Annotated in this window: 51 protein-coding genes, 8 tRNA genes, 1 other RNA gene and 1 pseudogene (1 of these 61 only partly in view); 29 read left to right on the forward strand and 32 right to left on the reverse strand. The window is 71.2% G+C overall.

What is annotated here, in order from left to right; all coding sequences use genetic code 11:
• Positions 1-428 (forward strand): annotated as a pseudogene (locus SGA01_RS34165) (YgaP-like transmembrane domain); the annotation flags it as partial.
• Here SGA01_RS34165 and SGA01_RS34170 read toward each other — a convergent pair.
• Entirely contained in the window at positions 416-1,063 is a 648-nt protein-coding gene (locus SGA01_RS34170) for a TetR/AcrR family transcriptional regulator (RefSeq protein WP_141301636.1), read from the reverse strand. The pseudogene SGA01_RS34165 and the gene SGA01_RS34170 overlap by 13 nt on opposite strands.
• Before the next feature lie 64 nt (positions 1,064-1,127).
• Here SGA01_RS34170 and SGA01_RS34175 point away from each other — a divergent pair, with 64 nt between their 5' ends.
• Positions 1,128-2,555 (forward strand): MFS transporter, encoded by a 1,428-nt coding sequence (locus tag SGA01_RS34175; protein WP_141301638.1) that lies wholly within the window; start codon positions 1,128-1,130, stop codon positions 2,553-2,555.
• 24 nt (positions 2,556-2,579) lie between these two features.
• Here the strand turns inward: SGA01_RS34175 and SGA01_RS34180 are convergent, their stop codons facing one another.
• Together SGA01_RS34180 and SGA01_RS34185 are read right to left on the reverse strand one after the other, a co-directional pair.
• Positions 2,580-4,694, reverse strand: a complete 2,115-nt coding sequence (locus SGA01_RS34180; RefSeq protein WP_141301717.1) for a TerD family protein — start codon at positions 4,692-4,694, stop codon at positions 2,580-2,582.
• Positions 4,695-4,888: 194 nt separating this feature from the next.
• On the reverse strand, positions 4,889-5,305 hold the full coding sequence (locus tag SGA01_RS34185; RefSeq protein WP_141301640.1) for a YciI family protein: 417 nt from the start codon (positions 5,303-5,305) through the stop codon (positions 4,889-4,891).
• 131 nt (positions 5,306-5,436) lie between these two features.
• Between SGA01_RS34185 and SGA01_RS34190 the strand changes: the two genes are divergently transcribed.
• Positions 5,437-6,066, forward strand: a complete 630-nt coding sequence (locus SGA01_RS34190) for a MarC family protein (protein ID WP_141301642.1) — start codon at positions 5,437-5,439, stop codon at positions 6,064-6,066.
• Between the two features lie 24 nt (positions 6,067-6,090).
• Here SGA01_RS34190 and SGA01_RS34195 read toward each other — a convergent pair whose 3' ends face one another.
• The 4 genes from SGA01_RS34195 to SGA01_RS34210 form a co-directional block, all read right to left on the reverse strand.
• Positions 6,091-7,272: a winged helix DNA-binding domain-containing protein gene (locus SGA01_RS34195; protein ID WP_141301644.1), complete on the reverse strand. Its 1,182-nt coding sequence runs from the start codon at positions 7,270-7,272 to the stop codon at positions 6,091-6,093.
• A gap of 146 nt (positions 7,273-7,418) precedes the next feature.
• Complete coding sequence (locus SGA01_RS34200) at positions 7,419-8,477, reverse strand: aldo/keto reductase (RefSeq protein WP_055642335.1); 1,059 nt, start codon at positions 8,475-8,477, stop codon at positions 7,419-7,421.
• A gap of 66 nt (positions 8,478-8,543) precedes the next feature.
• Complete coding sequence (locus tag SGA01_RS34205) at positions 8,544-9,332, reverse strand: alpha/beta fold hydrolase (protein ID WP_141301720.1); 789 nt, start codon at positions 9,330-9,332, stop codon at positions 8,544-8,546.
• Between the two features lie 124 nt (positions 9,333-9,456).
• Entirely contained in the window at positions 9,457-10,443 is a 987-nt protein-coding gene (locus SGA01_RS34210) for an ArsR/SmtB family transcription factor (protein WP_141301646.1), read from the reverse strand.
• A 94-nt stretch (positions 10,444-10,537) separates the two neighbouring features.
• On the opposite strand from SGA01_RS34210, the gene SGA01_RS34215 reads away from it, so the two are divergent.
• Entirely contained in the window at positions 10,538-11,725 is a 1,188-nt protein-coding gene (locus tag SGA01_RS34215; RefSeq protein WP_141301648.1) for an MFS transporter, read from the forward strand.
• Between the two features lie 26 nt (positions 11,726-11,751).
• On the opposite strand, the gene SGA01_RS34220 is transcribed toward SGA01_RS34215, so the two are convergent.
• From SGA01_RS34220 to SGA01_RS34240, 5 genes are all read right to left on the reverse strand, one after another.
• Complete coding sequence (locus tag SGA01_RS34220) at positions 11,752-11,961, reverse strand: DUF4287 domain-containing protein (protein WP_141301650.1); 210 nt, start codon at positions 11,959-11,961, stop codon at positions 11,752-11,754.
• A gap of 89 nt (positions 11,962-12,050) precedes the next feature.
• The gene (locus SGA01_RS34225; protein ID WP_141301652.1) at positions 12,051-14,231 is read right to left on the reverse strand and encodes an FtsX-like permease family protein; all 2,181 of its coding nucleotides are present in this window, start codon (positions 14,229-14,231) and stop codon (positions 12,051-12,053) included.
• A gap of 68 nt (positions 14,232-14,299) precedes the next feature.
• Positions 14,300-14,974, reverse strand: a complete 675-nt coding sequence (locus tag SGA01_RS34230) for an ABC transporter ATP-binding protein (protein ID WP_055642331.1) — start codon at positions 14,972-14,974, stop codon at positions 14,300-14,302.
• A 57-nt stretch (positions 14,975-15,031) separates the two neighbouring features.
• Entirely contained in the window at positions 15,032-15,439 is a 408-nt protein-coding gene (locus SGA01_RS34235) for a hypothetical protein (protein ID WP_141301654.1), read from the reverse strand.
• Positions 15,440-15,743: 304 nt separating this feature from the next.
• Positions 15,744-16,229, reverse strand: a complete 486-nt coding sequence (locus SGA01_RS34240; RefSeq protein ID WP_141301656.1) for a DUF1269 domain-containing protein — start codon at positions 16,227-16,229, stop codon at positions 15,744-15,746.
• 213 nt (positions 16,230-16,442) lie between these two features.
• Here SGA01_RS34240 and SGA01_RS34245 point away from each other — a divergent pair, with 213 nt between their 5' ends.
• On the forward strand, positions 16,443-17,018 hold the full coding sequence (locus SGA01_RS34245) for a hypothetical protein (RefSeq protein ID WP_141301658.1): 576 nt from the start codon (positions 16,443-16,445) through the stop codon (positions 17,016-17,018).
• Positions 17,019-17,075: 57 nt separating this feature from the next.
• Here SGA01_RS34245 and SGA01_RS34250 read toward each other — a convergent pair whose 3' ends face one another.
• Complete coding sequence (locus SGA01_RS34250; protein ID WP_141301660.1) at positions 17,076-17,564, reverse strand: VOC family protein; 489 nt, start codon at positions 17,562-17,564, stop codon at positions 17,076-17,078.
• A gap of 113 nt (positions 17,565-17,677) precedes the next feature.
• Between SGA01_RS34250 and SGA01_RS34255 the strand changes: the two genes are divergently transcribed.
• Complete coding sequence (locus SGA01_RS34255; RefSeq protein WP_174867615.1) at positions 17,678-18,307, forward strand: TetR/AcrR family transcriptional regulator; 630 nt, start codon at positions 17,678-17,680, stop codon at positions 18,305-18,307.
• Between the two features lie 93 nt (positions 18,308-18,400).
• Here SGA01_RS34255 and SGA01_RS34260 read toward each other — a convergent pair whose 3' ends face one another.
• A complete protein-coding gene (locus tag SGA01_RS34260) occupies positions 18,401-18,622 on the reverse strand; it encodes a hypothetical protein (protein ID WP_141301661.1) in 222 nt (73 codons plus the stop codon).
• Positions 18,623-18,743: 121 nt separating this feature from the next.
• Positions 18,744-18,831: transfer RNA gene (locus tag SGA01_RS34265), tRNA-Ser, on the reverse strand.
• A 339-nt stretch (positions 18,832-19,170) separates the two neighbouring features.
• Between SGA01_RS34265 and ffs the strand changes: the two genes are divergently transcribed.
• From ffs to SGA01_RS34295, 6 genes are all read left to right on the forward strand, one after another.
• Positions 19,171-19,269: signal recognition particle sRNA small type (gene ffs / locus SGA01_RS34270), an RNA gene on the forward strand.
• A 114-nt stretch (positions 19,270-19,383) separates the two neighbouring features.
• Entirely contained in the window at positions 19,384-21,510 is a 2,127-nt protein-coding gene (locus SGA01_RS34275) for a DNA polymerase III subunit gamma and tau (RefSeq protein ID WP_141301663.1), read from the forward strand.
• A gap of 61 nt (positions 21,511-21,571) precedes the next feature.
• Positions 21,572-22,822: a phosphoribosylamine--glycine ligase gene (gene purD, locus SGA01_RS34280; RefSeq protein WP_141301665.1), complete on the forward strand. Its 1,251-nt coding sequence runs from the start codon at positions 21,572-21,574 to the stop codon at positions 22,820-22,822.
• A 260-nt stretch (positions 22,823-23,082) separates the two neighbouring features.
• Positions 23,083-25,005, forward strand: coding sequence for a M48 family metalloprotease (locus SGA01_RS34285; RefSeq protein ID WP_141301667.1), 1,923 nt, complete (start codon positions 23,083-23,085; stop codon positions 25,003-25,005).
• 287 nt (positions 25,006-25,292) lie between these two features.
• A complete protein-coding gene (locus SGA01_RS34290) occupies positions 25,293-26,753 on the forward strand; it encodes a N,N-dimethylformamidase beta subunit family domain-containing protein (protein ID WP_141301669.1) in 1,461 nt (486 codons plus the stop codon).
• Between the two features lie 98 nt (positions 26,754-26,851).
• On the forward strand, positions 26,852-27,772 hold the full coding sequence (locus SGA01_RS34295; protein WP_141301671.1) for a phosphoribosylaminoimidazolesuccinocarboxamide synthase: 921 nt from the start codon (positions 26,852-26,854) through the stop codon (positions 27,770-27,772).
• A gap of 54 nt (positions 27,773-27,826) precedes the next feature.
• On the opposite strand, the gene SGA01_RS34300 is transcribed toward SGA01_RS34295, so the two are convergent.
• The 8 genes from SGA01_RS34300 to SGA01_RS34335 form a co-directional block, all read right to left on the reverse strand.
• Positions 27,827-27,902: transfer RNA gene (locus SGA01_RS34300), tRNA-Gly, on the reverse strand.
• A gap of 22 nt (positions 27,903-27,924) precedes the next feature.
• Positions 27,925-28,575, reverse strand: a complete 651-nt coding sequence (locus tag SGA01_RS34305) for a response regulator transcription factor (protein ID WP_141301673.1) — start codon at positions 28,573-28,575, stop codon at positions 27,925-27,927.
• A complete protein-coding gene (locus SGA01_RS34310; RefSeq protein ID WP_141301675.1) occupies positions 28,572-29,870 on the reverse strand; it encodes a sensor histidine kinase in 1,299 nt (432 codons plus the stop codon). Before SGA01_RS34310 ends, SGA01_RS34305 begins: the two co-directional genes overlap by 4 nt.
• A gap of 28 nt (positions 29,871-29,898) precedes the next feature.
• Positions 29,899-30,663 (reverse strand): ABC transporter permease, encoded by a 765-nt coding sequence (locus SGA01_RS34315; RefSeq protein ID WP_141301677.1) that lies wholly within the window; start codon positions 30,661-30,663, stop codon positions 29,899-29,901.
• Entirely contained in the window at positions 30,660-31,613 is a 954-nt protein-coding gene (locus tag SGA01_RS34320; protein ID WP_055642319.1) for an ABC transporter ATP-binding protein, read from the reverse strand. Before SGA01_RS34320 ends, SGA01_RS34315 begins: the two co-directional genes overlap by 4 nt.
• Positions 31,614-31,768: 155 nt before the next feature.
• Positions 31,769-31,841 (reverse strand) — tRNA-Gly (locus SGA01_RS34325).
• Positions 31,842-31,920: 79 nt separating this feature from the next.
• A tRNA-Gly gene (locus tag SGA01_RS34330) sits at positions 31,921-31,992 on the reverse strand.
• Positions 31,993-32,113: 121 nt separating this feature from the next.
• On the reverse strand, positions 32,114-32,482 hold the full coding sequence (locus SGA01_RS34335) for a histone-like nucleoid-structuring protein Lsr2 (protein WP_141301679.1): 369 nt from the start codon (positions 32,480-32,482) through the stop codon (positions 32,114-32,116).
• 377 nt (positions 32,483-32,859) lie between these two features.
• Between SGA01_RS34335 and purS the strand changes: the two genes are divergently transcribed.
• From purS to SGA01_RS34360, 5 genes are all read left to right on the forward strand, one after another.
• Positions 32,860-33,105 carry a phosphoribosylformylglycinamidine synthase subunit PurS gene (gene purS / locus SGA01_RS34340; RefSeq protein WP_015035032.1) on the forward strand — a complete coding sequence of 82 codons (246 nt, stop codon included), beginning with the start codon at positions 32,860-32,862 and terminating at the stop codon, positions 33,103-33,105.
• Positions 33,102-33,782, forward strand: a complete 681-nt coding sequence (gene purQ / locus SGA01_RS34345) for a phosphoribosylformylglycinamidine synthase subunit PurQ (RefSeq protein WP_056654072.1) — start codon at positions 33,102-33,104, stop codon at positions 33,780-33,782. The genes purS and purQ overlap by 4 nt, the downstream gene beginning before the upstream one ends.
• The gene (gene purL, locus SGA01_RS34350) at positions 33,782-36,031 is read left to right on the forward strand and encodes a phosphoribosylformylglycinamidine synthase subunit PurL (RefSeq protein WP_141301681.1); all 2,250 of its coding nucleotides are present in this window, start codon (positions 33,782-33,784) and stop codon (positions 36,029-36,031) included. The genes purQ and purL overlap by 1 nt, the downstream gene beginning before the upstream one ends.
• Before the next feature lie 104 nt (positions 36,032-36,135).
• Entirely contained in the window at positions 36,136-36,642 is a 507-nt protein-coding gene (locus SGA01_RS34355; protein WP_055642316.1) for an ArsR/SmtB family transcription factor, read from the forward strand.
• Between the two features lie 25 nt (positions 36,643-36,667).
• The gene (locus tag SGA01_RS34360) at positions 36,668-37,525 is read left to right on the forward strand and encodes a M23 family metallopeptidase (protein ID WP_141301683.1); all 858 of its coding nucleotides are present in this window, start codon (positions 36,668-36,670) and stop codon (positions 37,523-37,525) included.
• Here the strand turns inward: SGA01_RS34360 and SGA01_RS34365 are convergent.
• Complete coding sequence (locus SGA01_RS34365; RefSeq protein ID WP_141301685.1) at positions 37,510-37,917, reverse strand: nuclear transport factor 2 family protein; 408 nt, start codon at positions 37,915-37,917, stop codon at positions 37,510-37,512. The genes SGA01_RS34360 and SGA01_RS34365 overlap by 16 nt on opposite strands.
• 84 nt (positions 37,918-38,001) lie before the next feature.
• Here SGA01_RS34365 and SGA01_RS34370 point away from each other — a divergent pair, with 84 nt between their 5' ends.
• The 4 genes from SGA01_RS34370 to purM all read left to right on the forward strand — a co-directional run bounded on the left by SGA01_RS34370 (position 38,002) and on the right by purM (position 42,533).
• Positions 38,002-38,790 (forward strand): maleylpyruvate isomerase family mycothiol-dependent enzyme, encoded by a 789-nt coding sequence (locus SGA01_RS34370; RefSeq protein WP_055642313.1) that lies wholly within the window; start codon positions 38,002-38,004, stop codon positions 38,788-38,790.
• A gap of 58 nt (positions 38,791-38,848) precedes the next feature.
• Entirely contained in the window at positions 38,849-39,664 is an 816-nt protein-coding gene (locus tag SGA01_RS34375) for an META domain-containing protein (protein WP_141301687.1), read from the forward strand.
• 218 nt (positions 39,665-39,882) lie between these two features.
• On the forward strand, positions 39,883-41,409 hold the full coding sequence (gene purF / locus SGA01_RS34380; RefSeq protein ID WP_055642311.1) for an amidophosphoribosyltransferase: 1,527 nt from the start codon (positions 39,883-39,885) through the stop codon (positions 41,407-41,409).
• Positions 41,410-41,453: 44 nt separating this feature from the next.
• Positions 41,454-42,533 carry a phosphoribosylformylglycinamidine cyclo-ligase gene (gene purM / locus SGA01_RS34385; protein WP_055642310.1) on the forward strand — a complete coding sequence of 360 codons (1,080 nt, stop codon included), beginning with the start codon at positions 41,454-41,456 and terminating at the stop codon, positions 42,531-42,533.
• Between the two features lie 153 nt (positions 42,534-42,686).
• Here purM and SGA01_RS34390 read toward each other — a convergent pair whose 3' ends face one another.
• Together SGA01_RS34390 and SGA01_RS34395 are read right to left on the reverse strand one after the other, a co-directional pair.
• On the reverse strand, positions 42,687-42,938 hold the full coding sequence (locus SGA01_RS34390; protein ID WP_024756846.1) for a DUF3073 domain-containing protein: 252 nt from the start codon (positions 42,936-42,938) through the stop codon (positions 42,687-42,689).
• A 299-nt stretch (positions 42,939-43,237) separates the two neighbouring features.
• A complete protein-coding gene (locus SGA01_RS34395; protein ID WP_141301689.1) occupies positions 43,238-44,338 on the reverse strand; it encodes a Leu/Phe/Val dehydrogenase in 1,101 nt (366 codons plus the stop codon).
• Positions 44,339-44,514: 176 nt separating this feature from the next.
• Between SGA01_RS34395 and SGA01_RS34400 the strand changes: the two genes are divergently transcribed.
• Together SGA01_RS34400 and bldC are read left to right on the forward strand one after the other, a co-directional pair.
• Positions 44,515-45,384, forward strand: coding sequence for a DUF8083 family protein (locus SGA01_RS34400; RefSeq protein ID WP_141301691.1), 870 nt, complete (start codon positions 44,515-44,517; stop codon positions 45,382-45,384).
• Positions 45,385-45,971: 587 nt separating this feature from the next.
• Positions 45,972-46,178, forward strand: a complete 207-nt coding sequence (gene bldC / locus SGA01_RS34405) for a developmental transcriptional regulator BldC (protein WP_003949541.1) — start codon at positions 45,972-45,974, stop codon at positions 46,176-46,178.
• A 330-nt stretch (positions 46,179-46,508) separates the two neighbouring features.
• Here bldC and SGA01_RS34410 read toward each other — a convergent pair whose 3' ends face one another.
• From SGA01_RS34410 to hrpA, 3 genes are all read right to left on the reverse strand, one after another.
• Positions 46,509-46,691 carry a DUF6274 family protein gene (locus tag SGA01_RS34410; protein WP_055642308.1) on the reverse strand — a complete coding sequence of 61 codons (183 nt, stop codon included), beginning with the start codon at positions 46,689-46,691 and terminating at the stop codon, positions 46,509-46,511.
• 141 nt (positions 46,692-46,832) lie between these two features.
• Positions 46,833-46,906: transfer RNA gene (locus SGA01_RS34415), tRNA-Asp, on the reverse strand.
• Between the two features lie 88 nt (positions 46,907-46,994).
• On the reverse strand, positions 46,995-50,981 hold the full coding sequence (gene hrpA / locus SGA01_RS34420; RefSeq protein WP_141301693.1) for an ATP-dependent RNA helicase HrpA: 3,987 nt from the start codon (positions 50,979-50,981) through the stop codon (positions 46,995-46,997).
• A gap of 102 nt (positions 50,982-51,083) precedes the next feature.
• On the opposite strand from hrpA, the gene SGA01_RS34425 reads away from it, so the two are divergent.
• The 3 genes from SGA01_RS34425 to SGA01_RS34435 all read left to right on the forward strand — a co-directional run bounded on the left by SGA01_RS34425 (position 51,084) and on the right by SGA01_RS34435 (position 53,112).
• The gene (locus tag SGA01_RS34425; RefSeq protein WP_141301695.1) at positions 51,084-51,479 is read left to right on the forward strand and encodes a hypothetical protein; all 396 of its coding nucleotides are present in this window, start codon (positions 51,084-51,086) and stop codon (positions 51,477-51,479) included.
• A 65-nt stretch (positions 51,480-51,544) separates the two neighbouring features.
• Positions 51,545-52,273 carry a DsbA family protein gene (locus SGA01_RS34430; protein ID WP_141301697.1) on the forward strand — a complete coding sequence of 243 codons (729 nt, stop codon included), beginning with the start codon at positions 51,545-51,547 and terminating at the stop codon, positions 52,271-52,273.
• Entirely contained in the window at positions 52,270-53,112 is an 843-nt protein-coding gene (locus tag SGA01_RS34435; protein ID WP_141301699.1) for a cytochrome c biogenesis CcdA family protein, read from the forward strand. The genes SGA01_RS34430 and SGA01_RS34435 overlap by 4 nt, the downstream gene beginning before the upstream one ends.
• A gap of 105 nt (positions 53,113-53,217) precedes the next feature.
• Here SGA01_RS34435 and SGA01_RS34440 read toward each other — a convergent pair.
• The 3 genes from SGA01_RS34440 to SGA01_RS34450 form a co-directional block, all read right to left on the reverse strand.
• A tRNA-Phe gene (locus tag SGA01_RS34440) sits at positions 53,218-53,291 on the reverse strand.
• A 22-nt stretch (positions 53,292-53,313) separates the two neighbouring features.
• Positions 53,314-53,387 (reverse strand) — tRNA-Asp (locus SGA01_RS34445).
• A 40-nt stretch (positions 53,388-53,427) separates the two neighbouring features.
• Positions 53,428-53,500 (reverse strand) — tRNA-Glu (locus SGA01_RS34450).
• A 128-nt stretch (positions 53,501-53,628) separates the two neighbouring features.
• Between SGA01_RS34450 and SGA01_RS34455 the strand changes: the two genes are divergently transcribed.
• From SGA01_RS34455 to SGA01_RS34465, 3 genes are all read left to right on the forward strand, one after another.
• Positions 53,629-53,979, forward strand: coding sequence for a metallopeptidase family protein (locus SGA01_RS34455; protein WP_055642303.1), 351 nt, complete (start codon positions 53,629-53,631; stop codon positions 53,977-53,979).
• 175 nt (positions 53,980-54,154) lie between these two features.
• Positions 54,155-54,850, forward strand: coding sequence for a hypothetical protein (locus SGA01_RS42630; RefSeq protein WP_141301701.1), 696 nt, complete (start codon positions 54,155-54,157; stop codon positions 54,848-54,850).
• Between the two features lie 198 nt (positions 54,851-55,048).
• A protein-coding gene (locus SGA01_RS34465; RefSeq protein ID WP_141301703.1) for a DEAD/DEAH box helicase crosses the window boundary here: on the forward strand, positions 55,049-55,590 show its beginning. Its footprint extends 1,606 nt past the window's final position; the window shows 542 of its 2,148 coding nt (coding positions 1-542); it begins with the start codon at positions 55,049-55,051; the stop codon falls past the right edge of the window.

Raw genomic sequence — 55,590 nt, forward strand, 5'->3', positions numbered from 1 at the left:
CCCGCGGCGAGCTGCTCGTCGTGTGCCAGTCGGGCGCCCGCTCGGCCGGCGCCCGCACCCGGCTCGCCGCGCACGGCATCGCGGCGATCGACCTCGCGGGCGGTACGAGTGGCTGAGCGGCCCGCGGGCACGACCTGGACCGCCCGGCGGGCGCCCCGGCGAAGCCGGTCTGGGCGATGGACCGCCAGGTCAGGCTCGTGGCCGGCGCGCTCGTCCTGCTCGGCCTCGCGCTGGGCCTCCTCGTCCACCCCGCGTTCCAGCTGCTCTCGGCGGGCATCGCGGGCGGACTCGTCTTCTCGGCGCTCACGAACACCTGCGGCATGGCGCTGATGCTCGGGAAGCTCCCGTACAACCGCGGGGGCGCGGCCGGGGGAGGCGCGAGCCTGGACGCGACGCTCGCGCGCCTGCGCAACGCTCAGGGCGCGTAGCGGCGGAGGAACATCTCGACCCCGTCGGTGACGAGCCGCTCGCTCAGGTCCTCGGCGAGCTCCGTCCCGTACTGCTCGAAGACCATCTGCGGGAAGACGAGCAGCGAGTAGAGCTGGAGCACCGCGACCTCCAGGTCGGGAATCTCCAGCAGGCCCCGGTCGGCGAGGGTGCGCAGCGCGTCCGCGACGGCGGGGTGGTGGCCGGCCGGGCCGTGGGCGCGCCAGGCGCGGCCCAGCTCGGGGAAGCGGTGGAGTTCGGTGGCGACGAGGGTGCGCAGCGCGCGGCCCTCTTCGTCGGCGCGTACGGCCCGGGCCCAGGCGTGGCCGGCGTCGGTGAGGGCGGCGCGCAGGTCCTCCGCGTCGGCGAGGCGGGAGAGGTCCGGGCCCTCGGGGCCCTGGTGCAGGGGTTCGTCGAGAGCGCCCGCGACGACGGCGGTGAAGAGCGCTTCCTTGCTGCCGAAGTGGTTGTAGACGGTGACCTTGGAGACGCCCGCCTCGGCGGCGATGGCGTCCATGCCGACGCCGAAGCCGTCGCGGAGGAAGAGGTCGCGGGCGGCCCGCACGACGGCCTGCCGCTTGCGGGCGGCACGGGCTCCGCCGGGCGCGGGCTTGGGGGCGGCGGGCTGCGCGTTCATACCCGAACGGTACCAAGCCAACTGTACCGTTGAGTTCAACTGTACTGTGCCGTACAGTTCAGTTATGCCCACCGACACTGCCGTACCGACCCCTGCCCCCACGCATCCACGCCGCTGGACGGCCCTGGCGCTGATCTGCGCGGCCCAGTTCATGCTGATCCTCGACGTCACCGTCGTGAACGTCGCCCTGCCGACCCTCTCCGCCGACCTCGACCTCGGCCGCACGGCCCTGACCTGGGTCGTCACCGCGTACACCCTCTGCTTCGGCGGGCTCATGCTCCTCGGCGGCCGGCTCGCCGACGCCCTGGGCGCCCGACGCGTCCTCCTGGCCGGGCTCGTGCTCTTCACCATGGCGTCCCTCGTCTGCGGCCTCGCCCCGAACGCCCCCGTGCTGCTCGCCGGCCGCGTCGCCCAGGGCGTGGGCGCCGCGCTCCTCTCACCGGCCGCGCTCGCCCTCGTCACGACCGCCTTCCACGGCGCCGAACGGGCCAAGGCCCTCGGAGCATGGGCGGCGATCGGCGGCACCGGCTCGGCCGTCGGAGTCCTCCTCGGCGGAGCCCTCACCGAAGGCCCGGGCTGGCCCTGGATCTTCTACGTCAACGTCCCGGTGGGCCTGGCCCTGCTCGCCGCGCTCCCGAAGGTCCTGCCGGACGACCGGCGGCCGCGGCGCACGGGCGGCGGTCGGCTGGACGCCCCCGGCGCACTCCTCGTCACCACCGCCACGGGCGCGCTCGTCTACGGCCTCGTCCAGGCGGGCGACTCGGGCTGGGCCTCCGCCGCGACCCTGCTGCCCCTGCTCGGCGCGCTCGCGCTCTACGGGACCTTCGCCGCGGTCGAGCGGGCGAGCAGCGCCCCGCTGATGGACCTCGGGATGCTGAGGCGGCGCCCGGTCGTCGCGGGCTCCCTCCTCATGCTGGTCGCGACCGCGCTCCTGATCTCGTTCTTCTTCCTGGGCTCGATGCAGCTCCAGCACGTCCACGGCCTCGGAGCCCTCCGCACCGGCCTCCTCTTCCTCCCGATCGCCCTCACGACCGCGATCGGCGCCCACCTCGGCTCGCGCCTCGTGACGACGAGGGGCCCGCGCGCCTGCGCCACCGGCGGCCTGGCCCTCGCGGCCCTCGGCTGCCTGCCGCTGACCGTCCTCACCCCGGGCGCCAACCCCTGGGCCACCCTCCTGCCGGCCCTGGCCACGGCGTCCTTCGGCCTCGGCGCGGTCTTCGTCGCGGCGACGACGACCGCCCTGGGCCTGATCACCCCGCACGAGGCCGGCCTCGCCTCGGGCATCGTGAACACCTTCCACGAGGTGGGCGGCTCGATCGGCGTGGCCGCCGTCTCCACCCTCGCCCTCACCACCACGACGGGCTCCATCGCGGGATTCACGACGGCCTTCACGCTCTGCACGGCCACAGCCGCCACAGCGGCCCTGACGGCCCCCTTCCTCATCCCCCGAGGCACCCCCCGCCCGACGGGCGGCCCCCACGGGGTGCACTGAGGACGGGCGTGGGGGCCGGGGGCCTCAGCGAGCTCCTGAAGCGTCGGCGGCGGTCCTGCCACGGGAGGTCCGCCGCTGCTCGAACTGGCCCACGTGCGCCACGACCGAGGCGTAGAAACGGTCGACGGCCTCGTCGATGCTGCGGATGAACCCCGACTCCGTACCGCCCCGGCTGCCGCCCATGCCCTTGAAGAGCGACAGCCTGAAGCCGGTGATGGCCGCGCCGTCCTTGGGCAGCAGGTCGCCGGGCTCCGGGCGCAGCCGCTCCAGGGTTCCGCGGGTCCCGCTCCGCCCCTCCACGAGGGTCTCCACGTGCAGGTCGGCGGGGGCTTCGTCCAGGACCCGCAAGAGCCGCTTCGCGACCGAGAGCGGGTAGGCGCCCTCCGGGGCGGGGACGTCGATGGAGGTACGGATCTTCCCGGTGCGGAGGTCCGCAGTGATGGCCAGGATGCTCTGCGCGCCGTCGACACGCAGCTCGGCGGCGAGCTTCCCTTCCTCGCAGAGCCGGTCGGCGAGTTCCGTACGCCGTGACTTCGGGTCGGTGCCCCGCTTCGCCCGCTGCACCGGCAGCGCCTTCTGCCCGAGCTCGCCGCCCAGCCGCAGACAGACCTGGCGGATCAGCCGCTCCCAGCTCTCCACGACCTCCACGGCACGCGGGTCGCCCTGGCACAGGGTCTCGGAGTCGATGCCGTTGCGCACGGGCACCCACGACGGCCCCATGTTCTGGAAGCCGTGACAACCGGAGTTCTCGTGCTGGAGGTAGTGGAGCAGTTCCTGCAGGAGCCAGGCGTGGGCGGCGTTGCCGACACCTTCGTGACGGATCAGCAGCTGCGCCTGATGGGCCACCTCGGCCCATGAGAGGTGCCAGAGCGAGACCTTGTGCTTGCGCCGTCCGTCGGTCTTCACGTCGACGAGCGGACTTCCCTCCAGGGCCACGTCGTTGGAGAGGGTGATGACGGCCTCGTATCCCCGCCTGGCGGCGATGTCCATGTAGTTCTGGACCTGCTCGGACTTCAGCGGGTTGCCGTTGGTCTTGGTCTCCACGAGCGCGGTCCAGAGCTTCCCGGCTCGTTCCACCCGGATGACGCCGTCCGGGCGCTTCGGGGTGTCGCCGTGGGGGAGGGAGACCTCGGTGAACGTCTGCATCCGGCCCGAGGGGGCTCCGAAACCCGCGGTGAGCCGACGGCCGAATTCCGGCACCTCCGCCATCACGGAGAGGAGCACCGAGGTCGCGCGCACCTCGCGCTCCCGATCGCTCTTGTAGGAGGGGACCGGGAAGAGCCGGGCGGGCTTCCAGGAGTCGTTCTCCGCCAGGGACTTCTTCGTGGCCTTGGGGAGAGTGACCTTCTTCTTGGCCGTACGCGTGCCCCGGCGCCGGGCGGGTTCGGGCTTCCCGCCGGGCGGGGTGGGGCCGTCCGCGACGCGGTCGGAGGAGGAGGTGGCCTGAGCGGGAAGAGCGACGGCACCGGAGTCGGCAGGGGGAGCCTGAGGAGCGAGAGCCGGACGGCCACCAGTGCCCGTACTCGTACCCGCTTCCGCGCCAGTATCCGCTTCCGTACTCGTACCCGCGTCGTCGCTCTCGGCGGCCTCATCGCTCTCGTCGTCCTCGACGACGGTGATGCCGAAGTCGGTGGCGAGACCGGTGAGACCGGTCTCGTAGCCCTGACCCACGGCGCGGAACTTCCATTCGTCGTTCCGTCGGTACAGCTCGCCGAAGATGAAGGCCGTCTCGACGGTGGCGTCCGTGATGGAGAAACCGAGGAGGGCCTCGCCCGAGCGGTCGGTGACCGCCATGCGCAGGTCGTCCAGATCGCCGAAGCGGGCGCCGCCGTACTGGCTCGCGGCCACCACGATCGTGACGACGTCGGAGGGGATCGCCGTGAGGTCGAGGCTGATCCTGTCCTCGCTGCCGTTCTCCGTCGGGACCTTGCCCAGCAGCTGCACGCTGCCGTCATCGGCGGCGGGGTGGTTGTAGAAGTAGAAGTCGGTGTCCCCGCGCACCTTGCCGCTGCCGTCGAGGAGCAGTACGGAGACGTCCGCGTCGCCGTCGCCGGACGCGCTGCTCCAACTCAGGCTGACGATCACCGCCCCGGCGTCCTCGCTGAGAGCGGTCAGCCCGATGTTGGCTCCCTTGGCCATCTCCTGCATGCGTCCCCCCGGACCCCTCGCGATGTGATGTACGCCTCAGGGGAACCGTAGCGTCCGCAACAGACGGTCGGGGAGGCAATGTGAAAGTTGGACGAAAGGCGTGGGCCGAGCCCCGAGAGATCCCCCTGCAGAGGGAGCGCTCGGGGCCGTTGCCTGGTCCCTGCTCGGTCCTGACGGCTCCGGACTCAGTCCTGCCTCGGACCCCGCTCGTCGACCGGCCGGATCACCACCGCGTACTCCGGGGAGCCGGCCGGGGCCGGGCAGCGGGCGACCTGGGCGGCGATCTCCGTGACGCGGTCCAGGGAGGCGCAGTCGAGGAGCCAGTAGCCGGCGAGGACCTCCTTGGTCTCCGCGTACGGCCCGTCCGTGATCACCGCCTTGCCGTCGCCGTCCACCGTCACGAGGCGGGTCGTGGACGGGGCGGCGAGGCCCTGGCCGTCGAGCATCTCGCCGTTGGCGGTCAGCTCGGTGTTGATCGCGTTCATGTGGTCGAACATCGTCTTGAGGTCCGCCTTGTTCCAGGCGGGGCTCCCGGCGGAACCGCGGCCCACCATCGCCTCGTAGTCGACCTGAGAGCCCTGCACCATCACCAGGTACTTCATGACGTCCTCCTCACATCCGTGTCCGGTTCTGCCTTTCGCAGGAGAGTCGGAGCCGGTGGGCGGTTCTCGACACCGCGCGGGCATCGGCCGGAAAAACGGGAGAAATCACCCGACCGCCCCATGATTCCGGAGTGGACGTATTCAGCTTCTCCGCCGCCTTCATCGCCTTCTTCTCCGTCGTCGGCCCCCCGAAGGTCCTCCTCGCCTTCGGCGGCCTCGCCCAGATCCACCCCGTCGGCCAGCTCCGCACCATCGCGCTCATCTCCTCGGGCGCGGCCGTCATCGTCGGCCTGATCACCGGCATCACGGCCCCCTGGCTCCTCGACCTCTTCCACATCAGCACGCCGGCCCTCCAGCTCGCGGGCGGCGTCATCTTCTTCCTCTACGCCGTCGGGCTCGTCCTCGGCCTCCACCTCGGCTCCGACAGCCCCCACCAGGACGCGCCCGACCTGGTCAGCGGAGTGCGCGAGCTGCTCATGCCGTACGTCGTGAGCCCGCTCGCCATGACGGCGGTCCTGGTCGAGGCCGCCGCCCGTGACTCCTTCAGCTGGCGCTCGACGGTCGTCGGCGCGTACGTGTCCGTCATCGCCCTCGACCTCGTCTGCGTCCTGCTCCTCGCCAATCTCCTGCACCGCACCCACCACACCACCATCGAGCTCCTCGGCCGCCTCCTGGGCCTGCTGCTCGCCGCGGTCGGCGTCGACCTCGTCCTCGACGGCCTCTACGACCTGGGAGTCCCCGGCCTCGGCGAGCGCCACTAGGGCTTCCTCCCCGGTGCCCGCCGATCAGGGTGCGGCAAGCTCCCGTTCCAGCGGGGTGCGGAACCGGGGCGTCACCCGTACGTCCCCCACCCACCCCGCCAGCCGCGCCGCCTCCGCCCCGATCGCCCGCTCCGCCTCCCCGCCCACGTCGGCCAGGAGCCGGTGGACGATCCCGCCGTCCGGCCGCTGCGCCCAGACCCCGACGATCCGGCCGTCCCACCACACCGTCGGCGCGATGTTCCCGCTGCGGTCGTACAGCGCGGCCCGGTGCCCGGGGTCCTGGTACCAGTCCCGGCCCTGCCAGCCCATCGCCGTCGGGTCGAGCGCGGGCAGCAGCGCGGCCCACGGCTCCGGCGCCGGTACGGGGTCGAGGTCGTCCGGCAGGACGAAGCCCGTCCCGGCGGCCAGGGTCACCGCCGTCGCCCCGACCGCGGCGAGCGCCGCGCGCACCTCCGTGACCTTCCACCCCGTCCACCACTTCAGGTCCGCCTCGGTCGCCGGCCCGCAGGCCGCCAGCCAGCGCCCGAGCAGCTCGGCCCGCGCCTCGGCCGCCGGCACGGCCGGGTGCTCCTCGGCGAGCGCCCAGCGGAACCGGCTCGACGTCCACGTCCCCTGCGGCCGCCCCCGGACGATCCGCCCCTCCATGCCGAGGGCCCGCAGCACCCGGCTCGCGACGGACTGGACACCCTCCTGGCGGGTGTCCGGCCCGTACACGTACGTCTCCCGCAACCTCGGTACGGCCGCGCCGAGTTCGGCCCCGGTCGCCTCCCCGCGTACGGCCAGCTCGGCGAGGACCAGCCGCTCGGTCTCCCTGAGCCAGGCCTCGTCGAAGGAGCTTCCCGCCGCCAAGTGCCTGAGCAGCGCGGTGCGTTCGCGGACGGCGGCGGGACGGGTCGTCGAGGACTGCACGTCGGGCGCGAGGGAGGACGGGACGACGAAGACCGTGTGCCGCATGCCGTGCATCCGGACCAGGGACCGTTCCTCGTACAGCGCCCGCTCGACCGCCGCGACCGGCCCGGCGTCACCCGCCAGCCGCGCCCCCACCGCGAGGAACACGCTCGCCGGGTCCGTCCCGTGCAGCGCCACCAGGGACCCCCCGACCTCCTCGGCCGTCACCGCCCGCGCGACCCCGGCCAGCCGGTGCCGCACGGCGAGCCGGGCCCGGCGCTCGCCGTCGCCGATCGTTCTCGTACGCGTCTCACTCATGCGGCCAGCATGGATTCAGGCGCGACCGGAATCGAGCAGTTCACCACAGCGAGCCGCAAGCTAGGCGCCCCCCGACCCCGACCCCGACCCCGACCCCGACCCCGTTCTCGACCCCGATCATCCCGTTCCCGGCCGCGTGCCACCCCTCAACCCGCCGCGCGTTCCTCCAAAGGCCGTCGCCGCAGGGCCGGTTCGGTGAGCGCGCGCGGGCGCCAGACGCCGTCCGGCGGGTAGAGGTTCGTCCCCGGCGGCACGATCGCGTCGATCCGGTCGAGGACCTCGTCCGTGAGGACCACCGGCGCACCCTTCAGCAACCCCTCCAGCTGCTCCATCGTGCGCGGCCCGAGGATCACGGACGTCACCGCCGGATGCGCGGTCACGAAGGCGATCGCCAGCTCGGGCAGGCTGCACCCGATCTCGTCGGCCAGCGCGACGAGCTCCTCGACGGCGTCGAGCTTGGCGGCGTTGACGGGGAGCGAAGGGTCGAAGCGGTGCGGGGTGAGCGCGGCCCGCCCGCTGGTCAGGTCGATCGGCGCGCCCTTGCGGTACCGGCCGGTGAGGAAGCCGGACGCGAGCGGGCTCCAGGTCAGCACGCCCATCCCGTACCGCTGGGCCACGGGCAGCACGGACGCCTCCACGCCCCGCGCGAGCAGCGAGTAGGGCGGCTGCTCGGAGCGGAAGCGGCGCAGCCCGCGCCGATCGGCGACGGCGTGCGCCTCGACGATCTCCTCGGCGGGGAAGGTGGAGCAGCCGAACGCCCGGATCTTGCCCTGCGTGACGAGGTCGCCGAGGACGTCGAGGGTCTCCTCGATGTCGGTACGGGGGTCGGGCCGGTGGACCTGGTAGAGGTCGATCCAGTCGGTCCCGAGCCGCCGCAGACTGTTCTCGACGGCGAGGGTGATCCAACGCCGCGACAGGCCGCCCTTGTTGGGGCCTTCGCCGCCCATCGGGAAGTACACCTTCGTCGCGAGGACGGTCGACTCGCGGCGCCGGGAGTCGCGCAGCGCCTTGCCGACGATCTCCTCGGACTCGCCGGCCGAGTACATGTCGGCGGTGTCCACGAAGTTGATGCCCTGGTCGAGGGCGGCATGGATGATCCGTACGGAGTCCTCGTGATCCGGATTGCCGACGGCACCGAACATCATGGTGCCGAGGCAGTAGGTGCTGACGTCGATCCCGGTCCCGCCGAGTGTGCGATAGCGCATGCGCGCACTGTAGGAATTGGAGTGCACTCCAAGGCAAGGGCGACGATCAACGCCCCCACCTGGGGTTCACCCCAGGAAGGCCATGACCAGCGAGTGCAGGACCTCGGGCCGCTCCAGATGCGTGTCGTGCCCGGTGCCGGGGACGCTGACGCCGTGCAGTCCGGGCCGTAGCCGGGCCATCTCGGCGTACTCCTCGGCGCTGATGATCCCGCCCTGCGTGCCCTGCCCGAGGACGGCGAGGACGGGGCAGGTGATCGCCGCCCATTCGTCCCAGAAGGCGCGGCGGGCGTTGTCGTCGAGCGACCGGACCATGACGTCGGCGTCGAAGCGGGGCCACAGGCCGTCGCCGCGCTGCTCGAGCCCACTCGCCCATCCCTCCCCGACGGGCTGCTTGCCGCCGCCGAGGTACGCGACGGCCGCCTCCCGCGTGGGGAAGGGCACCGGCCAGTCGGCGAACCACTCCGCGATGCCCGCCTGGACGCCGGGGTTCGACCCGCCGGGCCCGGCCTCGACGAGGACGAGTGCGCGGGGCAGCTCGGGGTGGGCGGCGGCGGTGAGCAGAGCGGTATGACCACCGAGTGACTGCCCCATCAGCACGGGCCGCCGGAGCCCGAGTTCCGTCACCACGGCGACGACATCGGCGACGTACGCGGCGCGTGAGACGTCCTCGGGCCGCCGCTCGCTGCGTCCGTGCCCGCGCTGGTCGAGCGCGAGGACGCGGTGTCCGGCGTCCCGCAGGGCGCGGGCGGTCACGTCCCATTCCCCGGCGTGCCCGGCGAGCCCGTGGAGGAGCAGGACGTCGGCCCCGGCGCCACCCCAGTCACGACAGGAGAGCCGCACGCCGTCGGTCGCCACCACGACCCGCTCGACCGGCTCGACCGCCTCGACCGGCTCGGCCCGGGAGGAACACAGAGAATCAGTCACCCAGGAATCCTCCCCGAAGCCCCCGACCACACCACAACCCCACCCCCAACCTCTCCTACGGGTTGAGGAGCTGATCGGCGACGGCGGTGCGGGCGTAGAGGACGGAGCGCCCGCTGCGGTGGGCGGTGACCAGGCCGGCGTTCCGCAGGGCGATGAGGTGCTGGGAGACGCCGGCGGCGGACAGACCGCAGTGCGTGGCGAGCTGGGTGGTGGAGGCCGGGGTGTCGAGCTCGGTGAGGAGCAGGGTGCGGGAGCGCCCGAGGACGGCGGCGACGGCGTCCGTGGCGGCGGTCGTACGGGGTTCCCACAGGGTGCCGATTCCCCGGGCGGGGTAGGCGAGTTGGGGCGGATCGGGGTGGACGGACCGGGTGAGGACCTTGGGCCAGGCGAAGGCGGAGGGGATGAGCAGCAGCCCGGAGCCGCCCTGGTCGCGGGTGAGCGCGCAGTGGCGGCGTACGAGCCGCAGGGTGCCGTCGTCCCACCGTACGGTCTCGTGGAGCTCGCTCAGGACCCGGGCCGAACCGTGCTCGGCGACCTGGCGGGCGCGGTGGAAGACGTCGGCCTCCAGGAGCTTCTGGATGCGGGCCCAGTAGGGCGCGAGGGCGAGCTCCCAGTAGGTGTCGATCTCGTCGGCGACCTTGCGGAGGGCCGCTTCGGGAGCCTCGTGCAGCAGTCGGCGGCGGGGTCCGTCGCCGCCCTCGACGGCGAGGCGCCGGAGGTCGTCGCGTACCTGGTCGGGAGGGGTGCGGCGGATGGCGTCGAGCTCGGCGTCGAGGGTGGGGAAGGGCCCGGTGGGGGTGGGGTTGAGGAAGTCGGCGAGGTAGCCGTGGGCGGGGACGAGGGCGGCGAGCCAGCCGCGGTCGAGCCCGGCCCGGACGAGACGGGGGCGGACCTGGGCGGCCCAGCGCCGGTGGGGGGAGGTGCCGGTGGTGTCGGGGTGCCGGGAGAGCAGGCGGAAGCTGGTGACGACCTCCCACATGGGGGAGACGGCGAAGCGGGTCTGGGCGAGGTCGGCGGCGGAGAAACGGAGCCCGGATTCCATGGAGTTACCGTCCTGGTCGGCGCGACACGGCGATTGGATTCGTCCTGAGCTTAATCATTGGAGAGGGAGACAGGGGCACCCACAGACTCCCCCCATGCCCTCCTCCTTCCGCGGTCTCCCGCCCGTCGTCTGGACGATCTTCGCCGGAACGATCGTCAACCGCCTCGGCTACCTCGTCACGCCGTTCCTGGTCTTCTTCCTCGCCTCGCGCGGAGTGACCGGCACCGACACCTCGTACGTCCTCGGCGCCCTCGGCGCGGGCAACCTCATCGGCCCCGCCGTCGGCGGCATCCTCGCCGACCGCATCGGTCGCCGCCCGACGATGCTGATCGGCCTGATCGGCGCGGCGGCGGCGCAGGGAGCGCTGTTCCTGGCTCCCGGGGTGTGGACGATGGCGGCGGCGTCGCTGCTGATCAGCACGGCGGGCAGCACGGTGTCACCGGCGGCGTACGCGCTGCTGGCCGACGCGGTGGACAGCGAACGCCGGCAGCGCGCGTACGCCCTCTTCGGCTGGGGCGTGAACATCGGCACCGCGGTGGCGGGCGTCCTGGGCGGCTACCTGGCGGCCCACGGCTACTGGCTGCTGTTCGCGGTGGATGCGGGTTCGATGCTGCTGTACGCGGGGGTGGTGGCGACGCGCCTCAAGGAACCGGCCCGCGCGACGACCAAGGAGAAGGACGGACTCGGCTACGGAGTCGTCCTCCGGGACCGCCTCGCCCTGCTCCTCCTCCCGCTCTTCGGCATCCAGCTCTTCGTGTACTCGCTGACCGAGGTCGCCCTGCCGCTCGCGGTCCGCGACAGCGGCCTCTCCCCGGCGGTGTACGGGGCGATGGCGGCGGTCAACGCGGTCCTGGTGGTCGGCCTCCAGCCCTTCGTGACCGCCCGGCTGGCCAAGCTGCCGCAGCTCGCGGTGCAGAGCGCGGGCAGTGCCCTGATCGCGGTGGGCGTGGCGCTCACGGGCCTGGCGGACGGGATCGTCGGCTACACGGTGTCGGTCGTGGTCTGGTCGCTGGGCGAGGTGGTGGTCGCCGGCATCGCCGCGGGCGTCGTCGCCAACCTCGCCCCGGCACACGCCCGGGGCCGCTACCAGGGCGCCTTCAGCTGGACGTGGGGCGTGGCCCGCTTCGCGGCCCTCACGGTCGGTGTGGCCGCGTACACGACGCTGGGCGCGGGCGTCCTGTGGTGGACGGCGCTGCTGGCGGGCTCGGCGGCCTCGGCGGCGACCCTGGCCCTGGTACGGAGAGTCCACCGCCGCACGGCCGCCCACGAACTGGCGGCCTGAGCCGCACGGCCGACGCCCGAGTCCCCCTACTTACCCTCGGCGAGGGTATGGGCGACGAGGGCATTGGCATGCCCGTGCCCGAGCCCGTGCTCGGACTTGAGCCAGGAGACGAGCTCCATGTGCTTGGTGAGCGGCGAGGAACGGATGAGCTCCTGCCACTCGGAGACCGGCCGCCCGTACTTCTTCTCGATGGAGGGGAAGTAGCTGGCGGGACCCTTGGGGACGTTCTCGGACACGAAGCTCTCCTCGCAGACGGGGACGACACGACAACAACATCACCACCTATGACTCCCCGTCCACGGAGAACTCATCGCGCTCCTCAGAATCAATCCCGCCGAATGTGCTCGGGGTCGATGTGCCGCCGGACCATGGGTACGGAGGCGAGGGCGGCGGCGATCAGCACGCCCAGGGCACAGGCGAAGAGCAGCGGCAGCCCCTCCCAGTCCCAGTGGATCGCGCCGCCCCCGGTGATCAGATAGCTGGACTCGGCGAGCCACCCGGTGACGATCGCCGCCCCCAACCCCACGACCAACGGCAACCCGACCTGCACGACCTGCACCACCCGCAACGTCCCGGCCCGAGCCCCCAACAAGGCGAGCGCGGTCACCTGCCCCCGCCGCTCCATGGCCCGATCGGCCACGGACACCACAAACGCGGCAACCCCGATGACCAGCCCCAGCACCATCCCGACGGCGAGCAGACTCCGAATCACGGTGAGCTGCGCGAGCGAATCGATCACGATCCCGACGGGATCGACGGCCGCGGTGGGCGCAATGGCCCCGACACCGTCGAGGACGGCACGGATGGTGGCGGGGTCGGCGTCGCTGACGAGAGTGAGGGTGCCGGACGAGTCCGCCAGATTCGCAGGGACGAGGGAGGGGGGTACGAGCAGGGCGCTGGTTTGAAAGACGGACGGTTGGTATGCCCTCATGTCGATGCGCTCATGGGGAACGGTGATAACGATCTTTCGTCCGTCGCGCGTTTCGAAGGGGAATCGGTCACCAGGCTGGGGGTCCTCCGGGTACGCCGAGTTGGCTTCGTACAACTGCATGGTCCTGCCGTCGACACAGCCTGTGGCCCGCTGAGTTGTTGCGGTGAGTTGGGCGCAGGTGGCGACCAACAGGTCGACGTGTCGCCATAGGTCGTCGCTCGGCGAATTCCATGAGCTGTAAGCAATCACCTGCACTCGCACGCCAGGGATTTGTGCGAGCTGCTGCCTTTGCTGGGGAGTAACGTCGCTGAGGCTGATCTTGTACTCCTGAACTGGCGCTGTCCGTCGACTGACTTGGTCCAGTTCGACGAGCACTCCTTGAGTGAGCGAGGCCCCGAATACCAGCAGTACGAGACCGGTGACCACGCGCAACGATGCCCCCGGATCGACCTCCGTACGCCGCATCGCCAACGCCACCGGCAGTGATTTCGCCACTCTGGCCAGCCGCCGCGCAATCCATGCCGTGATCGGCGCCAAACCGAAGACGAGTCCCGCACCGGTCAACAACACGGCGCCGGGTACGAGCACGGAACTGGCGGAACCCCCGGACGGGTCCCGCCCCAGCACACTGAGCACGCAGTACCCGCCGATGACCCCGAGTCCCGGGACCAGCAGCAACGTCCCGTACACCCTTGGAGGCTTGCGCTCGCCAGTACGTCTGACGCTGATCGGCGACAACGCGGCTCGCCGCGCACTGAACTGCCCCACGACCCACGCGAGGGCAGGACACCCGAGCAGACATACAGCAATCGTCGGCCATGAGGGTCGTCCATCCGGTGGGTACCAGCGCAGCCCGGGCAACCCGACGCGCGCCATGACCTCGTTGACCCCGAGATACCCGACGAGTCCGAGAACGGCCCCAACGAACGCAGCGACCACGCTCTCCCCGGCGTTGACTCGCAGCGTGTCTTTCACGCTGAGCCCGACGAGCCGAAGGGCGGCCAGTCGGCGGGCCCTGGACTCGCCGGAGAGGCGGGCGCAGACGGAGAGGAAGGTGACTAGAGGGAGCAGCACGATGCAACCGAGGGTGAAGCGCAGGATGTCGAGAGTCGACGGGTCGACGATCTGTCGCCAGGACCGGCCGATGCCGAAGCCACCGAGCGATTCTGCTCCGATCAGCTCGGCCGGAGTCGTGCCGATGTACGCGTACAGGTCGTCGGAGTCACCCAGCCCCTTCGGCGCAATCGTGCCGATTACGCGCCCAGGGACAAGGCCGGCTGCCCTCGGATTGGCTGCCAGGATCTCCACCAGCTTCGGCGAAACGATCGCTTCGCCGGCCTCGGGAAGTTTGTCGATACCCGGTGGGACCTTTGTCGGCCCCGGGCTCGTGCGAGCGACGAATACGCGATGAAATGGCTGCGACCCGTACGGATCCCGGAACTCGCGATAGACGACGTTGCTGTCGCCTGGGCGTGGCTCCCGAGCGTGCGTGCGGGCGTCATGAGCGGTGAGGATCGACGGAATCGTGAGCACTGCGGCCAGGCAGGCCACTCCGAGTGCGGATCCGAGTGCCATCAAAAGGAAGCGAACCCGCCCCCTGCGCCCACTGCCCCATAGCAGGCGGAGCCCGAGGAGAAACGCGTTCACACCACCACCCGCTGGCTCAGGAGGCCATCCGACATCGTGTACTGCGTATCGGCCTTGGCAGCGACATCGGCGTCGTGCGTGACGATGACCACGGCCGTTTTCTGTCTCCGCGCCAGTTGGAGGAACTCCTCCAACACGGCAGTGGCATTGGCGCTGTCGAGGGCCCCGGTCGGCTCATCCGCGAACACGACGTCCGGACGGTGCACCAGGGCTCGTGCCACTGCCACGCGCTGACTCTGTCCACCCGACAACTTCGAAGTCCTGCGCCGGAGCAGGTCGCCCATTCCGAGCCTGCCCAGCACCTGTCCCGCCATCGCATGAGCATGCGTCTTGCTGATCCCGGCAAGCCGGAGGGGAAGGGCAGCGTTCTCCTCCACGGTCAGCTCCGGCAGCAGCTCCCCGTACTGGAACACGAACCCCAAACGAGTACGGCGCAGGGCGCTCAGCTCGCCGTCGGGCAATGAGGAGAGTTGGACCCCGTCGAAGGTCACTGTGCCGCAGGAGGGGGGAAGAACCCCAGCGAGGCAGTAGAGCAGAGACGACTTACCTGACCCGCTGCTGCCCATGATGGCGGCCACTTCGCCGCGCTTGAGCGTGAAATCGGCACCGCTGACTGCCTGATGCGTGCCGTAAGAAAGATCCACGCCCACGGCGCGGAGGATGACGTCCATCGTGGTGTGCTCCCTACAGATTGGGAGCCGCACACCGGCGGCTCCCAGAGCTGTCGACTATCGGCGCGAGAACAGTCGCTCCGGGGAGCAGTTGTCCGGTCGCAAGGAGCCACGGTCACGGCACACCTGCAGCCGCACTTCCTTTGTCTTCAGAACCGCGCCGTCGAAGAAGACCTCGTCGACCTTGACGTTCTTTCGCTGGACGCCCTTGATACGGCCCCAGGGGTAGCCCTCAACCCTCGTGCGGAGGTAGACGTTGTGGCCGTCTCCGTGGCTGGTGTCCCTCAGCTCACCCTTCATGTGGAGTCCACTCGGTACCTTGCTCGCGGGCTGCCACTGGTACGTGCCGACGAAAGCGACGCCTGGGTCCGTCATGACGAACGTGTGCTCCGAGTCCGCCACCGCCACCCCCATCCCCCCGAAGAACAGCCCCGCAGCCACCACTGCAGTCGCCAACTTCCTCATCGATAACCCCTGTCTGGTCGAACCGACTGGTCATCACAGAAAGTATCGGCATCACTACACACTGATGGTCGCAGGAACGTCCCTCCCTCCCAGCACCCCCCTAACCGGTGAACGAACCCCGCCCTGGGGTCACCAGTACCTCCCCTTGCCTCCGTCTATCAGCGATGCCGAGGCAAACCTCGAAGCCCCGCCCAACCGGGCGGGGCTTCGGCTGAAGTCCCTGGCCGGGGTGCGGCCTGGGGCGTTCTGTGTGGGCGATGCCGGCGGCTTAGGTCGGCATCCGGCTCGGCGCCGTGAACTCGGGTCAGCTCGCGAAGACTTCGCGGAGCTTGGCCTCCTTCTCGGTGTCCAGGTTGGACTGGATCAGCTCCGCGTGGCCGTTCGGGAAGGCGTCCTTCACGCGGTCGACCACCGCGTCGGCAGAGAGCAGAAAGAGTGCCGAACTGCCCGGCGTCACCTTCGACTTGACCGAGTCGATGAAGTCGTCGTCGATGCCGACATCCGCCATCTTGCCGCCGAGCGCACCGGCCGCCGCGCCCACGGCCGCGCCGAGCAGCGGCATGAAGAAGAGGAGGCCGAAGAGCATGCCCCAGAACGTGCCGGAGAGGGCGCCGGCGCCGGTGAGGTTGTTCAGCTGCTTCGTCTTCGGCTTGCTCGCTTCCGCCGGCCAGCTGACGGTGGCCGCGTCGATGACCTTGATCAGCTGCTGCTTCTGCAGCTGGAGCAGGGTGTCCTCCACGGTTCCGGCACCCTCGGGCGCATCGAATTTCCACACGGTCAACGTGGCCACGTCCAGCCTCCAGAAGCTCGCCCGACGGCGATCGGCAACAGGTAGCCCTCAGTAAATGCGGTGATCACGAATGGCGCATCTCGGATATCTCGGGCATCTCGGCAAGGAGAGGGGAGAGGGGAGAGGGGCGCCGGGCGTGCGCGCGCTCCTCGTAGGAGTGATCACCGGTGCGCCTGCGTGAAGGGGTGTGGCGCCGTCGCCAGGGTGGCGCGCATGCACCTTTCCTTCCCCCCTCCCTCCTCCCTGCTCGTGCGCCGGGCGTTGCTCCCCTTCGTGGCCGCGGTCGCGCTGCTGGGGACCGCCGGCACCTCCGTGGTCACGGCGGCCGAGTCGTGCGGATCGATCATCACGGCCCCGCTCGCGCGGCCCGTCTCCGCCGACGACCCCTGTCCCAGCGCGGACCCGGTCGTGTGCCGGATCCGCGTCCTGCCGATGGACGAGAAGGTCGAGGCCCAGCGGACGCGGATGCAGTACCACGGGCTCCTGGAGGACATGCACCGCACCGAGGCCAACATGCGCGAGGCGGGCTTCACCGACGAGGAGATCGCCAGGGAGCTGGTCGACATGCGGAACCAGGCGAAGGAGATCACCCGCGCGGGCATGAGCCCGGAGGAGGTTCGCATCCTGGAGGAGCGGAACCTCGCCAAGTACGGCAACCCCCTCGGCCCGACCGCCGATCAGCTGTACGCCAAGTACGGCTCCTGGCAGAAGGTCATCGACGCCTCGATGCGTACGAGCTACGCCGTCGACCGTGAGCTCAGCCTGGAGTACCGCCCCTGCCCCGTGTAGTGCGGAGGAGGAACGGAAGAAGGGCCCCACCGGAAAAGGTGGGGCCCTTCGGCATGCTCAGGAGGCGTCGACCCCGGCGTCGACCCCGGCTCCGGTCCCGGCCTCAGCCCCGGCCTCGTCACCGGCTCCGTTTCCGTCCCACGTCCCGGCCCCGGCCTCATCGCCGGACGGGGTGACCCACTCGACGAGCTGGATGACGACACCGTTGGGGTCGGTCAGCTGGAAGAGGCGCTCGCCCCACGGCTCCTCGCGCAGCGGCATCGTGATCGGGGCGCCCGCCGCCCGCAGTCGGGCCTCGTGTGCGGCGAGGTCGCTGACGGTGAGGGCCAGGATCAGGCCGCCCGCCCGCTGGTCGCGCTGCTCGGCGGGGAGGACTTCGGTGCCCTGGCGAAGCAGCACGATGTCGACGGCGGCGTCGTCACGGGTCAGGGAGGCGAAGCCGTCGGCGGCCATGGCGACCTGGTAGCCGAGGTGGGTGGTGAGGAACTCCTGCGACGCGGTCACGTCGGCGACGGTGAGGGAGAGGGTGGAGGTGGTGACGTTCAGGGTGACTCCTCGAAGAGAACTTTACGACGGACGTAACTTTACGCACGGCCTTCGAAGTTCGTCAAGGGTAATTTTGCTACGAGGGTAAGATTCTTCGCATGGGTATCGAGAGCATGGGACTCCGTGAGTCCAAGAAGCAGGAGACCAGGCAGCTGATCTCCGACCACGCCACGCGACTGTTCATGGCGCAGGGCTTCGAGCAGACGACGATCGCCGAGATCGCGACCGCGGCCCGCGTGGCCAAGAAGACGGTCACCAACTACTTCCCGCGCAAGGAGGACCTGGCCCTCGACCATCACGAGCAGTTCACCGCGAGCCTGGCCACCGCGGTCGCGGGCCGCGCGGAGGGCGAGTCGCCGCTGGCCGCCCTGCGCCGGGAGTTCACCGCCGCCCTCGACGCGCGCGACCCCGTCGCGGGCTTCGCCGGCCCCGACTTCGCCCGCATGGTCGCCGACAGCCCCACCCTCACCGCCCGCCTGCGCGACCTGCACGACCAGCGCGAGGAGGCCCTGGCCGTCGCCCTCGCGGAGACCGCTGCCGCCATCGAGGCCTCGTCCATCGCCCCCCGCGCGGCCGCCGCGCTCCTGGGGGCGGCGCACCGGCTGCTGTTCCGGCGGATCCAGGAACTCACCCTGGCCGGCCGGCCCAACGACGTGATCGCCGCCACCCTGGCCCCGGAGGCGGCTCACGTCTTCGACCTCCTGGAGGGAGCCCTCGGCGACTCCCCGACCGCGACAGCGTGACGGGGAGAGGAGGGAGGCGAGACGCCAGAGGGCCGGACCGCTGGTGCGGTCCGGCCCTCTGAGGCTGCCGTGCCGTGGTGGGCACTGCAGGTTCTACAGCTTGCTCATCTTTGTGTACGGGCTCAGGATCCGCTCTTGCAGCGAGCCGAAATCGACAAGTGCTGCGACTCCGTCCTCGATGCCGATCACTCGGCCGAGGCCGTACATGTCGTGTGTGACCTGGTCGCCCACGGTGAACTCCTTGGGCGGAGGGGCGACCGGGGCCTTGAAGGGGCTGGTCGGCAGGTGGCGCTTCGGCGCGGGAGGCTTTGTCATTGCCCCCAGTATGCGCCCGCGGGGCTCCGACTGCGGCTGTCGTCCGCCGGAGAATGCTCCGGAACCCGTGACGGGGGAACGCCAGAGGGCCGGACCGCTTACGCGATCCGGCCCTCTGAGCTGGCGGAGGATACGAGATTCGAACTCGTGAGGGGTTGCCCCCAACACGCTTTCCAAGCGTGCGCCCTAGGCCTCTAGGCGAATCCTCCGCTCGGAACATTACATGACCGAGGAGGGTGCTCGCGAACTCGATTCGATCACTCGATTCGATCCGGGGTCCGGTGGAGGTCGGGCAGGGGTTTCGAGGAGGGGAGCGTGAGGAGAGCGGGAGAGGAGCGGGAGGAGATCGGGAGGGGAGCGGGAGAGGAGCGGGAGGAGATCGGGAGGGGAGCGGGGAGGTGTGGGCGGGGGCGCGAGGAGGCGTGGGAGGAGGGGGCGACGGGGTGCGGGGGAGGAGGGCGAGGGGGCATGGGGAGGGGAGTGAAGCGGTGTGAGGAAGGGCGCGAGGGGGTGTGGGTTCTGGGGCTGCTGGGATCGGGTACGCTGGGCGGAGCCCCTCACGCGGCGCTATCTGACTGAACTCCCCCAGGGCCGGAAGGCAGCAAGGGTAGGTTGGCTCTGGCGGGTGCGTGGGGGGCGCTTGCGTTCTCCCGCAGGGTGGATCCGAGCGGGTGGATCCGGCGGAGTGCGAGCGGTCGTGCGGCAGGTCCCGTCCGGTGGTTTTTCCCGGGTTGTCGGTGGGCGCCTATAACCTCGTATACGTGTCGTCTCTCGCGCTGTACCGCCGCTATCGCCCCGAGTCCTTCGCCGAGGTCATCGGGCAGGAGCATGTCACCGACCCGTTGCAGCAGGCCCTGCGGAACAACCGGGTCAATCACGCGTACCTGTTCAGCGGGCCCCGCGGCTGTGGCAAGACGACCAGTGCGCGCATTCTGGCGCGGTGTCTGAACTGCGAGCAGGGGCCCACGCCGACGCCCTGCGGCGAGTGTCAGTCCTGCCGCGACCTCGCGCGGAACGGGCCGGGTTCGATCGACGTCATCGAGATCGACGCCGCGTCCCACGGTGGTGTGGACGACGCCCGTGACCTGCGGGAGAAGGCCTTCTTCGGGCCCGCCTCCAGCCGGTACAAGATCTACATCATCGACGAGGCGCACATGGTCACCTCGGCGGGCTTCAACGCCCTCCTGAAGGTGGTCGAGGAGCCGCCGGAGCACCTCAAGTTCATCTTCGCCACGACCGAGCCCGAGAAGGTCATCGGGACCATCCGCTCGCGGACCCACCACTACCCCTTCCGGCTCGTGCCGCCCGGCACCCTGCGGGACTACCTGGGCGAGGTCTGCGGCCGCGAGGGCGCCCTCGTCGAGGACGGCGTGCTGCCGCTCGTCGTGCGCGCCGGCGCCGGGTCCGTCCGTGACTCGATGTCCGTGATGGACCAGCTGCTCGCCGGCGCCGCCGACGACGGTGTGACGTACGCCATGGCGACCTCTCTCCTCGGTTATACGGACGGGTCCCTGCTCGACTCCGTCGTGGACTCCTTCGCGTCCGGTGACGGCGCCGCCGCGTTCGAGGTCGTCGACCGGGTCATCGAGGGCGGCAACGACCCTCGCCGGTTCGTCGCGGATCTGCTGGAGCGGCTGCGCGATCTCGTGATCCTCGCCGCCGTGCCGGACGCCGCCGAGAAGGGGCTCATCGACGCGCCGGTCGACGTCATCGAGCGCATGCAGGCGCAGGCGTCCGTGTTCGGTGCCGCCGAGCTCAGCAGGGCCGCCGACCTCGTCAACGCCGGGCTGACCGAGATGCGCGGTGCCACCTCGCCCCGGCTCCAGCTGGAGCTGATCTGCGCGCGCGTGCTGCTGCCCGCCGCCTTCGACGACGAGCGTTCGTTCCAGGCGCGCCTCGACCGGCTGGAGCGCGGGGTCGCCGCCGGGGCCGGGCCCTCGCCCGTCTTCACGCCCGCGCCGCCCACGCCCGCCATGGCGTACGTGCCCGGGCCCGAGGCCCACACCCCGATGGCCCCGCCCCCGCTCCCGCCGGCCCCGGCCCCCGTGCAGCAGCCCCAGGCCGCGCCCGTTGCCCCGCCGGTCGCCCCCGCGGCCCCCGCCGCTCCCGTGCAGGACCAGCCCCCCGCCGCCCGGCCCGGTGCATGGCCCGGGGCCGCCGCCCCCGGCAGCGGCGCGCCCGGCGCCTGGCCCGGCGCGGCGGCCCCGGCGGCCCCGGCCGCTCAGGCGCAGGCCCCGGCCGCCGCCGCCCCCGTACAGGCACAGCCCGCGCCGCAGGCCCCGGCTCCCGCCACCGGCGGAGGCGGGGACACCGCGCAGGTGCGGAACCTCTGGCCGCAGATCCTCGACGCCGTCAAGAACCGGCGCCGCTTCACCTGGATCCTGCTCAGCCAGAACGCGCAGGTGGCCGGCTTCGACGGCACCACCCTCCAGCTCGGCTTCCTCAACGCCGGCGCCCGCGACAACTTCGCGAGCAGCGGCAGCGAGGAGGTCCTGAAGCAGGCCCTCTCCGAGCAGTTCAACGTGCAGTGGCGGGTCGAGGCGATCATCGACCCCTCGGGCGGCGCCTCCCCGCCGCCCGCCGCGGTCAACTTCGGCGGCGGCCGCCCGCAGGCCCCCGCCCCCGCGCCCGCCTTCCAGCAGGCCCCGCCGCCCCCGCCCGTACAGGCGCAGTCCGCCCCGGCGGGCGGCTTCCCGCAGGCGGCCGCCCCCGCCCCGGCGCAGGCCCCCGCGCCCGCGTACACGCCGCCCGCGCCGCAGACCGTGGCGCCCGAGGACGACGTGCCGGAGGAGGACGACCCCGACCTCGTCGACTCCGCGCTCTCCGGTCACGACCTGATCGTGCGCGAGCTCGGAGCCACCGTTGTGGAGGAATACACGAACGACTAGGACCGTCTCGCTCGGTGGCCCGCACAAGGGGCATCCCGGCCAGCGGGCTACCCTGGCTGGCGTGAAGGTCCTCGTCATCGGCGGCGGCGCCCGCGAACACGCCCTGTGCCGCTCTCTCTCCCTCGATCCCGACGTCACCGCTCTGCACTGCGCGCCCGGCAACGCCGGAATCGCGGAGGTCGCCGAGCTGCACCCCGTCGACCAGCTGGACGGCGAAGCCGTCGCGCGCCTCGCCACCGAGCTCGGCGCCGAACTGGTCGTCATCGGCCCGGAGGCCCCGCTGGTCGCCGGTGTCGCCGACGCCGTCCGCGCGGCCGGCATCCCCGCCTTCGGCCCGTCGCGGGAAGCGGCGCAGCTGGAGGGCTCCAAGGCGTTCGCCAAGGACGTCATGGCCGGCGCCGGGGTGCCCACCGCCCGCAGCTACGTCTGCACCACCCCCGAGGAGATCGACGAGGCGCTCGACGCCTTCGGCGCTCCGTACGTCGTCAAGGACGACGGCCTCGCCGCCGGCAAGGGCGTCGTGGTCACCGAAGACGTCGAGCAGGCCCGCGCACACGCCCTGGCCTGCGACCGCGTCGTCATCGAGGAGTTCCTCGACGGCCCCGAGGTCTCCCTCTTCGCGATCACCGACGGCGTCACCGTCCTCCCGCTCCGGCCCGCGCAGGACTTCAAGCGCGCGCTCGACGGCGACGAGGGCCCGAACACCGGCGGCATGGGTGCCTACTCGCCGCTGCCCTGGGCCGACCCCAAGCTCGTCGACGAGGTCATGGAGAGCGTCCTCCAGCCCACGGTCGACGAACTGCGCCGCCGCGGCACGCCGTTCTCCGGCCTGCTGTACGCGGGTCTGGCGATCACCAGCCGCGGTGTCCGGGTCATCGAGTTCAACGCGCGCTTCGGCGACCCCGAGACCCAGGTGGTCCTGGCCCGGCTGAAGACGCCGCTCGCCGGCGTCCTGCTGAACTCCGCCAACGGCACCCTGGACGACCAGGCGCCGCTGAGCTGGAGCGACGAGGCCGCCGTCACCGTGGTCGTCGCCTCCCACAACTACCCGGAGACCCCGCGCACCGGCGACCCCATCGAGGGCCTGGCCGAGATCGCGGAGAAGGACGCCCCGCACGCGTACGTCCTCCACGCGGGGACGAAGCGGGACGGCGACGCGATCGTGAGCGCGGGCGGCCGGGTCCTCTCGGTCACCGCCACCGGAACGGACCTGGCGCAGGCCCGCGAGCGCGCGTACGCGGCGGTCGGCCGTATCCGGCTCGACGGCTCGCAGCACCGCACGGACATCGCGCGGAAGGCCGCCGAGGCCTGACCCGGCACGGCGATCCGCCGTACTTTCGTGAGGCCGTGCGGTTCACCGCACGGCCTCACGAGCGCCATCACCTTTACCCAAAGCCATTCGTTCGAGTGACGGCTCGGCCATCCGGATGACGGCCGCCACCGCCCCAACTAGGGTGCGGCGGAGGCGTTCCGGCACTTGGCCCACCTGCATTGCGATGTCGGTGACGGGTGCCACAGTGGGGGAGTGAGCAACACCGCCACAGGCAGTCCCGACATGGGCAGGAGGGGGTGATGTACGGCGTGTCCGGTACCGGCGCCGTTGTCGGCGAGGAGTGGGGTGCGCGCGCCGCGCGCTCCCGGGCACTCGCCGTCCTCCGTGTCCGAGGCAGGGCCCTCGGCCTCGCCGTGCTCCCCGCCGCCGTGGCCGTCGTCCTGTACGCGGGCGGGGCCACCGGCCACTTCACCGGGGCCGGCTGGGACACCGCCCGCTGGGTCGTGACCGTCCTCGCGATCCTCGTCCTCCTCGCCGCCACGGCCGTCGCCCTCGTCGTCGCCCGCGCCCGGCCGGCCGCCACACCCACCGTGGAGCTCTCCGAGACCGCGGCCCCCGATCTGTACCGGCTCGTGCGGGACCTCGCCGACCGGCTCGACGTCCCGGCGCCCTCCGCGATAGCCCTGACGCCGGACTGCGACAGCTGGCTGGAGGACCGCACCCACCGGGCCCACCGCTCGCTCCGGACCGCGCCCGACGGCGACGACGCCCCCGTCCTCGTCATAGGCTCGCCCTTCCTCTGGTGGATGCGGGTCGCCGAACTGCGCGCGGTACTCGCCCCCGTCGTCGCCGGTACGGGACCGGCCGCCCACCCCGACATAGCCGCCGCCCGCCGCTTCGTCCGCGGTCTCGACGCCGCCGTCGCCGTCCCCGAGACCCCCGGGCTCGACCCCTTCCGCAGACTGGGCGCCCATGGCGTCGGGCGGGTCGCCCGCGTCCTGCTGCGCGCCTGCCGCGGGCACGCGGGCGAGATGGAGCGAGGCGTCGCCGCCGCCGGTTCGGAGCGCGCGCAGACCGTGGACTACGGCGTACGGATCGTCGCCCAGGAGCAGGTCGGCCTGGCCTACGCGGGCTGGGACCGGCTCCTGACCCGGGTCGCGCTGCCCGCCTGGCGCATGGGCCGCTGGCCCGCCAAGCTCGACGCGGGCGTGGTCTCCGCGCTGACCGAGCTCTCCCGCCGCGACCGGCTCGCGGACGGCTTCTCCTCCCGGCTCGGCGAGCGCCCGGCCTGCGACCTCCTGGAGGAGCCGGGCGCGGTGGACGAGGCGACCTCGCTGCTCGCGGCCCGCCTCTTCCACGGCGGCCCGGCCGAGGCCGGCCCCGACTGGTCCCCGGTGGAGTGGAGCCAGTACCCGGAGGAGGTCGTCGACCGGAAGTGGCGTACGGACGCGGCCCGGCTCCACGAGGTCCTCGACCGGCTGGGTGTCGCCGACTCGACCGCCGGATCCCCGTCCGCCTCCGGCGGCCCGACGCTGACCCGTGTGATGGCCCACCTGTCCACCACACCGCCGGCCCCGAGCACCGACACCCCCGACCCCGAGGGCCGCCGAGCCTCCCAGGACCCGCAGGACCCGCACGACTCCGAGGAAGTCTCCGAGGGGGTCTCCGAGGAAGCGGTCGAGGAAACCTCCGGAGAAGCCGCCGCCCCCGCCGAGTTCTCCGACTCTCCCGGCGATGGCCTCGACGATCGCCTCGACGACGTTCTCGACGACGAGCCGCACGCCAACCCCGCCGCCGACGCCCTCGCCGCCGCGCTCAGCGCGCTCCTCGCGCGTGAGGAGGCAGCCCGGGAGGCCCGCGCGGCCCAGGCGGCGAAGACGGCGCGGACGGCGGCGCCCGCCCCGGGCGGTACGAGCCCGCACGTCGCCGTCAGCGGTCCCGACGGGCCCCTGCCGCTCTTCCCGCTCCAGCCGCCCCGGACCGGCCGCGACCTGCTCGCCGACCATGTGACCGCGATGGTCTGCTGCGCGGCCGTCGACACCGCGGAGGCCATCCCCGGCCTCGACTGGCTCGACGGGCCCGCCCTGCTCGTCGGCGGCGAGCGCACGGTGGACCTCGGCCCCCGCGTCCTCGCCCTCGTCGAGGACGGCGACCCGGAGCCCCTGCGCGCCTGGCTCGCCCGCACCGGAGTCCGCCCGGAGAAGCCCGTGCGCCTGGTCTGAACGCCCCAGGAACGCCCCAGGAACGCCCCAGGAACGCCCCAGGAACGCCCCAGGGACGCGCCCGGACGGTGGTCCCGGACAGGCCCCCCCCGTGACACGCCCCGGACACGCCCCCGGACCCGCCCCCGAAGCCCCCGGTCCCGGAGCCTCGGCTTCCACTCTCGTCAATTCACGACGAACGGTGACGGAGTGCGTGCGTTATGTGATGTGCTGGAGACCGTCACTGACAAAGGCAAGAACCAGAGGCACTGACCAGCCGACCGGGGGAGTCGAGGGAGGGGCGCAGCATGGGGGCCGAGCAGATCAGGCGGTGGGAGTCCGGCGCGCTGGCGCACGCCGTGAGCGATCCCTTCGGACAGGGCCCGCTGCCCTGGCTCCGCGGTTCGGAGAACTACTTCGACGACACGGGCCAGATGGTCCCCTGGTACGCGGACGAGATCCTGGCCCGCGGTGGCGGCGGCGGTCCGCGCACGGCCGACGACGTCAAGCGCCAGATCAAGGGCTTCGCCTCGACCGGGGCCGTGGCGCCGGGCGAGTCGATCGACTTCCACATCACCGTGGACCCGCCGCAGCAGTTCCTCGTCGACGTCTACCGGATCGGCCACTACGGCGGCGACGGCGCCGCGAAGATCACCACGAGCCCGCGGCTCTCGGGGATCGTCCAGCCCGCCCCGCTCACCGCCGACCGCACGGTCTCCTGCCACCACTGGTGGCAGTCCTGGCGGCTCCAGGTCCCGACGTACTGGTCGATCGGCGCGTACGTCGCGGTCCTCACCACCGCCGACGGCTACCGCTCGCACATCCCCTTCACGGTCCGCGACAGCCACCCGGCGGACCTCCTCCTCGTCCTCCCGGACGTGACCTGGCAGGCGTACAACCTCTACCCGGAGGACGGCCGCACCGGCGCCAGCCTCTATCACGCCTGGGACGAGGAGGGCCGGCTGCTCGGCGAGGAGGACGCGGCCGTCACCGTCTCCTTCGACCGCCCCTACGCGGGCGCGGGACTGCCGCTGCACGTCGGCCACGCCTACGACTTCATCCGCTGGGCCGAGCGGTACGGCTACGACCTCGCCTACGCGGAGACCCGCGACCTGCACGCGGGCCGGGTCGACCCCAGCCGCTACCGGGGCCTGGTCTTCCCGGGCCACGACGAGTACTGGTCGGCACCGATGCGCAGGACCGCCGAACTCGCCCGGGACCAGGGCACGTCCCTCGTCTTCCTCTCCGCCAACACCATGTACTGGCAGGTGGAGCTGGGCCCGTCCCCGTCGGGGGTGCCGGACCGTCTCCTCACCTGCCGCAAGCGGCGCGGCCCCGGCCGCCCCGCCCTCTGGCGCGAGGTCGACCGGCCCGAGCAGCGGCTCCTCGGCATCCAGTACGCGGGCCGGGTGCCCGAACCGCACCCGATGGTCGTACGGAACGCCGAGCATTGGCTCTGGGAGGCCACCGGAGCGGGCGACGGCGACGAGCTCCCCGGCATGGTCGCGGGCGAGGCCGACCGCTACTTCCCGCGCACCGCGCTCCCCGAGCACCAGGGCCGCATCCTGCTGGCCCACTCGCCCTACCAGGACGGCGACGGCGCGGTGCGCCACCAGGAGACCTCGCTCTACAGGGCGCCGTCCGGCGCCTGGGTCTTCGCCTCCGGCACCTTCGCCTGGTCTCCGGCGCTCGACCGGCCGGGCCATGTCGACGCCCGGGTCCAGCGCGCCACCGCGAACCTCCTCGACCGGATCTGCAAGAGGGACTGAGGGGCCGCCGCGGGCCCGGACGCCGTACCCGTGTCTCCGCGCGAGCGAACGTGCGAGAGAATCGGACACGCTCCTGGATCAACCTACGCGGAGGAACCGTGTCCGGATTCGTAGAAAAGCCCGAGCCTGTGCAGGTCCCGGGCCTCACCCATCTCCACACGGGCAAGGTCCGCGACCTGTACCGGAACGAGGCGGGCGACCTCGTCATGGTGGCGAGCGACCGTATTTCCGCGTACGACTGGGTCCTGCCGACCGAGATCCCCGACAAGGGCCGGGTCCTCACCCAGCTCTCGCTGTGGTGGTTCGACCGGCTCTCCGACCTGGTCCCGCACCACGTCCTCTCCACCGAGCTCCCGGCCGGCGCCCCCGCCGACTGGGCGGGCCGCACCCTCGTCTGCAAGTCGCTGAACATGGTGCAGGTCGAGTGCGTCGCCCGCGGCTACCTCACGGGCTCCGGCCTCATCGAGTACGACGAGTCCCGCACGGTCTGCGGCGTCCCGCTCCCCGAGGGCCTCACCGACGGCTCCGAGCTGCCCGCCCCGATCTTCACCCCGGCCACCAAGGCCGCGGTCGGCGACCACGACGAGAACGTCTCCTTCGAGGAGGTCGCCCGCCAGGTCGGCACCGAGACGGCCGAGCTGCTGCGCCGGACGACCCTCGCGGTGTACTCCAGGGCCCTGGACATCGCCCGCGAGCGAGGGCTCATCCTGGCCGACACCAAGTTCGAGTTCGGCTTCGAGAGCACCCCGGACGGCGACCGTCTCGTTCTCGCCGACGAGGTCCTCACCCCGGACTCCTCGCGCTTCTGGCCGGCCGACCAGTGGCAGCCGGGCCGCGCCCAGCCCTCGTACGACAAGCAGTTCGTGCGGAACTGGCTGACGTCCCCGGCCTCGGGCTGGGACCGCAAGAGCGAGACGCCCCCGCCGCCGCTCCCGCAGGAGATCGTCGACGCGACGCGCGCCAAGTACCTGGAGGCGTACGAGCTGCTGACCGGCAAGCCCTGGTCGGACACCTTCTAGGAGCCCAAGGGCACGAGAAAGCCCCCCGGTCGATCCGACCGGGGGGCTTCTTCATGGAGCGGACGACGAGATTCGAACTCGCGACCCTCACCTTGGCAAGGTGATGCTCTACCAACTGAGCCACGTCCGCATGCGCCGTAGCGCGGGGCTAACTATACCCAACCTTTCGCCTGGGCGAGACGCACCGCCGTGTGACGGTTCTCGGCACCGAGCTTCGCGGCGGCTGAGGAGAGGTAGTTCCGGACGGTTCCGGGGGAGAGCGAGGCGCGCCGGGCGATCTCCGTGACGGGTGCTCCGTCGGCGGAGAGTTCGAGGACCTCGGCCTCCCGGGCGGTCAGCGGGGAGTCGCCGGCGGCGATGGCGTCGGACGCCAACTCCGGGTCCACATAACGGTTTCCGGCGTGCACGGTACGAATGATCTCGGCGAGCCGCTGGGCGCTGACGGTCTTCGGGACGAAGCCCCGGACGCCGGCGGAGAGGGCCCGCTTGAGGTGCCCGGGACGGCCGTGACCGGTCACGATCATGGTGCGGCAGCCGGGCAGTTCGTCCCGCAGGACCGTGGCGACCGTCACACCGTCCGCGCCCGGCATCTGCAGATCGAGCACGGCGACGTCGGGTCGGTGGGCGCGGGCCATGGCGAGCGCCTCGGGGCCGGTCGCGGCCTCGGCGACGACGACGAGGTCGTCCTCCAGGCCGAGCAGCGCGGCGAGCGCGCCGCGGATCAGATGCTCGTCGTCGGCGAGCAGTACGCGCACAGGAGCAGCAGCAGGGGCGGGAGCCGGATCGGGGACGGGGGCGGTCATCGGTCCACCCCCGAACGGGACATACGGGGTGTACGGGGCACGGGGATCCGGGCCGCCACCCGGAACGTCCCGCCGCCGCCCGGACCCGCCTCCAGGGTCCCGCCGACCGCCGCGAGTCGTTCCCGAAGCCCCGCGAGCCCCGAACCACCGCCGGAGCCGAGCCCGGAGCCGAGCCCCGAACCGCCCCGCGTACCGGCCCCGGTCGTCTGTCCCGCCCCGTCGTTCTCCACGGTCAGCAGCACCTCGTTCTCCTCCTCGCGGACGGAGATCGCGCAGCGCCGCGCGTCCCCGTGCCGCAGTACGTTCGTCGTGGTCTCGCGGACCACCCACCCGAGCGCCGACTGCACCTCGTCGGGCAGGGCGAGCCCGGCCGAGCCGAAGGGCGAGGCGATGGCGCAGTCGATCCCGGCCGCGTCGAGGACGCCCCGGGCGCCCTCCAGTTCCACCCGCAGGTCCGCCTCGCGGTAGCCGCGTACGACGTCCCGGACCTCGCGCTGGGACTCCCGGGCGATGCGCTGCACCTCGATCATCTGGTCGACGGCCTCGGGGCGTTCGCGCCGGGCGAGCTGGACGGCGAGCTCGCTCTTGAGGGCGATCACGGACAGGTTCCGGCCGATGACGTCGTGCAGGTCGCGGCCGAAGCGGAGCCGTTCCTCGGCGACCGCGAGCCGGGCCTTCAGGTCGCGGGAGCGCTCCAGCTCCCAGACGATCTTCATCAGCCAGGCGGAGAATCCGCAGGCGGCGACGAGGCCGTAGCCGCCGAAGAGGATCGCGATCCCGGAGCCGATGCCCTCGGCCGGGTGGAGGCCCACCGCCATGATCGCGCCGCCGGTCGCGAGCGCGGTGGCCGGGACGACGTACAGCATGCGCCGCGGCCGGCGCACGCAGAGCACGATGCCGCCCAGGGAGAAGGCGACGAGGCCGGTGACGACGGCGGTGGCGACCGCGGGGTCTTCGAGCACCCCCGTGGCCCGCAGCGCGATCACGGTCAGCGCACCGCCCGCCGTCAGGGCGGTCTGCGCGGTCGCGAGCCGGACCGGCCGGTCGCGCCGGTCCAGGGCCCAGTCCAGGGCGCGCGAGGAGAGCACGGCGTTCAGCACGGCGTGGGCGCAGACGAGCAGCACCAGCGCGAGGGTGAGGGGGAGGCCCACCGGGTCGTCGTCGGGTTCCGAGAACGGCACAAGGCCGATCGAAGCGATCTCGATCACCACGAAGAAGTGGAAGCTCCACCGTGTGTACAGCTCCACCTTGGCCGCACTGCCGCGCCGGCTCCACCACCCCGTCAGCCTGGACACGCGCCCGGCCTCCCTTCCCGTCCCCCGCCTACCTGCGGGGTTCCCAGCGGAACCACTTCCGGACAGCAAACACGGTGAGGACGCCCCAGGCCAGCGTGGTGAGCGCGGCGGTCATGAGGTCCTTGGTGTCGCCGACGCCGAGCCACCCGGCCCGGACGAACTCCATGACCCCGCTGAACGGCAGCAGTTGGGTGAGGCTCGCGACCAGGTCGGGAAGGAGGTCGCGGGGGACCATCAGCCCCGAGCCCATGGCGGAGATCAGGAAGAACGGCAGGGTGGTGAGGCCCGCGCTCTCGACGTTCCGTGTGATGGCGGTGGTCGCGGCGGCCAGTCCGGCGAGCAGCAGGACCGCGGCGAGCAGGCCGAGCACGAGCAGGTCGGGGCGGCGCGGTGCGGGTACGTCGAGGACGAGGGCGCCGCCGACGGACAGGACGACGCACTGGACGAGGGCGATGGCGGCGGAGGGGAGCGCGGCGCCGCCGAGGATCTCCAGATCGGTCGCCTCGCCGGTGCGCAGCCGCTTGAGGACGAGCTCCTCGCGGCGGGCCACGAGGGCGGAGACGAGACCCATGTAGACGACGAGGACGAGGACCATGCCCGTCCCGCCGATGAGGGTGGTGCCCGCCATGCCGCCGGGCAGCTCGTCCGGGCTCATCTGCCCGAGCGAGGACCGCAGCACGAGGATCATCAGCAGCGGCATCAGGAGGGCGATGAAGAGGTTGTTCTTGTTGCGCCCGAGGAGGGTGAGTTCGGCCCGTCCGAGCGAGGTCATCCGGCGTGCGGTCGCGTTCATCGGAGGCTCTCCAGGTCCGCCGCCAGGTCCCCGTTCAGGTCCTGGTCCAGGGCGTCGGTGCGGGAGGCGATCTCCAGGAACGCCTCTTCGAGGGTGGCCGAGCGGGCGTCGAGCCCGTCGAGCCGTACGCCGGCCTCGCGGGCCCAGCCGAGGAGTTCGCCGAGCGCGTCCTGCAGCTCGTGCGTACGGATCTCCACGCGCCGGCCGTCGGCGGCGGCCTTCAGGGAGAGCGGCAGGCGGGCGGGTGCGACTCCCTCGGGGAGGGTGAAGCGGATGCGGGCGGGCCGGGCGGCGGTGACCTCGTCCGGGGTGCCGGTGAGCACGATCCGGCCCTGGTGCATGATCGCGAGCCGGTCGGCCAGGGACTCGGCCTCCTCCAGGTAGTGCGTGGTGAGGAGCACGGTCGTCCCCTCGTCGCGCAGTCTCCGCACCAGGTTCCAGGTGTCGCGCCGTCCTTCGGCGTCGAGTCCGGTGGTCGGCTCGTCGAGGAAGAGGACCTCGGGGCGGCCGAGCAGCGCGAGGGCGAGGTCGAGACGCCGCCGTTCGCCGCCGGAGAGCTGCTTGATGCGGACCCGGTGGCGGGAGCCGAGGCCGACGGCCTCCAGCGCCTCGCCCGTGGGCCGGGCGCCGGTGGTGCAGCCTGCCCACATCCGTACGGTCTCGGCCACGGTCAGGTCGCTGGGGAAGCCGCCCTCCTGGAGCATGACCCCGATGCGGGGGCGGACGGCGGCCCGTTCGCGGTACGGGTCGTGGCCGAGGACGCGGGCGGTTCCGGCGCTGGGTGCGGCGAGGCCCTCCAGGAGTTCGACCGTGGAGGTCTTGCCGGCGCCGTTGGTGCCGAGGAGGGCGAAGATCTCGCCGTGGGGGACGGTGAAGGAGATGCCGCGCACGGCCTCGAAGCCGCCGGAGTAGCCGCGGCGCAGGCCTTCCGCTTCGATCGCGTTGGTCATGTGTCCAGACTCCCGGCGTCCGGGGCCGTCCGGCAGTGCGCGCTGTCATCGCCGTTTCTGACAAATGTCATGGCGTCAGGCGGGGCGGCCCCGGACGGCGGAGGCGGACACGACGAAGGCCCCGGTTCCAGAGAACCGGGGCCTTCGACTTCCTGAGCGGACGACGAGATTCGAACTCGCGACCCTCACCTTGGCAAGGTGATGCTCTACCAACTGAGCCACGTCCGCATGCCCCCGACCGACTTTCATCGGGCGGTGCGAGCACCACTCTACCTGATGCACCGGAGTGCTCGGTAATGCGATGCAGAGCGGGTGACAGGAATTGCACACTGCGCCTTCCCCCTGGAAGGGGGATGTTCTACTACTGAACTACACCCGCACGCTGCGTGAGGTTCGGCCCTGCGGCCTTGCCCCTCGGCGTGTTCCAGACTCTAGCGGATCATGGGGGGTGCAATGCAAATCGGCTCGGCCCGGCTCGCGTCGGCCCGGCTCGCGGAGGCTCAGCTCGCGGCGTGGAACGCCTCGTAGACCTTCTTCGGGATGCGGCCCCGGGCGGGCACGTCCATCTTGTTGGACTGGGCCCAGGCGCGGACCGCCGCCGGGTCGGGCGCGAGCGCGGTGCGGGTGTAGGTCTCGGTCCCGCCCTTCAGGCCGCCGGCGCCCTTCGCGCCTCCCGGTCCGCCCTTCGCGCCCGCCGACTGCTTGCGGCCGGCGGCGAGGTAGGGGGCGAGGGTCTTGCGGAGTTTCTTTGCATTGGCAGCATTCAGGTCGATCTCGTACATCTTCCCGTCGAGGCCGAACGCGACCGTCTCAGCAGCTTCTCCGCCGTCGATGTCATCGGAGAGAGTGACCACCACACGCTGAGCCACGGATATCGGTCCTTTCCTGCGGCCGCCGGGGTCGGAACGACGCTTGTGACGTCTCTGACGTGCGACGATGCCGACTGTTCGGCTGTGCCGGGACAATGCTTCTTTCCTATGGATTCCTTTGTACAGCGGTAGGCATCGCATTGTGAAGCCCCGGCAATTGTTTCAGCGTGTCCCAGTGGATTGAGGTCCGCAATATTTCGCTGGAATTTTGCGCGCGAGTGTGCGTGCGGGGGTGGGCGGCGTTCGCTGTCCGTTCGCGGTCCGTTCATGGGTCTTTGGGGATCTCTTTGTAGGATCCTTCAGATCTCTACCCGCGTAGAATTTGGAGGCAGGTACGCTGAGGGAACCGCCCACGCAACACACCACCGGGAGTGCCAGTGGCACGCGTCGTAGTCGACGTCATGCTCAAGCCGGAGATTCTGGACCCTCAGGGGCAGGCGGTGCAGCGTGCACTGCCCCGCCTGGGATTCGCCGGAATCGCCGACGTCCGTCAGGGGAAGCGCTTCGAACTGGAGGTGGAGGGACCGGTCGACGACGCCGCCCTCGCCCGCATCCATGAGATGGCCGAAACCTTCCTTGCCAACACCGTGATCGAAGACTTCGTCGTGAAGGTCGAGTCGTGACCGCACGCATCGGCGTCGTCACGTTCCCCGGAACTCTCGACGACCAGGACGCGCTTCGCGCCGCCCGCCTCGCGGGCGCCGAGCCCGTCTCGCTCTGGCACCGCGACAAGGACCTCAAGCAGGTCGACGCCGTGGTTCTCGCCGGCGGTTTCTCCTACGGCGACTACCTGCGGGCCGGAGCCATCTCCCGCTTCTCGCCGGTGATGGAGAGCATCATCGAGCAGGCCAAGGCGGGCATGCCCGTCCTCGGCATCTGCAACGGCTTCCAGATCCTCACCGAGGCCCATCTGCTGCCGGGCGCGATGCTGCGCAACAACCACCTCCACTTCATCTGCCGCGACCAGAAGCTGCGGGTGGAGAACGCGGAGACCGCCTGGACGTCCGACTACGAGCGGGGCCAGGAGATCGAGGTCCCGCTCAAGAACATGGACGGCCGGTACGTCGCCGACGAGCGCACGCTCGACGAGCTGGAGGCCGAGGGGCGGGTGGCCTTCCGCTACCTGGACATGAACCCCAACGGCTCGCTGCGCGACATCGCGGGCATCACCAATGCCGCGGGCAACGTGGTCGGCCTCATGCCGCACCCGGAGCACGCCGTCGAGCCGCTGGTCGGCACCGGCAAGACGGACGGCCTCGGTTTCTTCACCTCGATCCTCAAGAAGCTGGTCAACGCCTGATGAGCCTCGACACCGTCAAGCACGCGAGCGAGACGCCGGACAGCGAGCAGCCCTGGAAGGAGCTCGGCCTCAAGGAGGACGAGTACGCGCGCATCCGCGAGATCCTGGGCCGCCGTCCCACCGGCGCCGAGCTCGCCATGTACTCCGTCATGTGGTCCGAGCACTGCTCCTACAAGAGCAGCAAGGTCCACCTGAAGCAGTTCGGCGAGAAGGTCCCGGAGAACGACGCCATGCTCGTCGGCATCGGCGAGAACGCCGGCGTCGTCGACGTGGGCCAGGGGTACGCGGTCACCTTCAAGGTCGAGTCGCACAACCACCCCTCGTACATCGAGCCCTACCAGGGCGCGGCCACCGGCGTCGGCGGCATCGTCCGCGACATCCTCGCCATGGGTGCCCGCCCGGTCGCGGTCGTCGACCCGCTGCGCTTCGGCGCGGCCGACCACCCCGACACCAAGCGCGTGCTGCCCGGTGTCGTCGCCGGCATCGGCGGCTACGGCAACTGCCTGGGCCTGCCGAACATCGGTGGCGAGGTCGTCTTCGACTCCTGCTACCAGGGCAACCCGCTGGTCAACGCCGGCTGCATCGGCGTCATGAAGCACGAGGACATCCACCTCGCCAAGGCCTCCGGCCCGGGCAACAAGGTCATCCTCTACGGCGCCCGCACGGGCGGCGACGGCATCGGCGGCGTCTCGGTCCTCGCGTCCGAGACCTTCGACGACACCAAGCCCACCAAGCGCCCCGCCGTCCAGGTCGGCGACCCCTTCCAGGAGAAGCTCCTCATCGAGTGCACCCTGGAGATCTTCAAGGAGAAGCTGGTCGCGGGCATCCAGGACCTCGGCGGCGCCGGGCTCTCCTGCGCCACGTCCGAGCTGGCCTCCGCGGGCTCCGGCGGCATGCACGTCGACCTCGAGAAGGTCCACCTGCGCGACGCGACGCTCTCGCCCGAGGAAATCCTCATGAGCGAGTCGCAGGAGCGCATGTGCGCGATCGTCGAGCCGCAGCACGTCGACCGCTTCCTGGAGATCTGCGAGAAGTGGGACGTCATCGCGGTCGTCATCGGTGAGGTGACGGACGGCGAGCGCCTGGAGATCTTCTGGCACGGCGAGCAGATCGTCGACGTGCCGCCGCGCTCCGTCGCCCACGAGGGCCCGACCTACCACCGGCCGTTCGCGCGCCCGGACTGGCAGGACGCGCTCCAGGCCGACGACGCCGGCAAGCTGCCCCGGCCGCAGGACGGCGCCGAGCTGAAGGACCAGGTCCTGAAGCTCGTCTCCTCGCCGAACCAGGCCTCGAAGTCCTGGATCACGGACCAGTACGACCGGTTCGTGCAGGGCAACACGGTCCTGGCGCAGCCCGAGGACGCGGGCATGGTCCGTATCGACGAGGAGACCAACCTCGGCGTGGCCATGGCGACCGACGGCAACGGCCGGTACGCGAAGCTCGACCCGTACACGGGCGCGCAGCTCGCCCTTGCGGAGGCGTACCGCAACGTCGCCGCTTCCGGTGCGAAGCCGCTGGCCATCTCGGACTGCCTGAACTTCGGTTCGCCCGAGGACCCGGCCGTGATGTGGCAGTTCGCCGAGGCCACCCGTGGTCTCGCGGACGGCTGCCTCCAGCTCGGCACCCCGGTCACCGGTGGCAACGTCTCCCTGTACAACCAGACGGGCGAGACCGCGATCCACCCGACGCCGGTCGTGGCCGTGCTCGGTGTGATCGACGACGTCAACCGCCGTACGCCGATCGCCTTCGCGGAAGAGGGCCAGCTCCTCTACCTGCTCGGCGACACGCGCGAGGAGTTCGGCGGCTCGGCCTGGTCCGAGGTCATCCACCAGCACCTCGGCGGCATGCCGCCGGCGGTGGACCTCGACCGCGAGAAGCTGCTCGGCGAGATCCTGATCTCGGCCTCCCGTGACGGCATGATCGACGCGGCGCACGACCTGTCCGACGGCGGTCTCGTGCAGGCGGTCGTCGAGTCCTGCCTGCGCGGCGGGAACGGCGCGCGCCTGGTCGTCCCGGAGGGCCTGGACGCCTTCACCTTCCTCTTCAGCGAGTCGGCGGGCCGTGCGGTCGTCGCCGTCCCGCGCAGCGAGGAGCTCCGCTTCACCGACATGTGCGGTGCGCGGGGTCTGCCGGCGACCCGGATCGGTGTCGTCGACGGGGACGCGGTCGACGTCCAGGGCGAGTTCGCGCTCTCCCTGGAGGAGCTGCGCACGGCCCACGAGGCGACGATCCCGGGCCTGCTGGCCTGATCCGACGGATCCGACGCTCTGCGAGAGAGCCCCCGCCCCTTCCGGGCGGGGGCTTTCGCGTTGTCCGCTTGCACGAGATTACGTAATTACGTAATCTCCGAGGAATGGAGCTGGAAGAGCGGGTGGCCGAGCTGGAACGGCGCATGGCCGCCCTTGAGGGTGCCGAGCGCCCCGTACCCGAGGCCGTCGACGCCACCTTCTGGGCCCTGGAGGGCTTCAAGGCGGAGCTCGCCGAGGCCGGGGAGCGGGGCGCCGACGGCGGTGTGCTGTTCACGGGGTCGGTCCGACTGCCGACCGACGAGCGGTACGAGTGGCAGTTCGGCGCGCTCACCGAGCGGCTGCTCGACGAGGAGTGGGCCGCGACCGCCGACTCCTTCGCCGCGCTCGGCCATCCCGTACGGCTCCGGCTGCTGCGGGAGATCCTCGGCGGCCGCCGTACCGCCGCCGAGCTGGCGGAGTCGGAGGAGATCGGCACGACCGGCCAGATCTACCACCACCTGAAGCAGCTGACCGGCGCCGGCTGGCTCCACACCACGGGCCGCGGCCGCTACGAGGTCCCCGGGGCCCGGGTCGTCCCGCTCCTGGTGATGCTCACCGCCGCCCGCCCGTAGCAAAGCGCACCCAGGGGGAACGTCCATGCTTTCGCGTAAGTCCGTACTGCTGCTCCACCGCGTGCTCTGGCTGCTGTTCGCCGGGCAGGCGCTCGTCTCGGTGGCGGTCGACCCGCCGTATCCGTACTGGGCGGGCTGGCTGCCGGCGCTCGCCGGCGCCGCTCTCGGCATCGGCCTCGTCGTCACCGGCCGCCGCCGGATCGCCGCGGGGCCGCGCGCGACGGTCGAGGTGGGCCCGCCCGTCGCCGGCCGCTGGTCCGCGATGAACAGCCCGGCCGACCGGACGCCGAGCCACGGCACGCACCAGTACGGCCAGACGTACGCCATCGACATCGTGGCGGAGGACGAGGAGCGCCCGCGCCCCGCCTTCGCCCCGCTCTGGCCCCTCGTCCGCCGCAACCAGCACTTCCCGGCCTTCGACGCGCCCCTGCTCGCCGTCGCCGACGCGACCGTCGTGCACGCCGAGGACGGCCAGCGCGACCACCTCAGCCGCAACTCCCTGCCCGCGGTGCTCTATCTGATGCTGATCGAGTCCGCCGTCCGCGTCCTCGCGGGCGCCCGCCGGGTGACCGGCAACCACCTGGTCCTCGACCTCGGCGACGGTACGTACGCGATGTACGCGCACCTGCGGCGCGGCTCGCTCGCCGTCCGCGCGGGCGACCGGGTCGTCGCCGGCCAGGAACTCGCCCGGTGCGGCAACTCCGGCAACTCCACCGAGCCCCACGTCCACTTCCAGCTGATGGACGGCCCGGACCTGGAGACGGCCCGGGGCGTTCCGTTCACCTGGCGCGGCGTCGGCGTACCGGCGAACGGCGAGACGTTCACGGCGCCGGGCCACGCGGCGGCCCCGGCCGGGGAGGCGCCGGGCTACGCGGCGGCCTGACCCCAGAAGGCGTCGGACTGCTCGATGTCCTCGACGCACTCGTCGATGTCGGTGATCTTGCCGCCCATGATCGTGAAGATCAGCGCGCCCTTCATCTCGATGCCCCGGTCGCCCCGCTCGGCGAAGAAGGTGTTCGCCGCGACGGCGTGGCCGCGGCCGTCGATGCTGATGCTGTCCATCTGGACCTGCATCTTGCCGTTGGTGAGCTCGAACATCTTTCCGTACATGGCGAGGATGTTGTCGCGGCCCTTGAAGTGCCCGGATATCTGGCTGCTGCCGGGCGAGTGGTGCGTACAGTCCGCCGTCATCAGGGTGCCGACGGTCTCCATGTCTCCTTGGGTCCACGCCTCGAAGCCCCGGCGGACCAGAGCGATGTCAGGGTGCTCGGTCATGGCCGCTCGACCCCTCTCGTACGCGTTGAGGTGTGTGCGGGAAGCCCTCCCGCTTCCCTCCAGTCTCCGGCTACCCTCGCCCCCATGCCACCGGCCAAGAAGCGCACCCGCAGCTACGACTCCGCCAAGACCCGGGCCGCCGTCCTCGCCCAGTTCGGGAACGTACGGGACGGGGTCGCGGCCCTGACGCCCGAGCAGCTGGACGCGCCGACGCGGCTGGGGGAGTGGACCGTGCGGGAGCTCGCGGCCCACGTGACGATGGCCCTGGGCGCGGTCGCCCGGCACCTCGGGGAGCCCGAGCCCGCCCGGCAGGAACTGGCCCTGGTCGACTGGCCCATGGCCACGGTCACGGCCGCCGCGCGGATCGACACGGACACCCGGGCGATCGACACGAGCGACCTTCCCGGGCTGTACGAGCGGACGGCCGCCCTGTACGAGGAGCGGGTCGCGGAGGCCGCCGACGGACGGCTGGTCGGGGCCCGGCTCGGCGCCATGACCCTCGCCGACTTCCTGGTCACCCGGGCCCTCGAACTGGTCGTCCACACCGACGACCTGAACGCGGCGACCGGCGCCGGCATCCCGTACGACCGCCAGGCCCTCGCCGCCTGCGTCCGGCTGCTCGCCGACGCCCTCGCGACGAAGGCCCCCGGCGGCGCCGTCGAGGTGCGGATCCCGCCGTACGCGGTCGTGCAGTGCGTGGAGGGCCCCCGGCACACCCGGGGCACTCCGCCCAACGTCGTCGAGACGGACCCGCTGACCTGGATCAGGCTCGCGACGGGCCGCGCGGAGTGGGCGGTGGAGAAGGAGGCCGCCCACGTCAGCGCGAGCGGCGAACGCGCTGACCTGTCCGCCGTCCTGCCGGTCCTCTCCTAGGCGATCTCTCCCGGGCGACCTCGCGGAACCGGACGGCGGGCCCGCCCGTCCCATCTCCATGCCGAAGCCACGAGCCCTCGCCGCCCTGGTCCCCCTCCTGCTCCTCGCGGCCACCGCCACCGCCTGCGGTACGGACCCGGGCCCCGGCGCCGGCCAGGCCGGGACCGTCGCCCCCGCCCTGCCCGTCAGCGGTACGCACTGGTCGATCAAGGCCGTGACGGTCGACGGGCGCAGGTCCACCGCCCCCGCCGACGCGCGCGTCGAGTTCAAGGAGGACGGCCGCGCCCAGGGGAACACCGGCTGCAACCACTTCGGCGCCACCGTCGCGGTGAACGGCGACACCCTCACCGTCACCCAGAACGAGATCACCGAGATCGGCTGCCCCGGTGACCGGGATCGCTTCGAGAAGGAGCTGATCACGGCCTTCTCGGGTGCGCTCAAGGGCACAATCAAGGGGGAGCGGTTCACCCTCGCCTCGGCCGACGGCCGGAACGGCCTCGAACTGACCTCGGAGCCGGGCGCCCCGCTGCGCGGCACTACCTGGCACATCGACTCGCTCGTCTCCGGCGCGACGGTCAGCTCCCTGCCCCCCGGCAGCGGCGGCAAGGCGCGGATCGTCCTCGGTGAGGACGGCCGGGTCACCGGCAACCTGGGCTGCAACAACTTCTCCGCGACCGCCCGGGTCGACGGCACCACCCTCACCGTCGAGGGGCCGGCGGCGACCACCCGCATGCGGTGCGCGAGCCCGGAGATGGAGCTGGAGACGAAGCTGTACGAGCTCCTCGACGGCCCGCTCACCTACCGCCTCGACCACCGGACGCTGACCCTCACCGACCCCTCGGGCGAGGGCCTCACGGCCACGGTGGCGGGGTAGCACCCTCGAAAGAAGGTGCACTCCGTCACATCGCGGGGGACCTCGATGGCTGGTACGAGCGTCTGCTCATCGAGGTCCCGGGGCGGGAATCCCTTCCCGCGCCTGCTTCGTAGGCCTCTCCAAGCCCGAGATGATCATTTCGTGCGATCCCACGAGTGGCGCAGTCGCCGCTTTTCTTCAATTCGGACCAGTGGTCGAGCCCGACTACACTCGGAAACGTGCCACGTGGTGACGGTCGACTCAATCACGACTTGCTCCCCGGAGAGAAAGGCCCTCAGGACGCTTGTGGCGTCTTCGGTGTCTGGGCTCCGGGTGAAGAGGTCGCAAAGCTCACGTACTTCGGGCTCTACGCCCTCCAGCATCGGGGCCAGGAATCCGCGGGTATCGCGGTTAGCAACGGCTCCCAGATCCTCGTCTTCAAGGACATGGGCCTCGTGTCCCAGGTCTTCGACGAGACCTCTCTCGGCTCCCTCCAAGGTCATATCGCGGTCGGTCACGCCCGCTACTCGACCACCGGGGCGTCCGTGTGGGAGAACGCGCAGCCGACGTTCAGGGCGACCGCCCACGGCTCGATCGCGCTCGGCCACAACGGCAACCTGGTGAACACGGCGCAGCTCGCCGAGATGGTCGCCGACCTGCCCAAGAAGGAAGGCCGCAGCACCCGCGTCGCGGCCACCAACGACACCGACCTGCTCACGGCGCTCCTCGCCGCGCAGGTCGACGACGAGGGCACGCCGCTCACCATCGAGGAAGGTGCCGCCAAGGTCCTTCCCGATGTCCGGGGCGCCTTCTCCCTCGTCTTCATGGACGAGCACACGCTCTACGCGGCCCGTGACCCGCAGGGCATCCGCCCGCTGGTCCTCGGCCGTCTGGAGCGCGGCTGGGTCGTCGCGTCCGAGTCCGCCGCCCTCGACATCTGCGGTGCCAGCTACGTCCGCGAGGTCGAGCCGGGCGAGATGATCGCGATCGACGAGAACGGCATCCGTACCTCGCGATTCGCGGAAGCGAAGCCCAAGGGCTGTGTCTTCGAGTACGTGTACCTGGCTCGCCCCGACACCGACATCGCCGGGCGGAACGTCTACCTCTCCCGTGTGGAGATGGGCCGCCGCCTCGCGAAGGAGGCGCCGGTCGAGGCCGACCTGGTGATAGCGACACCGGAGTCGGGCACCCCGGCCGCCATCGGCTACGCCGAGGCCTCGGGCATCCCCTTCGGCGCGGGCCTGGTGAAGAACGCCTACGTCGGGCGCACCTTCATCCAGCCCTCCCAGACCATCCGCCAGCTCGGCATCCGGCTGAAGCTGAACCCGCTCAAGGAAGTCATCAAGGGCAAGCGCCTGGTGGTCGTCGACGACTCGATCGTCCGCGGCAACACCCAGCGCGCGCTCGTCCGGATGCTCCGCGAGGCCGGCGCGGCCGAGATCCACATCCGGATCTCCTCGCCGCCGGTGAAGTGGCCCTGCTTCTTCGGCATCGACTTCGCCACCCGTGCGGAGCTGATCGCCAACGGCATGTCGATCGACGAGATCGGCAAGTCGCTCGGGGCGGACTCGCTCTCGTACATCTCCCTGGAGGGGATGATCGAGGCGACCACCATCCAGAAGCCGAACCTCTGCCGTGCCTGCTTCGACGGCGAGTACCCGATGGAGCTTCCGGACCCCGAGCTCCTCGGCAAGCAGCTCCTGGAGACCGAGCTGGCCGCGGGACCGGCCGCCACCGCGGCCTCCGACGCCCTGCGCCGCCCGTAAGACCCCGCTGCACACCCCGCAGTACGACACGAAAGTTCTTCAGCATGTCTGAGTCCACCAGTGCCGGAAGCGGCGCCAGCTACGCGAGCGCGGGCGTCGACATCGAGGCGGGCGACCGCGCCGTCGAGCTCATGAAGGAGTGGGTGAAGAAGACCCAGCGCCCCGAGGTCCTCGGTGGCCTCGGCGGTTTCGCCGGTCTCTTCGACGCCTCCGCCCTCAAGCGCTACGAGCGCCCGCTGCTCGCCTCGGCGACCGACGGCGTCGGCACGAAGGTCGACATCGCCCGCCAGATGGGCGTGTACGACACGATCGGCCACGACCTGGTCGCGATGGTCATGGACGACATCGTCGTCTGCGGCGCCGAGCCGCTCTTCATGACCGACTACATCTGCGTCGGCAAGGTCCACCCGGAGCGGGTCGCCGCCATCGTCAAGGGCATCGCCGAGGGCTGTGTCCTCGCCGGCTGCGCCCTGGTCGGCGGCGAGACCGCGGAGCACCCGGGCCTCCTCGGCCCGGACGACTTCGACGTCGCCGGCGCCGGCACGGGTGTCGTGGAGTACGACCGGCTCCTCGGCGCCGATCGCATCCGTACGGGGGACGCGGTCATCGCCATGGCCTCCTCGGGTCTTCACTCCAACGGGTACTCGCTCGTCCGGCACGTGGTCTTCGACCGCGCCGGCATGACCCTGGACCAGCAGGTCGAGGAGCTGGGCCGGACCCTCGGCGAGGAGCTCCTGGAGCCCACCAAGATCTACTCGCTGGACTGCCTGGCCCTCACCCGGACCACGGACGTCCACGCGTACAGCCACATCACCGGCGGCGGTCTCGCAGCCAACCTGGCCCGGGTGATCCCGGACGGCCTGCACGCCACGGTCGACCGCTCCACCTGGACCCCCGGCGCGATCTTCGACCTGGTCGGCAAGGCCGGTCAGGTGGAGCGCCTGGAGCTGGAGAAGACGCTGAACATGGGCGTCGGCATGATGGCCGTCGTGCCGGCCGACTCCGTGGACGCGGCCCTGACGACCCTCGCGGACCGCGGGGTCGAGTCCTGGGTCGCGGGCGAGATCACCGAGCGCGGCGCGCACACGACCGGCGCGGAGCTGGTCGGGGACTACGCGAAGTAGGACAAGCGGGAGCGGCCCGGCAGCACCCCTCAGGGGGGCGCTGCCGGGCCGTTCTCGTTACGGTCTCCCCGTCCGCGTACCCACAGAGGCGTACGCGGACAGCACGGAAACCCGTGCCGGGTATACCGGAACGGGTTTCGGTGATTCAGAAGGTCAAGCGCGACGTGGGGACGACGGACCGGACTCGTCGTCCTCGTCCTCGTCCTCGTCGTCGTAAAGAGACGCGTACTGCGCGTACGGGTCGTCTTCCTCGTCGTCGTCCTCGAACGGCTCGCCATTCGGCGGCTGGTTCGAAGTCGAAGCGCCCAGCTCATTGGCCAGACGCGACAGGTCAGTCCCGCCGCTGCTGTACTTCAGCTGGCGGGCGACCTTGGTCTGCTTGGCCTTTGCCCGGCCGCGCCCCATGGCTCGACCCCCTCGGTGACGGGGCTCGATGGCCCCAGAGTCTTGACACGCGTTCATGATTCGGAACGGACTCTCGAAAGAGAGACCGGCCCGTAGGGCTTCAACGGTACCTGTTTCCTCGGCTCTACGGTACGCCGTGCGCATCACATACCTCGGTACAGAACCTTCGAGGCGCCCTTTCCTCGCTGGTCAATCGCGATTTTAACCTCTTCTTGAGGGTCGACCCGCCGGGAGGGGTGAGCGATGTCTCTCCCGGTGCCCCCCGCGGCGGGCCGATCCTCCGCGAGCCCGGACGGGGCTCAGCCCCGTCGGGCCTCCGCCATCCGCTGCTCGGCGATGCGGTCGGCCGCGGCGGCCGGCGGAATGCCGTCCGCGTTCGCACGTGCGAATATGGCCAGCGTGGTGTCGAAGATCTTCGTGGCCTTCGCCTTGCAGCGGTCGAAGTCGAAGCCGTGCAGCTCGTCGGCGACCTGGATCACGCCACCGGCGTTGACCACGTAGTCGGGCGCGTAGAGGATCCCGCGGTCCGACAGGTCCTTCTCGACACCGGGGTGCGCGAGCTGGTTGTTGGCCGCGCCGCAGACGATCTTCGCGGTGAGGACGGGCACGGTCTCGTCGTTCAGGGCGCCGCCGAGCGCGCAGGGCGCGTAGACGTCCAGGCCCTCGACACGGATCAGCGCGTCCGTGTCGGCGACGACGGTGACCTGCGGGTGCTTGTCGGTGATCCGGCGGACCGACTCCTCGCGCACATCGGTGATCACGACATCGGCGCCGTCCTCCAGGAGGTGCTCGACGAGGTAGTGGCCGACCTTGCCGACGCCCGCGACGCCGACCTTGCGGCCGCGCAGCGTCGGGTCGCCCCACAGGGTCTGCGCGGAGGCGCGCATGCCCTGGAAGACGCCGAAGGCGGTGAGGACCGAGGAGTCGCCGGCGCCGCCGTTCTCGGGGGAGCGGCCGGTGGTCCACCGGTTCTCGCGGGCGACGACGTCCATGTCGGCGACGTAGGTGCCGACGTCGCAGGCCGTGACGTAGCGGCCGCCGAGGGACGCCACCATGCGCCCGTAGGCGAGCAGCAGCTCGTCGGTCTTGATCTTCTCCGGGTCCCCGATGATGACGGCCTTGCCGCCGCCGTGGTCGAGGCCGGCCATGGCGTTCTTGTACGACATGCCGCGCGAGAGGTTGAGCGCGTCGGCGATCGCCTCGGCCTCGGTGGCGTACGGGTAGAAGCGAGTTCCGCCGAGGGCCGGGCCCAGGGCGGTGGAGTGGATGGCGATGACGGCCTTGAGGCCGGTGGCGCGGTCCTGGCAGAGCACGACTTGCTCGTGGCCACCCTGCTCCGAGTGGAACAAGGTGTGCAGCACGTCTGCGGGAACGACAGGAACGCCGGTCACATCGGTCACGGTGGTGACTCCCAAGTACGAAGCGGCGGTTGGCGGCCCTCCCTATGGGTGGGGGAGGACCAGTTCGGCAAGAGAGTAAGTCCTACCTGTGCGTAGATCGGCAGCAGTGCTCAGGATCACCCTCTGTCCTCCGGGATCATCCCCTCCCGGAGTACCTCCGTGGAAGGATTCGCGGCATGTCGGTCGCCTCCTCGGTCCTCGTCCCTTACGCGTCCTATCTGCGGGTGTACGAGCCGCTGGCAGCGTTTCCGGAGCCCGAGCGGAGCCACTGGGCGCGGTACGCGCGCCGGCCGCGCACCCCCGGGGCGCAGGAGGAGCTGCGGCGCTCGCTCGCCGACCTGCTGCCGACGCCTCCGGTGCCGGTGCCGGTCCAGGAGAGCGGGGAGGCCTTCGTCGCACATCTGGACGGGGTGGTGGTGATCTGCCCGTGGCGGACCCGGCTGCGGAGCTGGCTGGCCGTCGAGGAACTGGTGGCCGACGGGTACCCGGAGCCGGTGCTGGACGCGATGCTGCCGCCGGTCGTGCGGTCGCAGATCGCCGGTGACTACGAGCGCTGGCTGAGCGGGAACCCGGACGCGCGGCCGTGGATCCGTACGGCGGTCTGGCAGGTGCCGCTGCGCTGGTTCGCGCTCTTCGGGGACGAGGACCGGCGGTACGAGCCGGGGGTGCCGGCCGCCGAGGGGGGCACGGAGCCGGGCCGGGCGCCGGTGCTGCTCTACCGGACGACGATGGCGCAGGCGCGGCGGCGGCTGGCCCGGGCGCTGCGGGCCCTGCGGGAGTCGATCGAGGACGGCCCGATGACGGAGGGCCTGGTCGACGTGGGCCGGTGGCTGGAGGAGTTCCATCCGCGGGCGCTCGTGGAGCTGGACTTCGGGGGCCTGGTGCACGCGGTCGCGGAGGAGTGGCTGGCAGCGGAGCGCTCGGCGGCGGAGATGGCGGAGGGGATCGCGGCGCTGCGCGCGGGGGACGGCGAGCGGGCCGGAGAGGTGTACGGGCGGCTGGCGGAGCGCTGGCGGGTCGTCAGGGACCTGCGGGGCGCGAACTGACATCAGTCGGGCATCTTCGTCAGGTCGCCATCGACAAGACATGTCCGGCTGAGGTAAATGATCTTCATGCATCCGGACCCCTCGGCTCCGGGTGTCTCTCGGCGCACTTTTCGCGCCGGGGTCTTTCGGCACGTGGGTGACGAGGACGTTGGTCCCGATCCGGGCCTTTGGCTCAAGCGTGACGGACAGCACTTAACGCACCCTTGCGTCCATCACCCACCCTCGTGCCAAAATAGGACAAGGAGTCCGGGGAGGGTTCCTTCCGTCCAAGTTCGGGCGGAACGCTCAGCATTGCACTCTATGGGGGGTCTGAGGACTCCTGATCGCCCTGTGACTGATCGTCACAGGCGCGTGACTGTCCGTTATGGCATGGTCCATCGACTTCCGCCGCTGATGAACACCTGCGAGGGCAATTCCATCGGTTTGGCCGACGTGGCTGGACGGATGGTGTAGTTGTAGTGCCGAGGACAAGCCGTTCGTCCTATAACCGACTCGACCCGCTTCTGCCATTTCGGGCAACGCGGGTCAAGGTGCAGAATTTAGAGGAAAGAACCGAGATTGGTTCGGTTCTCCCGAGGAGGCCGCTCATGACCGCTCGCACCCCTGATGCCGAGCCGCTGCTGACCCCTGCCGAGGTTGCCACGATGTTCCGTGTGGACCCGAAGACGGTGACCCGTTGGGCGAAGGCGGGCAAGCTCACGTCCATCCGCACGCTGGGTGGGCACCGCCGTTACCGCGAGGCCGAGGTTCGCGCACTGCTCGCGGGTATTCCGCAGCAGCGCAGCGAGGCCTGAGGCTCGCTCAACACCCCGCAGCACCCCGTAGCACCGGGCCTGTCCGGATCCCCCAATCCGGTCGCCCACCCCTAGTACTGCCGACGGATTCCTGCCCCAACAGGCCTTCGTCAACGATCGCGCTGGACTCCGCCGGGTCTGGCGCGATCTTTTTTGTGCCCGGCGCCACTCGGCGAACGGTGGTGCAATTGCACATATTAAATCGGGCCGGTGTAGGAGGGGTGTAAGTGAAGGGGTTCCAGAAACTCTTTCGGTGACTCCCGTCACACCGGCGAAGTCTTGCCAATCACCAGCCTGCCATCCGCGGGAACGCTTCCAACCCGCCGTTGGTCATGGGTCGGTGGGACTTTCGTCCTCCTCCGGCTCCTCGGGCTCGGGAAGCTCCATGACGAGCCGCAGGAGGCGATGGCAGACCACGCAGCGGTCCGTGAGGTGTCCGTACCGGGAAGCGGCCGCCAGATGGGCGCGCAGCAGCGCGCGCGTGTCGTGTCGTGCCGCTGACGCCGCGGCCATGCGCGACCACCTCCGGTGGGGGAGGACCCGACTCCCTGAGTCCGGGGTACCGGCGGCCGCCCCGCGCCGTCAATACACGGGGCTGCAACACTCAGGAACACGACGAAGGCCCGCATCTCACGATGCGGGCCTTCGGTGAAGCGAACCTGACGGGACTTGAACCCGCGACCTCCACCTTGACAGGGTGGCGAGCTAACCAACTGCTCCACAGGTCCTTGCTGGCAGCCCCTCGTAAGTGGCTGCGAGGAACACTGTACAGCAGGTCAGGGGGTGCGGTCGAACCCGTCGGCGGCGGCTGCCCCGCTAGGGGGCGGCCGCGTCGATCGCCTTCACGATCCGCTTGTCCGAGACCGGGTACGCCGTGCCCAGGGCGTGCGCGAAATAGCTCACCCGCAGCTCCTCGATCATCCAGCGGATGTCGGTCACCTCGGTCGGCACCGGGCGGCCCTTCGGGAGCTGTTCGAGCAGCCACGCGTACTCGTCGAGCATCTCGTGGACCTTCTCCATACGGGTGGTGTCCCGCTGGACGCCGGTCGCCATCTGCTGGAGCCGCCGGTCCACCGCCACCAGGTAGCGCATCAGGTCCGGCAGCCGCTTGAGCCCCGTTCGGGTGACGAAGCCCGCCGGCACCAGCCAGGCCAGCTGCTCGCGCACGTCCGTGAGGTTGTTGATCAGGGCCAGGCTGTTCGTCGACTTCAGCCGGCGCTGGCAGGCCTGCCAGGCCGCCAGGATCTGCTGGACCTGGCCCACCGTCCGGACCGTCGTGTCCACGAGGTCCGCGCGGACCTTGTCGTACAGCTTCCGGAAGGACTCCTCGTCCCAGGCCGGGCCGCCGTGGTCGGCGATCAGCCTGTCCGCCGCGGCGGTGGCGCAGTCGTCGAAGAGGGCCTGTATCGAGCCGTGCGGGTTCGAGGACAGGGCCAGCTTCTGCTGGTTGGTCAGCTTGTCCGAGGCGAACTTCGCCGGGTTCACCGGGATGTTCAGCATGATCAGCTTCCGGGTGCCCCGCCACATCGCCTGCGCCTGCTCGGCCTCCGTGTCGAAGAGCCGCACGGCCACGCTGTCGCCCTCGTCCACGAGCGCCGGGTACGCCTTGACCGGCTGGCCGGCCCGCCGGGTCTCGAAGACCTTCGTGAGGGTGCCGATCGTCCAGTCCTTGAGGCCCGTGCGCTCCAGGGAGGGCCCGGAGCCGTCCGGGCCGCCCGTGGCCGCCGCGGCGGCCTGCGAGAGGGCCTTACGGGCCTTGGGGCGCAGCTGGAGCCGCAGCGTCTCCAGGTCCTTGTCCTCGGCCAGCTTGCGGCGCCGCTCGTCGACGATCCGGAAGGTCACCTTGAGGTGCTCGGGCACCTTCGCCCAGTCGAAGTCCTCGGCGGTGACCGGGACGCCGACCATCCGCTGGAGCTCACGGGCGAGCGCGCCCGCCAGCGGCTCCTGGACGGGGACGACGGCGTCGAGGAAGCGGGTCGCGAAGTTCGGTGCCGGGACGTAGTGGCGGCGGATCGGCTTCGGCAGGGAGCGGATCAGCTCCGTGACGACCTCCGCGCGCAGGCCCGGGATCTGCCACTCGAAGCCCTCGTCCGTCACCTGGTTGAGCACCTGGAGCGGTACGTGGACGGTCACGCCGTCCGCGTCCGCGCCCGGCTCGAACTGGTACGTCACGCGGAACTTCAGCGGGCCCTGCCGCCACGAGTCCGGGTAGTCGTCCTTGGTGACCGCCCCGGCCTTCTCGTTGATGAGCATCTCGCGCTCGAAGTCGAGGAACTCCGGTTCCTCATGGCGCTTGTGCTTCCACCAGGAGTCGAAGTGGGCGCCCGACACGACGTGTTCGGGGACGCGCTTGTCGTAGAAGTCGAAGAGCGTCTCGTCGTCGACGAGGATGTCCCGGCGCCGGGCCCGGTGCTCCAGCTCCTCGACCTCGGTGAGGAGCTTGCGGTTGTCCGCGAAGAACTTGTGGTGGGTGCGCCAGTCGCCCTCGACCAGCGCGTTCCGGATGAACAGGTCGCGGGAGATCTCCGGGTCGATCCGGCCGTAGTTCACCTTGCGGTCGGCGACGATCGGCACGCCGTACAGCGTCACCTTCTCGAAGGCCATCACGGCCGCCTGGTCCTTCTCCCAGTGCGGCTCGCTGTACGTCTTCTTCACGAGGTGCTCGGCGAGCGGCTCGATCCACTCGGGCTCGATCCGGGCGTTGACCCGGGCCCAGAGCCGCGAGGTCTCGACCAGCTCGGCCGACATGACGAACCGCGGGGGCTTCTTGAAGAGCGCGGAGCCCGGGAAGATCGCGAACTTGGCGTTCCGCGCGCCGATGTACTCGCCCCGGCCGCTCTCGCGGCGCGAGCCGTCCTTCGCACCGCTCCCGCTGCCGTCCTTGGACTCCTTCACGTCCTTCAGACCGATGTGGGAGAGCAGGCCGGAGAGGAGGGAGACGTGCACGGACTGCTCCGGCGCGTCCTCCTCGTTGAGGTGGATCCCCATCTGCTTGGCGACCGTGCGCAGCTGGCTGTAGATGTCCTGCCACTCGCGGATGCGCAGGAAGTTCAGGTACTCCTGCTTGCACATCCGGCGGAAGGAGCTGGACCCGCGCTCCTTCTGCTGCTCGCGGACGTACCGCCACAGGTTGAGGAAGGCGAGGAAGTCGCTCGTCTCGTCCTTGAAGCGGGCGTGCTGCTGGTCGGCCTGCGCCTGCTTCTCGGACGGCCGCTCGCGCGGGTCCTGGATGGAGAGCGCGGCCGCGATCACCATGACCTCGCGGACACAGCCGTTCTTGTCGGCCTCCAGGACCATCCGGGCGAGCCGGGGGTCCACGGGCAGCTGGGAGAGCTTCCGCCCCTGCTGGGTGAGCCTCTTCTTCGGGTCCTTCTCGTTCGGGTCGATCGCCCCGAGCTCCTGGAGGAGCTGCACGCCGTCCCGGATGTTGCGGTGGTCCGGCGGGTCGATGAAGGGGAACTTCTCGATGTCGCCGAGGCCGGCGGCGGTCATCTGGAGGATGACGGAGGCCAGGTTCGTCCGGAGGATCTCGGCGTCCGTGAACTCCGGACGGGTCAGGAAGTCGTCCTCCGAGTACAGCCGGATGCAGATGCCGTCGGACGTACGGCCGCAGCGGCCCTTGCGCTGGTTGGCGCTGGCCTGGCTGACCGGCTCGATCGGCAGACGCTGGACCTTGGTGCGGTGCGAGTAGCGCGAGATGCGGGCCGTGCCCGGGTCGATCACGTACTTGATGCCGGGGACGGTCAGCGAGGTCTCGGCGACGTTCGTCGCGAGGACGACCCGGCGGCCGGAGTGGGCCTGGAAGACGCGGTGCTGCTCGGCGTGCGACAGCCGCGCGTAGAGCGGGAGGATCTCGGTGTTGAAGAGCCTCTTCTTGGTGAGCGCGTCCGCGGTGTCGCGGATCTCGCGCTCTCCCGAGAGGAAGACCAGGACATCGCCGGGACCCTCCTTCTGGAGCTCGTCGACGGCGTCGCAGATCGCGGTGATCTGGTCCCGGTCCGACTCCTCGCTGTCCTCTTCGAGGAGCGGGCGGTAGCGGACCTCGACCGGGTACGTACGGCCGCTGACCTCGACGATCGGGGCCTCGCCGAAGTGGCGGGAGAAGCGCTCCGGGTCGATCGTCGCGGAGGTGATGACGACCTTGAGGTCGGGGCGCTTCGGCAGCAGCTGGGCCAGATAGCCGAGCAGGAAGTCGATGTTGAGGGACCGCTCGTGGGCCTCGTCGATGATGATCGTGTCGTAGGCGCGCAGCTCGCGGTCCGTCTGGATCTCGGCGAGCAGGATGCCGTCCGTCATCAGCTTCACGAAGGTCGCGTCGGGGTTCACCTGGTCGGTGAAGCGGACCTTCCAGCCGACGGCCTCGCCCAGCGGGGTCCTCAGCTCCTCGGCCACGCGCTCGGCGACCGTGCGGGCGGCGATCCGGCGGGGCTGCGTGTGCCCGATCATGCCCCGGACGCCCCGGCCGAGCTCCATGCAGATCTTCGGGATCTGGGTGGTCTTGCCCGACCCCGTCTCACCGGCGACGATCACGACCTGGTGGTCGCGTATCGCCTCCAGGATCTCGTCCTTCTTCTGCGAGACGGGCAGCTGCTCGGGATACGTGATCGCGGGCACACGGGCGGCGCGCCCGTCGACGCGCTCCTTGGCCTTGGCCGCCTCGGCGGCGATCTCGTCCAGGACGGCCTCACGGGCCTCGGGCTTACGGATGCGGCGGGCGCCTTCGAGACGACGGCCGAGCCGGTGGGAGTCCCGCAGCGAGACCTCGGCCAGGACGGACTGGAGGGCGGCGAAGGAAGTAGACATACGGATCCCAGGATCGCACCTGCGGACGAGAAGCGGCGAACCGATTTCCGGGTGGGGGTGCGTACTATTTCGGGCACGTCGACCGGACCCGAGAGGTATCGCATGTTCCGCACCACCCGCGCCCTGGCGGCCCTCGCCGCGCTGGCGGGTCTGGTGCTGGGTCTGCTGGTGTGCGGGACGGTGACGAGCACCTCCCCCGCGCCGCGCGCGGACCGGGCCGTGGCGGGCCCCGTCGGGCCGGCTGCCGCCGTCGCCGTGCTGGGTGCCGTCGTGCCGGGCTGCGACCCGGGCCACGCCGCCGAGGCCGGGGCCTCGGGCCCCGTCGTACCGCCGCGCGCCGCCGGCTTCGCGGAGCTGCTGCCCGCCCTTGCCGCCGACCGGACGCCGACCTCGGCCCGGCACGGGGAGCCGGACGGGCGGGGGACCGCGCCGGGACGGGAGCCGCCCGAGCGCGTGGCGCCGTCACCGGTGGAGCTGTCGACCCTGATGAGGGTGTAGACGGACGGCCGCACTCCGCCGTCCGTCCCCTTTCCTTCTCCTTTCCTCCTCAGGAGCGCTTCCGCATGTCCAAGTCCAAGCCGATCGCGATCGTCTCCGGGGTCGCGGCCGCCGCCGTACTGCTCGGCGTCGTCTCCTACACCGCCACCGCACCGTCCGCCGGCGGCGCCGGCGGCTCGTCCGCCGTCGCCGAGGTCTCCGCCGACCCGTCCGCCGGCGTCTACCCCGAGCTGGAGGCGTACGCCCGCCGCGACGCCGCCGACAAGCTCGCCCTGGGCCGGGCCGACGCGCCCGTGGTCCTCATCGAGTACGCCGACTTCAAGTGCGGCTACTGCGGGAAGTTCGCCCGGGACACCGAGCCGGTCCTCGTGAAGAAGTACGTCGACGAGGGCGTCCTGCGCATCGAGTGGCGGAACTTCCCGATCTTCGGCGAGGAGTCGGAGGCCGTCGCCCGCGCGTCCTGGGCGGCCGGGCAGCAGGGCCGGTTCTGGGAGTTCCACAAGGCCGCGTACGCCGAGGGGGCCAAGGAGAAGGGCTTCGGGAAGGACCGGCTCGCGGCCCTCGCGAAGGAGGCCGGCGTCCCCGACGCGGCCCGCTTCGCCAAGGACACCGACGGCGCGGCGGCCCGTGCGGCGGTCAAGAAGGACCAGGAGCAGGGGTACGCGCTCGGCGCGACCTCCACCCCGTCCTTCCTCGTCAACGGCCGCCCGATCGCGGGCGCGCAGCCCCTGAAGACCTTCACCGAGGCCATCGACGCGGCGGCGAAGAGCGCCGCCGCGAAGGACAAGCGGTGACCTCCGGCATCGGGTACTTCGCCGCGTTCCTCGGCGGTCTGCTCGCCCTCCTCAGCCCGTGCAGCGCCCTGCTCCTGCCCGCCTTCTTCGCGTACTCGATCGACACGCGCGCGAAGCTGGTGGCCAGGACCGGCATCCTCTACGCGGGCCTGGCGACCACCCTCGTCCCCCTGGGTGCGGCCGGTTCCTTCGCGGGCCGGTTCTTCTACGGCAACCGCGACCTCCTGGTGACCGTCGGCGGCTGGCTGATCATCGGGCTCGGCGTCCTCCAGCTCCTCGGCCTGGGCTTCGCCTCCCGCCGCATCGCCGAGGCGAGCGGCCGGATCCGGCCCACGTCGGCGCTCTCCGTCTACGCCCTCGGCCTGGTCTACGGCCTCGCGGGCTTCTGCGCGGGCCCGATCCTGGGCAGCGTCCTGACGGTGGCGGCGCTGAGCGGCAGCCCGGCGTACGGCGGACTGCTCCTCGCCGTGTACGCGCTGGGCATGGCCGTCCCGCTCTTCGTCCTCGCGCTGCTCTGGGAGAGGTACGACCTGGGCCGGCGGCGCTGGCTGCGCGGCCGGCCGCTCCGGGTCGGCCCCCTCACGCTCCACTCGACCTCGCTGCTCTCGGGTCTGTTCTTCATCGCCCTCGGCACGCTCTTCCTCGTCTTCGACGGGACGACCGCGCTGCCGGGGCTGCTCTCGGTGGACGAGTCGTTCGCCGTGGAGGAGCGGGTGGCCGGGCTGGGGCGCGCGGTGCCGGACTGGGCACTGCTCGTCGCCGTGGTGGCCGTGGTGGCGGTGGTACTCGCGCTGCGGGGCCGGCGGGGGAGCCGTACGCGGGAGCGCGAGGAGGCGTGACCGTACACGGGGAAGGGGCGCGGGCCCCTTCCCCGTATCGCCCTCTTTCTGTTTCACGTGGAACGAAGAAGGGCCCCGTTCTTTCGAACGGGGCCCTTCTCTTTGTGGCTGGGGCCGGGGTCGAACCGGCGACCTATCGCTTTTCAGGCGATCGCTCGTACCAACTGAGCTACCCAGCCACGAAGCTGTTTCCAGCTTCAGCGACTCTGACGGGACTTGAACCCGCGACCTCCACCTTGACAGGGTGGCGAGCTAACCAACTGCTCCACAGAGCCTTGCGTTGTGCGAGCACTAGTCTCGCACACGTTTACTGCGTACCCCCAACGGGATTCGAACCCGTGCTACCGCCTTGAAAGGGCGGCGTCCTGGGCCACTAGACGATGAGGGCTAAGGGCCCCGCCGGGGCGCTTCGCAGCGCGTCGGGGACGTGAGAAGCATATGGGATGTCGGCCGCTATCGCCAAAACGGTTTCCGCGGACCCCCGGCGAGTCGCTCTGACGGGGGGACAATGGGCCCGTGCTGGAGATGACGCGCGAGGAGTTCGAGGAACTTGTCGCCGAGGCCCTGGACCGGATCCCACCGGAACTCGCCCGGCTGATGGACAACGTCGCGGTGTTCGTGGAGGACGAGCCCGCTCCGGACGATCCCGAGCTGCTCGGGCTGTACGAGGGGACGCCGCTGACCGAGCGCGGCGAGTGGTACGCCGGGGTGCTGCCGGACCGGATCACGATCTACCGGGGGCCGACGCTGCGGATGTGCGAGTCGCGTGAGGACGTGGTCGCGGAGACCGAGATCACGGTGGTGCACGAGATCGCCCACCACTTCGGCATCGACGACGAGCGGCTGCACGCGCTGGGCTACGGCTGAGCCGAGGCGTGTCCCTTGCGGCGTCAAGGGAGTTGGGCAGGGCAACGCGTTCCGTCCCTGCCTGTTGTGTCCTGGAGGTGCCCCCGTGCGCCATTTGCCCGCCCGTTTGCCCGCCCGCGTGCGATGGGTCGCCGCCGCGCTGGCCGTCGCGGCCTGTGCCGGTCTGAGCGGCTGTATGAGTGTGAGTGACGAGGGGGCGAAGCCGACGCCCGGCGCGTCCGGGGGGAAGCGCGGTGTGGCGGCCGAGGCCGACGGCGGCGCCGGGCTCCAGGACGGCGGCGGCGGCTCCTGGAACGGGAGCTCCGAGAAGGGCGGGCCCGAAGCGGACGGCGGCGGCGGGAAGTCCCCGGTGCCGAGCGGTTCGCCGACGGGCACCACGAAGCCCTCGCCGGGCGCGGCACTGCCCTCGCTGGGCGCGGTCGGCGCCGGGGGCTCCACGAAGCCCGGGGAGGCGGGTGGCGGAGCCGGTGGCGCCGCAGGCGGCGGTCAGGGCTCGGGCGGGGGCCCTGTCGACGGCGGGAGCGGCGGCGCCGGCGGGAACGGCGGGAGCGGGGGCAGCGGCGGGAACGGCGGCGACGGGGGCAGCGGCGGCGGTGACGGCGGCGCGGGGAGCGGTGACAACGGCGGCGGGGCCGGTGGTCCCGGTGGTGGCGGGGTGACGCCGACGCCCGAGCCGACGCCGAACCCGACCGAGCCTCCGACGCCGGAGCCGACCACGGAGCCCACCCCGGAACCGACGCCGGAGCCGACCTCGAATCCGACCGATCCGCCGACCCCGGGACCCGAGACCCAGCTGGGTGCGATGCGGGCGGCGGACGGGCCCGGAGCCCCTTCGGAGCCGGCCGCATCACCGCAGGTCGGGCCGGTGTGACGGAGCCCGGTTTGCCATAGGTGGGGGAGGGTGCGTATGGTGGTAGATCGTTTGATCCCATTGCCCGGCGCCGACACAGAAGAGCGCCGTGTGGCGCGTACTCTCCCTAGCCGTGGCTGACCGCATTGAGGCGGTCGATTTGCGAATTCACGGAGTTGACGGGCGCGTGCCGAGACTCCGGAAGGTTTCGCATTTCGCATGTCCATTTTCAGTTCTGACCACACCGTCATGCCCGAGAACGACGAGATCGTCGAGGCCGTAGTGGCCACCGAGACCGTCGAGGCGGTCGTCATCGAGGCCGACGACATCATCGACGCCGTCGAGATCGACGCCATCGAGAACGACGCGGACGACTCCGACGAGGAGCCCGCCGAGCCCACCATCACCTTCGGCGACCTCGGTCTGCCCGAGGGCGTCGTGCGCAAGCTCGCGCAGAACGGCGTGACGACCCCCTTCCCGATCCAGGCGGCGACCATCCCGGACGCCCTGGCCGGCAAGGACATCCTCGGCCGTGGCCGTACCGGCTCCGGCAAGACCCTCTCCTTCGGTCTGCCGCTGCTGGCCGGTCTGGCCGGCGGCCACACCGACAAGAAGAAGCCCCGCGGCATCATCCTCACGCCGACCCGTGAGCTCGCGATGCAGGTCGCGGACGCCCTCCAGCCCTACGGCGACGTGCTCGGCCTCAAGATGAAGGTCGTCTGCGGCGGTACGTCCATGGGCAACCAGATCTACGCCCTGGA

This window comes from Streptomyces gardneri (genome assembly GCF_006539185.1).
Lineage (GTDB): Bacteria > Actinomycetota > Actinomycetes > Streptomycetales > Streptomycetaceae > Streptomyces > Streptomyces gardneri.

Bases quoted from the DNA above. Each gene is read 5' to 3' on its own strand.
- SGA01_RS34390 (WP_024756846.1), bottom strand. From the start codon at position 42,938: ATGGGGCGCGGCCGGGCAAAGGCCAAGCAGACCAAGGTCGCCCGCCAG.
- SGA01_RS34290 (WP_141301669.1), top strand. From the start codon at position 25,293: ATGGGGGCCGAGCAGATCAGGCGGTGGGAGTCCGGCGCGCTGGCGCAC.
- SGA01_RS34400 (WP_141301691.1), top strand. From the start codon at position 44,515: ATGTCGGTCGCCTCCTCGGTCCTCGTCCCTTACGCGTCCTATCTGCGG.
- SGA01_RS34260 (WP_141301661.1), bottom strand. From the start codon at position 18,622: ATGACAAAGCCTCCCGCGCCGAAGCGCCACCTGCCGACCAGCCCCTTC.
- SGA01_RS34215 (WP_141301648.1), top strand. From the start codon at position 10,538: ATGCCCTCCTCCTTCCGCGGTCTCCCGCCCGTCGTCTGGACGATCTTC.
- hrpA (WP_141301693.1), bottom strand. From the start codon at position 50,981: ATGTCTACTTCCTTCGCCGCCCTCCAGTCCGTCCTGGCCGAGGTCTCG.
- SGA01_RS34255 (WP_174867615.1), top strand. From the start codon at position 17,678: ATGGGACTCCGTGAGTCCAAGAAGCAGGAGACCAGGCAGCTGATCTCC.
- SGA01_RS34180 (WP_141301717.1), bottom strand. From the start codon at position 4,694: ATGGCCAAGGGAGCCAACATCGGGCTGACCGCTCTCAGCGAGGACGCC.
- SGA01_RS34355 (WP_055642316.1), top strand. From the start codon at position 36,136: ATGGAGCTGGAAGAGCGGGTGGCCGAGCTGGAACGGCGCATGGCCGCC.
- SGA01_RS34430 (WP_141301697.1), top strand. From the start codon at position 51,545: ATGTCCAAGTCCAAGCCGATCGCGATCGTCTCCGGGGTCGCGGCCGCC.
- SGA01_RS34425 (WP_141301695.1), top strand. From the start codon at position 51,084: ATGTTCCGCACCACCCGCGCCCTGGCGGCCCTCGCCGCGCTGGCGGGT.
- SGA01_RS34375 (WP_141301687.1), top strand. From the start codon at position 38,849: ATGCCGAAGCCACGAGCCCTCGCCGCCCTGGTCCCCCTCCTGCTCCTC.
- purM (WP_055642310.1), top strand. From the start codon at position 41,454: ATGTCTGAGTCCACCAGTGCCGGAAGCGGCGCCAGCTACGCGAGCGCG.
- SGA01_RS34320 (WP_055642319.1), bottom strand. From the start codon at position 31,613: ATGACCAACGCGATCGAAGCGGAAGGCCTGCGCCGCGGCTACTCCGGC.
- bldC (WP_003949541.1), top strand. From the start codon at position 45,972: ATGACCGCTCGCACCCCTGATGCCGAGCCGCTGCTGACCCCTGCCGAG.
- SGA01_RS34200 (WP_055642335.1), bottom strand. From the start codon at position 8,477: ATGCGCTATCGCACACTCGGCGGGACCGGGATCGACGTCAGCACCTAC.
- SGA01_RS34235 (WP_141301654.1), bottom strand. From the start codon at position 15,439: ATGAGGAAGTTGGCGACTGCAGTGGTGGCTGCGGGGCTGTTCTTCGGG.
- SGA01_RS34245 (WP_141301658.1), top strand. From the start codon at position 16,443: ATGCACCTTTCCTTCCCCCCTCCCTCCTCCCTGCTCGTGCGCCGGGCG.
- purL (WP_141301681.1), top strand. From the start codon at position 33,782: ATGAGCCTCGACACCGTCAAGCACGCGAGCGAGACGCCGGACAGCGAG.
- SGA01_RS34210 (WP_141301646.1), bottom strand. From the start codon at position 10,443: ATGGAATCCGGGCTCCGTTTCTCCGCCGCCGACCTCGCCCAGACCCGC.
- SGA01_RS34195 (WP_141301644.1), bottom strand. From the start codon at position 7,272: ATGAGTGAGACGCGTACGAGAACGATCGGCGACGGCGAGCGCCGGGCC.
- SGA01_RS34285 (WP_141301667.1), top strand. From the start codon at position 23,083: ATGTACGGCGTGTCCGGTACCGGCGCCGTTGTCGGCGAGGAGTGGGGT.
- SGA01_RS42630 (WP_141301701.1), top strand. From the start codon at position 54,155: ATGAGTGTGAGTGACGAGGGGGCGAAGCCGACGCCCGGCGCGTCCGGG.
- SGA01_RS34360 (WP_141301683.1), top strand. From the start codon at position 36,668: ATGCTTTCGCGTAAGTCCGTACTGCTGCTCCACCGCGTGCTCTGGCTG.
- SGA01_RS34410 (WP_055642308.1), bottom strand. From the start codon at position 46,691: ATGGCCGCGGCGTCAGCGGCACGACACGACACGCGCGCGCTGCTGCGC.
- SGA01_RS34315 (WP_141301677.1), bottom strand. From the start codon at position 30,663: ATGAACGCGACCGCACGCCGGATGACCTCGCTCGGACGGGCCGAACTC.
- SGA01_RS34175 (WP_141301638.1), top strand. From the start codon at position 1,128: ATGCCCACCGACACTGCCGTACCGACCCCTGCCCCCACGCATCCACGC.
- SGA01_RS34185 (WP_141301640.1), bottom strand. From the start codon at position 5,305: ATGAAGTACCTGGTGATGGTGCAGGGCTCTCAGGTCGACTACGAGGCG.
- SGA01_RS34170 (WP_141301636.1), bottom strand. From the start codon at position 1,063: ATGAACGCGCAGCCCGCCGCCCCCAAGCCCGCGCCCGGCGGAGCCCGT.
- SGA01_RS34230 (WP_055642331.1), bottom strand. From the start codon at position 14,974: ATGGACGTCATCCTCCGCGCCGTGGGCGTGGATCTTTCTTACGGCACG.
- SGA01_RS34365 (WP_141301685.1), bottom strand. From the start codon at position 37,917: ATGACCGAGCACCCTGACATCGCTCTGGTCCGCCGGGGCTTCGAGGCG.
- SGA01_RS34305 (WP_141301673.1), bottom strand. From the start codon at position 28,575: ATGACCGCCCCCGTCCCCGATCCGGCTCCCGCCCCTGCTGCTGCTCCT.
- SGA01_RS34225 (WP_141301652.1), bottom strand. From the start codon at position 14,231: ATGGCACTCGGATCCGCACTCGGAGTGGCCTGCCTGGCCGCAGTGCTC.
- SGA01_RS34370 (WP_055642313.1), top strand. From the start codon at position 38,002: ATGCCACCGGCCAAGAAGCGCACCCGCAGCTACGACTCCGCCAAGACC.